This is a genomic window from Arcticibacter sp. (genome assembly GCF_045629565.1).
Lineage (GTDB): Bacteria > Bacteroidota > Bacteroidia > Sphingobacteriales > Sphingobacteriaceae > Arcticibacter.
In genome coordinates, this window is the sequence record NZ_JAZQRL010000069.1 from 1 (window position 1) to 57,671 (window position 57,671).

The following is a 57,671-nucleotide window of genomic DNA, read 5'->3' on the forward strand; positions in this document are numbered from 1 at the left end:
CGGGAAACCAGCAATGGCTAACCACTCCTTGAAGGTTCGATTCCTTCCCTTACAGCTCCTTTCAATAATTTAGGTTTATAATTGGTTAGTTTGAGCTCTCGCCCATCGAGAGCTTATTTTTTGCTTATATATTTCGCAGGAATACAAGTCCTTAATTAGCGTATTGACAATGGATATTATTTTTTTTTAAAATATTTGCAATATATATTCCAGAGTTATTATCTTTGTTTCAACAACTTCTTAAAAGAAGCTATACTGTAGGGTGGTGAAACTGGCAGACACACCTCCTTGTCTCGGTGGCGGAGATCATGGGAAATCCGGAAACGGCCTAACCACTCCTTGAAGGTTCGATTCCTTCCCCTACAGCCCTTTCATATAATTTAGGTTTATAATTGGTTAGTTTGAGCTCTCGCCCATCGAGAGCTTTATTTTTTTTCGGCCTTTTTATTTTATCTCCGTATGCTATCAGAGTGATTACTGAAATTGTATTGCGTTTATATGCTACCCATATGATCGCCTGATAATCGCCACATGAGTCCGACCTGGTGAGTGTAAAGTCGGACTTTTTACGGCAGTTTGTCTGAACGTATACACGTCCATATAAAGCAATTTCAAACTGAGTACTTATCCGTGCTCTAGGCAAAATTCACGTCAATCAAAAAGTTGTGGACAGAAAAAACGTCAAACCGTTCCGGCCATACTATGGTGTATTTCCAAAAAGCAGCTTTGACAAAAGTTGTCAACAAGCCAGTGAAGAAGCATAGTGGGAGGCAGGTCATGCTGATAAGCAGGAGCGTGTCGTTTTTCAAGAATTGGCGAACAGATACAAACGGGGGATTTCGAGAGATCAGACTGAATGGGTAGACTTCAACGCTGATTGCTTAGTTTAAATTATACTTGTTTGATTTAACGCTCGTTACCTTGGCTGCAAATACAATTGCGATGATTAGCAGGCCGGTTATAATGCAGACGATAAGCTGTAGATTGGAAATAAGGTCAGACTTTGCTACATCATTTTTCAGGCTTTTTACCAGGCTGGCACCCACGTGCGATTGAATTCGCGTCAATTTCGAAAGATGATCCATCATTTTATGATGACTTTCCAAAGCGCGCGTATAGAAAGCAGATTTTGCAGCTTCTTTTGAGCCTTGTAACGAAAGATTGACAATTTCTTTTTCCATTAAAAGATACTCTTTCAGGTTTCGCCTGAGTCCGTTAAAATGAAGAAGCTCTTCGTCTACCAAATAGGTTTTTTCATATTTACTTATCAGAGAGTCTATCCTTTCATTCTGCCTTGTAAGCTGTTTGCTGATCAGGAGGGGGGAGGGATCGGATGACTCGAGGTATGATTCGAGTTGATCCCTTTTCTGATACGAAGCTTCTGCTAAGAAAAAGAGGTCAGTAGCCGGAATTAGCCTGTCTTCATAGATGGAAAGCACCGCCTTATTAATATTGTTGATGTTGCGGGTTTCAAGTAAGGTAAATATGGTGATGCAAAAAATTATGGATCCTAAAACACAAGCGATCTTAAATTTCTGCGGAATAGCGTATATCCATTTCATGAGGTGGAACTAAGTTGGGACGGTTCAATGGTAATATACATAAAAATAGCCTCTTACGTTTTTAAAAAGTAAAGACCGGCATTTTGCCGGTCTGTTACTACTTAATACTCCAACCCCTTGGTTCTTTACTGCAGAGGGGACTGCAGTGTATTTAATTCCTCCCAAACGGGATAGATAACAATGGTACTTTAGACCTTGATGCCATGATCCGCGTTTTGCTTCTGTGGACAATAGAATCCCACAAGCCATATTTCTGTGGAACCATTACGAGCAGGTCTGCGTTGTATTCTTCAATGCCTTTTTCAATACCCTCGATGATGCTTCCACCGTCTATCTCGCGGTAAGAATGGCTTACGCCCTGGAACTGCTCTTCAAGCGCCGCGTTGCCGCTTAATTCAGTGCGAAGCGTTGCGTTTGCTTTCTTTATTAATTTATCAACATGTAGCACCTGAACTTCAGCCTTCATGTCAGAAGCAATCTCACGAAGTCTTGACAGTGTTGTATTGGCTGTTGGGCACTTCTCGTCACAAGCAAACAGAATTTTGCTCATTCCTTTAAACTTGGCTTCCTGCGGAATAACGAGTACAGGGTATGTAGCATGCGCGATTATGGAGGTGGTTGTATTTCCAAACAGCTTTTGATCAATGCTGTCTCCCCTCATTCCCATCACAACAACCTCGGCCTTATACTCAGCAACCAGTTTGTCAAGCTCTTCCTGTAAGTCGGCCAGCTTACTGATAGTAATGACTTCGATGTCATAATTCACCGATGTTTTCAGTGCGATATACTCAAGTGAAGCCTTATTAGATGCAATCATTTTCTCAATTCCGGACGCGGGAAGGAGCGTGTTTGCTGCATGTGGCGGAATAACAAATGAGTTGTATAAAACTAACTTCGCATTTGCAAGTCTGGCCAGTGCAGCTGCATATTCCAATGCGTTGTTTGCGTCTTTAGAGAGATCTGTTGCTACGATGATAGTTTTCATAATCCTGGGGTTTTGTATATTCAAAGATAAGCCGGTTAGGTGGGATAAAATATGATTGCGGTTACTTAAAACCGTAATCTAGATTGCCATTGCCTGCCGTGCTCTTAGTTTCTCATATTGATGTATTGTAAAGGCTGGCCAAAGTCTTCAGCTCTGCAGAGTGATATCACGGCCTGCAGATCGTCAATCTTCTTTCCCTGCACCCTCACCTGCTCATCCATAATGGAAGCTTGCACCTTAACGCCGCTATCCTTGATTTTTTTTACAATTTTCTTTGCGGTCTCTTTGTCGATTCCTTCTTTGATTTTGATCTCTTTCCTGATCATGTTGCCCGAAGCATAGTGTTCCTTCCCGGTTTCCAGTGAATTGGGATCAAGACCTTGTTTCAGCATTCTGGAAATAATTGAATCGATAATAGCTTTCAACCGCATGTCGTTTTCTGTAACAACAGTAATTTCGTTAGTTTTCTTATCCAGCTCGACGGTACTCTTTGAGTCATTAAAGTCATATCTGTTCAGAATCTCCTTTTTAGCGTTGTTGATGGCGTTGTCCAGCGTCTGAGCGTCAATTTTACTTACAATATCAAATGAAGGCATAATATTAGTTTTATCTTGAGGTAAACTTACAGATTTATATGCATAAACGAGATTCTGTAAACATGTTCCGGCGAACAGGGTTTATGAAGTAAAGGCTGCTGAAAGAATGTTTCGGGTTCTTTAAGGAAGTTGACTGAACATCGATTTCTTAATGTAAATTTAACATTAAAATCTACAGCTTTGCAGGGTAACGGCCGTTGCTGTTATATAAACTATCTAAATGGCTAAGGGAAATATTCAGCTTACGAACCGTGAAATAAGTTGGCTATACTTCAACGAGCGTGTATTGCAGGAAGCCGCCGATGTTTCGGTGCCCTTGATTGAGAGGATCAGGTTCCTGGCGATATTTTCATCAAACCTTGACGAATTTTACCGAGTGCGTGTGCCTACCTTAACCAGGTTAGCCAATGTCAATGCCAAGGCGAAAGAGCTTCTTGGGTATAACCCAAAGAAGATTTTGAAAGAGATTAAGGAGATTGTCGTTAACCAGGAATATCGGTTTGACGATCTTTACGAAAACGTCATCATCAAGGAGCTGGAGGCTGAAAGAATCTTTATCATCAACGAAAAGCAGCTGAACGTAAAGAGAGGCGAATTTCTCCGCAATTACTTCCGGGAAAAGCTTCTGTCGACACTGGTGCCTGTGATGCTTGATGATAACAAGCCATTTCCTGAGCTAACGGATCGTGGAATTTACTTTTTCGTAAGGCTTAGCAAAAAAGATAAAAGGCAAAAGGTGCAGTACAGCCTTATCGAAATTCCTCTGAAAAGTCTGGAGCGTTTCATTGTATTGCCCGAGACCAACAACCTCAAGTTTGTCATCCTCCTTGATGATATCATCCGGTATTGTCTTGACGATATCTATTTTATCTTCGACTATCCGGAAGTAGAGGCTTATTCCATCCAGCTGACGCGCGATGCGGAGCTCACTCTGGATACTAATGTTAGTGAGAAGTTTATCGATACGCTGGCCAAGAGTCTGCAGAAGCGAAAAAAGGGGAAACCTATGCGCTTGCTGTATGATAATAATATCCCATTGTCGATGCTTAGTTATCTGGTGGCTAAACTGGACCTTACACCCGATGGTCTGATTCCCGGTAGCCGGTATCATAACTTCAAAGACTTTATTAATTTTCCTAATGTAGGCAGACCTGAGCTTGAATATCCTAAAGAGGTTCCGCTGAGGGTTAAGGATCTGGATCTGGGCAAAAGTATTTTTAGCCAGATGGCGAAGCGCGATTACCTCATTAATCTGCCATATCAATCATTCGACTACATCATTCATTTTATGCGCGAGGCGGCTATAGATCCAAAGGTGACGGAAATCAGCATCACGCTTTACCGCCTTGCCGCTAACTCCCGGGTGATAAACGCACTGATTAACGCAGCTAAGAACGGAAAAAAGGTAAACTGCCTGGTTGAACTAAAAGCCCGGTTCGACGAACAGAACAACATTTACTGGATGAATAAACTGGAGGAGGAGGGTGTTAACGTGAGCCATGGACTGCACGACTATAAAGTTCATTCGAAAATCTGTCTGGTAACCCGGATGGAGAAAGGCAAACCGGTATATTATGCCAGCCTGGCTACAGGTAACTTCAATGAAAAGACGTCTAAGATCTATTGTGATCATAGTTTATTTACCACTCATCAGGGTATAGCTAATGAACTAAGGCGCTTATTCAGGGGCCTTGATAAGAAGATGTTTCTGGACGATTACAAGTATCTGATCGTGTCGCCGTTGGAAACCCGTAAAAAGGTTTATGGCTTTATAGCCAATGAAATTAAACATGCACAGGACGGCAAGCCGGCATACATGGTGTTGAAGATGAACAGTTTGGCTGATGAAGAGATGATCGGGAAGCTCTACGAAGCGAGTAATGCAGGGGTGAAAATCCAGCTTATTATTCGGGGGATGTGTTGCCTCATTCCGGGGGTTCCGGGGATGAGTAAGAATATTGAAGTGATCAGCATCATCGACAAATATCTGGAGCATGCCCGCCTCTGGATCTTCGGGAACGGCGGAGATGAGCTGATGTTCTTGTCGTCGGCAGACTTTATGACGAGGAATCTGGACCAGCGTGTAGAGGTCGGATTTCCGATCCTTGATGCTGAAATTAAAAAAGAACTCCGGGATATGATCGACATACAGTTGATGGACAATACCAAGGCCCGCGAAATCAATGCCGCCAATACGAACCGCTACCGCCGTACGGAAGATATGGTTAAACACCGGGCACAAAAAGATATATACACCTATTTAAAAAATAAAGCACAGAAGTGAGATACGCAGCAATAGACGTCGGATCAAATGCCGTCCGCTTGTTAATAGCAGATATTAATCAGGAAGGCAAGGAAATTACATACAAGAAAAATACATTCATCCGCGTGCCTCTACGTTTGGGGGATGACGCGTTTATTGACAAAAGAATCGGTGAACGGAAAGCCGATGAGCTGGTGAAAACGATGACAGCGTTCAAGCTGCTCATGGATGTTTACAAGGTATCGGATTATATGGCCTGCGCAACCTCGGCTATGCGGGAAGCGGAGAACGGTGGGGAGATAACCAGGCGAATCATGAAAGAAGGTAATCTTGACCTGCAGATTGTTGAAGGCCAGACCGAAGCAAATATCATCTACTCAACACATATCGCAGAAAGCCTGGAGCTGGATAAGAATTATCTCTATATCGACGTTGGTGGGGGCAGCACGGAACTGTCAATTTTTACCAAGGGAAAGGTCGAGGTGTCGAGGTCCTTTTCCATCGGAACGGTTCGTATGCTTGACAATGCGGATACGCAAGAGGAATGGGATGAAATGAATAAATGGATCAAGGCAAACACACGTATCTACAAAAACCTGATTGGAATCGGAACCGGCGGGAACATCAATAAGCTGTTCCGGCTGTCTAATCAAAAAGATGGCAGCCCACTGAGTTTTTCGGTGCTTAACGATATGTACCTGAACCTGCGGTCTTACTCGCTGAAGGAAAGGATCACGCTGATGAAGCTTAATCCTGATCGTGCCGACGTTATTGTACCTGCATCTGAAATCTATCTCAGCGTGATGAAGTGGGCGTCAGTAAAGCAGATATATGTGCCCAGGGTTGGAATGGCTGACGGAATAATTCAGGTACTTATAGATAAGAATTTAAAATCATAAGTTTGCATGTCTTAACGCGGTATCAGGCTTATGAGCGTATTGCTGTTTACATCTATCCTCTTCATCGGTGCTATAGCGGCCGGTCTTGTCGGTGCGTTAACTGGCCTTGGTGGGGGAGTGGTACTTATTCCGCTGTTAACGCTGGTCTTTAACGTGGATATCAGATACGCGATTGGCTGCGCGCTCATTTCGTCTATAGCCACTTCATCTGGCTCGGCAGTGGCTTACATCAAAGAGGGGATCACCAACATCCGTATCGGTATGTTTCTGGAGATTGCGACTACAACGGGAGCGATAATCGGCGCGCTGATTGCTGTGTATATGCCGACCAATATAGTGGCGGTGATCTTTGGTGTGGTGCTGCTTTTTTCTGCGTTCATGGCTTTGCGAAAAAAAAACGAGGCGGCTGATACTTCTGAAAAAAGTAAAATTGCGCGTGTTCTTAAGCTGAACGGTTCTTATACCGGTCCCTCGGGACCTGTTGAGTATAAAGTTCATCGCGTCATTGGTGGTTATTCGCTGATGACTGTGGCCGGCGTGATTTCGGGACTTCTGGGTATAGGGTCGGGGGCTCTCAAGGTTTTGGCAATGGACACCATTATGCGGATTCCGTTCAAGGTAAGCACAACAACAAGTAATTTCATGATAGGCGTTACAGCAGCCGCCAGTGCGGTGGTTTACCTGCAGAGGGGCTATATAGACCCTGATTTGGCTATGCCGGTTGTGATCGGTGTGCTGATCGGAGCATTTGCAGGTTCGAAGATCCTTTTAACTGCAGATGTTAAAAAATTACGCTTGCTATTCAGCATAGTGATCGGCTTTCTCGCTCTGGAAATGATTTATAATGGACTAAGGGGGACTCTATGAGCAGATTGATAAAAACAGACAGAGATGTGGCCACAATAGTTGGCAAGCTTCTGAGGTTTGGGGTGCTTTCAGCTTGTCTGGTGGCTGTTATCGGGGGGCTTATGTTTCTGCTTCTTCACCGCTCAGAACCTTCTGATTTTACCCAGTTCAGAGGTGCGCCACAATACCTGAGAAGCCTTGAGGGTATCTATGGAGGTCTTCTTGCCTTTGATGCGAGAGCGGTTATCCAGGCTGGGGTAATTATCCTCATAGCGACACCGATACTGCGGGTAGTGCTTTCGATATTTGCCTTCGCACTCGAAGGGGATTATTTGTATGTGGTCATAACAGTTATTGTCTTACTTATTATTTGTGTTGGTATGTTTGGAGGTCTGGCGGGATGATGAAACAAGGGCCAATTGGGGTTTTTGACTCGGGATACGGGGGGCTGACGGTCTTCAAGGAAATCGTAAGACGTCTGCCACAATATAACTATATCTATCTGGGGGATAATGCCCGCGTTCCTTATGGAACCCGTTCGTTTGAAACGGTTTACCGGTATACCTGGGAGTGTGTACAGCATTTGTTTGCTTTAAACTGTAATCTCGTAGTACTGGCTTGCAATACGGCATCTGCAAAGGCTTTGCGTACTATTCAGCAAAACGACTTGCCACTTTATGATCCCTCCAGGCGTGTGTTGGGAGTGATCCGCCCGACGGCGGAGGTGATCGGCCAGTATACCCGTACCGGGAAGGTAGGAATACTGGCGACACAGGGAACGGTGAGTTCGGAATCATATGTTATCGAAATTCATAAGTTCTTCCCTGAAATACAGGTATACCAGGAAGCTTGTCCCTTATGGGTGCCATTGATCGAGAATAATGAGTTCCGGACGCCTGGCGCGGAGTACTTTATCCGGAAGAACCTGGAAAGCCTGTTTGCAAAGGGTCCGGATATCGACACGGTTGTCCTTGCATGTACGCATTATCCGCTGCTGACGGACATCATCAATAAATATCTCCCGGTGGGAGTGAATCTGATCTCTCAGGGGGAGCTGGTGGCCGACAGTCTGGCTGACTACCTGGAGAGGCACAGCGATTTACGCGCCTGCTGCTCGCTGGGAGATAGCAGACAGTTCTATACAACGGGTGGAGTGCCCGACTTTGATGAAAAGGCCTCGTTGTTTTTAGGCAGTGAAGTGCAGTCGGCGCAGTTGCTCCTCTGACCGTCCTTTAGATGGTCAAGTGCAGGAACATGCTTTATTTAAAAATATTCCTCATCGTGAATTAACAAGACCTTCAAGCAGAGTGTCTCTCATCATGAAACGCATCCCTAATATCAATATTTATTTATTGATATTCAATAAATAAATATTGATATTAGGTAAAAAGGTATTATATTTATTTGTAAATAACTCGATGCGATGAAAAAAAACCCACTTCTTTATGTTGCAACATTCACTTGCAAAATATTTTGCTTTGTACAGTTGGCAATGCTTTTGTTTATTACTGTAGTTTTGATACACTGGCACATAGATCGGGAATTTTATTCTGATACGGTATTAACGTCTGGCTTTCTGAACAGAAGTACAATTGGCTATTCTGTTACGACACGTTGGACAACGGACACACTCAAAGCTCCGCTAACCTTAAGTAATGTAAGACCTCCGTCTTTATACTTTTCATATATACAGCTATCCATGATTTTTCTTTTCACATTTTTAACTTTCAAGGAGTTTTTAAAGATTATACGGTCGGTAAGGTTGATTCAAACTTTTAAAAAGGCGAATATTAAATCATTTAGAAGCATCGGTAAATACTTTCTCCTGATTTTTATTTTAACTAGTTTTTCAGTCGTGTATTTTAAACAAGGAATGTTTTACGGTTTTTCTTTGAGTTTTACCCCTTTAATTTTGATGTTTGTCGCATACATTCTTGCAGAGATATTCAAAGAAGGTAATGACTTATCTGAAGAGAATCAATTAACAATTTAAGTATGCCTATCATTATAAATTTGGATGTAATGCTGGCGAAACGGAAAATGTCTGTTACGGAACTGTCGGAGCGAGTGGGACTTACTATGGCAAATGTCTCAATACTTAAGAATGGCAAGGCTAAAGCGATCAGGTTTTCCACACTTGAGGCGATATGTAAAGAGTTAGACTGCCAACCAGGAGATATATTAGAATATAAATAGCTAAATCAAACACTTGAACATAATTTCACCTTTATCCTCAGCCCGGCTCAATTGCGGCTTACGAGGGTAAGCTACATTCTGGTCTTCTGATTATCAGGTGTTCAACATGCGCGCTTTATAAAGTTTGCCGCAATTTGGCCCCTCAAACGCATTGCTGGAGGAAATAAGGTATTGCCGATCTCCTGGGACTAACAGAAAATCGCTGGGTGTAGGTTCGTTAGCAAGTCTCAAAACGCTTTATATTATTCCATATTTCGCATTAAAGGTTATTTTTGCGCATATATAATTTATACTCCCTCTAAAATGAGCATTTCTAAAACATATAATCCCAAGGAAACAGAAGATAAGTGGTACAGTTACTGGTTGGATAAAGGTTTCTTTCATTCAGAACCGGATGATCGTGAACCGTATACCATAGTAATTCCTCCGCCGAATGTCACCGGGGTGCTTCATATGGGGCATATGTTGAACAATACCATTCAGGATGTCCTGGTCCGCAGGGCGAGGATGCGGGGCAAGAACGCTTGCTGGGTTCCTGGTACAGACCATGCGTCTATTGCAACAGAAGCCAAGGTTGTTGCCATGTTGAAGGAGAGAGGCATAGAGAAAAAAGATATCTCCCGCGAGGAGTTTTTGAAGTATGCGTGGGAATGGAAAGAAAAGTACGGCGGGATCATTTTGAAGCAGCTGGAGAAACTTGGGGCTTCCTGTGATTGGGACAGGACTAAGTTTACTATGGATGAGGACCTGTCTGAAGCTGTAACCGATACGTTTATACATCTATACAATAAAGGGCTGATCTATCGTGGAGTTCGTATGGTTAACTGGGATCCAAAAGGGAAGACAGCGGTATCAGACGAAGAGGTAATCCGTAAGGAAGTTAACCAGAAGTTATATTACATCCGCTACCAGGTTGCTGGTACTGCGGACGAGCATCCGCAGTATATCATCATTGCCACTACTCGTCCTGAGACGATTATGGCGGATAGCGCGATTTGCGTGAATCCCAATGACGACCGTTATACGCATCTTAAGGGTAAAAATGTGATCATTCCTTTGATAAACAGAGAGATTCCTGTAATTGAGGATGCGTACGTGGAGATGGAATTCGGTACGGGCTGCCTGAAAGTTACGCCTGCGCATGATTTGAATGACTATGAGCTGGGACTGAAGCACAAACTCCCCGTTATAGATATTCTGAATGATGATGGTACGCTGAATGAGAAAGCAGTTATCCTGGTTGGCGAAGAACGTTTTGCAGCCCGTAAGAAAATCGCTCGCCTGCTTGAAGAGGCAGAATTGCTTGATAAAGTGGAAGACTATAAATCGCAGGTTGGCTTCTCCGAAAGAACCGATGCGGCTATAGAGCCCAAGCTGTCGCTGCAGTGGTTCTGCAAGATGGAAGAGATGGCAAAGCCTGCGCTGGAATATGTGCTGGAGGGTGATGTGAAGCTTATTCCGGATAAGTTCATCAATACCTACCGTCATTGGATGGAAAACGTTAAAGACTGGTGTATCAGCAGGCAGTTATGGTGGGGGCAGCGTATCCCGGCCTGGTATAACGACAAGGGTGAGTGGGTAGTAGCGAAGTCGGCTCAAGAGGCTGCCGGGTTATTTACGCAAGCCGGACAATCTGCCGGGGGTATTGTTCAGGATGAAGATGTGGTCGATACCTGGTTTTCGTCATGGTTATGGCCAATATCAGTGTTTGATCCATCGGTTTGCGGACATCCTGAAAAGGAAGGGAACAGAGATCTTCAGTATTATTACCCTACCAACGATCTGGTTACTGCCCCGGAAATCCTTTTCTTCTGGGTGGCCCGGATGATTATGGCAGGACATGAGTTCCGCGGAGAAGCACCTTTTAAGAATGTATACCTGACGGGTATTGTTCGTGATAAGCTTGGCCGAAAGATGTCCAAGTCTTTAGGAAATTCGCCTGATCCTATTGAATTGATTAACCAGTACGGTGCAGATGGTGTGCGCGTGGGCATGCTCCTGTGTTCTCCTGCCGGTAATGACCTGATGTTCGATGAGTCCTACTGTGAGCAGGGGCGTAATTTTACCAACAAGATCTGGAATGCCTTTAAATTGCTTAAAGGCTGGTCTGAATCTACAACGCCGGGAGAGAATCCGGATAATAAAGCAGCGATCAGCTGGTTTGAGAACCGTTTTGATGAGGCCCTGGTCGAGATTGAAGCGCATTACGCGCAATATCGTTTATCTGAAGCTCTGATGGCGACCTATAAGCTGGTTTGGGATGACTTCTGTTCCTGGTACCTGGAAATGGTAAAGCCTCCTTATCAGCAGCCGGCAGACGAGTTTACAGTGTCTGCAACAAAAGCCTTCTTTGAGAAAATCTTAACATTACTACATCCCTTCATGCCTTTCCTCACAGAGGAGTTATGGCATGATGAAATATTCGGTGAACGTACGGAGCTGGATTGCTGTGTTGTTGCGTCGTATCCACAGCCTGCGCCAACGGATGAAAAGCTGCTGAAGGAAATTGAGGTGATCAAGAAGGTCGTTTCTGAAGTTCGTAATACGCGTAACAGTAAGCAGATATCGCCGAAAGAAGCATTGCCTTTAGCTGTAAAGACAAACTCTGATGTGGATTATCAGGCATACTTGCATATCCTGAACAAACTCGCCAACTTGAGCGAGGTAACATTCGTCGAGGAAAAGGTTTCAGGCGCGTCTTCGTTTATGACGGGCCGTGATGAATTCTTCATCAGTCTCGAAGGTAATGTTGATCCGCAGGCGGAGTACGACAGGATGATGAAGGATATCGAATACTTTGAGGGTTTCCTGGCTTCTGTAAATAAAAAACTTTCCAATGAGCGGTTTGTTCAAAACGCTAAACCGGAGATTGTTGCTAATGAGAAAGCGAAGCAGGCTGACGCCGAAGCGAAGATCGCTACGTTGAAAGAGAGCCTGAAGGCCTTAAACCTTGGATAACCATGAAACATCTATTCTATTCATTTTTGCTGGTTGCTGTTATGAGCTGCCAGCAGTCGGGAACAACAAAGCAGGCTGCAAGTAAGGCAGAAGACAATCAGGTTGATTCTACCCTGCTGATTTCATGCGAAGGTGTTGGTGAAATTAAAATGAGCATCAGTTATGATGAGCTTGAAAAGCAGGTTGGGGCTAAGGCGCTGACTCCTCATGAAAATACGGTTTATGGTAATTTTACAACTGTTTGGGAAAATACCCCCAAGGCTGTAAATATCTACTGGAAGGAAAATACCCCTCCATATAAGACGATCAATTACCTGGAAGTAGTAGACCCCGCGTCTGTATATCGTACCACGGATTCTCTGCGTGTGGGAATAGGTATGCGCGACATGGTGCGCATGAACAACAACATGCCCCTTACTTTTCGTAATTTTTATGCTGAGGAGAGAAGCGGTCTGATTACGAGTTTTAATAACGGGGCTATTGCCGAGAGAAACCCTTGTCTTACCGGGGTGCTGGAGTGGTCGAGCCAGGAGAATGTCTATAAAGACCAGTACGAGGCATTCAAAAAGCAGGAAATTGTAGAGTCTCACGAGAAGATCCTACAAAGAATTGAGGTAAATCTTAGCGCTATCAGGGTGCTGAACAAACAATAATGCCGGTTTTGCTTTTGTATTAGAAAAGTTCCTTATGAAAAGAGTCGCTTGCTTTGCCCTGATATTGTCAATCATGTCTTGTACCAGCTCACCAAAAGTTAAAGAGGAGGCGGGCGACTGGCTGCAGGGAGGTGATCCAACGGAAATAACCTGCTGGGGCATCGGTGATATAGAGCTGGAAGATTCTTACGATATACTGGTGGATAAAGCCGGTCTTGATCAAATAAAGCAAGATTCTCTCTTTAAAGAAGGAATGTTTGAAAGAGTAATTACAAGGATATGGCCTGATTCTGAGAAAGAGATTATCGTCCACTGGAAAGAGAAAGAGCCTCCACTTGCGACTATTGAAATGCTCGAACTCCGGGATTCTTCTTCCGTTTATCACTTTACCAACGGGATTAAAATTGGTAGTACGCTACAGGATTTAGTCAAAGAGAATGGGGGGATAGAGTTCTCGTTCTATGGTTTCGGGTGGGATAACGGAGGTACTATCGTTGACTTCAATTCAGGGAAGCTATCCAATAACCTCCCATGTTTTCAGGGGGTGCTTGCTGTACCTCAGGAAGCCTCTGAGGATTCGGAAGCCGGGCAGGTAATGGGTGATAAGCAGATCAAATCGTCTCATTCGTTCTTCTCCAGGTTTAATCCGCGCTTGGTGAACATTAAAATTAAGAGCGTAGGTTAGCCTTATAGGCTGTTGTAGGAAGGAAGCGACTCCAGGAAATTGTACCCTTTTGCTACGAAATCAATCTGACAATAGTAGTGCTCCAGTCCGTTTGTTACAGCCAGCAGGGGGATCTTGTGGACGATATTATATCTGGCAATCTGGTCGAAGACCTTCTGGCTGATCTTAACCGTGGGTGCCTTACACTCCACAAGCAGGACTTTTTCTCCTTTTGAATTGAAGGCTACAATATCCGTCCTTTTTTGCAGGGAGTTAAGTTTTAAACCGCCTTCCAGCTTGATCAGTGATTTCGGGTAGCCCTTCTCCTGGATCATATATTGCACGATATGCTGTCTTACCCATTCTTCAGGCGTAAGTACCAGAAACTTCTTCCTTATCTCGTCAAAAATAAAGGTGGTGTCATCGCCTTTTCTGAGCTTAAAAGGGTAGGCCGGTAAGTTGAGGGGATAGGGTTGAAAATGCACGTTCAAAGTTGATAAAAAAAAATCATTTTCCAGCTTTCGGCAATCTGACGTATCTTCGCTAACGCTATGACGGCTTCCGCTTTATTAAATGACCTCAAGGCCCGAAAGTTCAGGCCGGTTTATCTTTTCCATGGCGAGGAGCCTTACTATATTGACCTCTTTAGTGACTATATAGAGAAGAACCTGCTCTCTGAGGCTGAAAAGGGATTTAACCAGACGGTTCTCTACGGTCGGGAAACGGATGTACTGACTGTCCTTAATTCTGCCAAGCGCTACCCGATGATGAGCGATTACCAGCTCGTACTGATCAAGGAAGCACAGGATATGAAGTGGAGCAAAGAAGGCGACGACAAGAAAAATCAGGATCCCTTGTTGGCTTATCTGGAAAAGCCTCTGGAAAGTACCATTCTCGTTTTTTGCTATAAGCATGGGAAGTTTGATAAGCGGAAGAAAACCTACAAGGCAATAGAAAAGTCGGGCTGTATCTTTGAGTCTGCCACTATTTACGACAATAAGGTACCTGGCTGGGTAGAGGATTATGCCCGGGAGAAAGCCTACAGGATGAATCCCCGGGCGTCGGCCCTTATTGCCGAGTATCTGGGCACTGATCTTTCAAAGATTTCCAATGAGCTCGACAAGCTGATGCTGAACATTCCGAAAGGGAATGAGATCACAGTGGACGATGTTCAGAATAATATTGGTATCAGTAAGGAATACAATGTGTTTGAGCTGCAGGATGCTCTGGCAAAACGCAATATTTTGAAGGCCAATCAGATCATCACTTATTTTGCATCAAACCCGAAGGCTAATCCTATACAGATGGTTCTGGGAGCGTTGAATACCTGGTTCACTAAAATATTGAAGTTCCATTATATTCAGGATCGCAGTTCGTCTAACCTGGCGCGTGAGCTCGGAGTCAATCCTTATTTTGTCAAAGACTATGAGCTGGCAGCAAAGAACTACAACATGGGCAGGCTGTTTGACATCATAAGTATACTGCGGGAGTACGACCTGAAAACCAAAGGGGTAGACTCCACCGGGAATACCGACAGTGGAGAGCTATTGAAAGAGATGGTGTTTAAGATCATTCACTAGTCGCCGTTAATTAAACAGCAAACGTTCACCTTGCTTTGCCTCGTTAAAGTTTCCGTGTTCATAAGCGAGGTGTCCCGAAACGATTGTATGTGATATCGCGGAGCCGAACGTATAGCCTTCGAAAGGACTCCAGTTACACTTAGAAAGGATGTTTTCTTTAGAAACCGTTGTGGCCTTGTTCAGGTCAACAAGTACCAGGTCTGCCCAGTAACCTTCTCTTATAAATCCGCGTTTTTCAATGTTAAAGCATATCGCAGGATGATGTGCCATTTTTTCTACGACTTTCTCGATGCTGATCTTTCCTTGTTTACTCATTTCCAGCATGGCTGTGAGGGCATGCTGCACTAGCGGGCCACCGGAAGGAGCCTGCAGGTAGGGCCGTGTTTTCTCTTCAATCGTATGAGGGGCATGGTCAGTAGCGATAACGTCAATTCTGCCGTCAAGAACGGCTTTCCATATAGCATCCCTGTCGTGTTCTGTCTTAACAGCTGGGTTCCATTTGATCCAGTTGCCCTTTTCTTTATAATCTTTATCAGAAAACCAAAGATGGTGTATGCAGGCTTCGGCGGTAATACGTTTCTCTGCGAGAGGCAGGGTATTGCTGAACAGATCTGTTTCAAGTGCTGTAGAGATGTGGAGAATGTGCAATCTGGAACCGTGTTTCTTGGCGAGTTCTACTGCAACTGACGATGACTTGTAGCAAGCCTCCGCTGTACGGATCAACGGATGCATGTCTGCGGTGATATGATCGCCGTATTTTGCCTGGAAAGCTTCCATATTTCTTCTGATGGTTTCTTCATCCTCACAATGGGTGGCTATCAGCATGGGTGTGGAGCTGAAGATGGTTTCCAGCGTTTTCTCATTATCGACGAGCATGTTGCCGGTTGAAGAGCCCATGAAGATCTTGATGCCACATACGTTGCGGGGGTCTGTTTTCAGCACCTCTTCCATGTTGTCATTGGTTGCGCCCATGAAAAAAGAATAGTTAGCCAGGGATCGGGCAGATGCAATAGCATACTTATCTGCAAGAAGTTCCTGGGTAACAGTATTGGGTACAGTGTTCGGCATCTCCATAAAAGAGGTAATGCCTCCTGCTACGGCAGCCCGGCTTTCGGTAAAAATCTCGGCTTTATGGGTCAATCCGGGTTCTCTGAAATGCACCTGATCATCGATACATCCGGGCAACAGATGTAATCCTTCTGCATTTATTTCTTTGTCGGCTTTCTTATCGATGCTTTGCGCGATATGTTCAATTAAGCCGTCGCGGATAAAAACGTCGGCTTCAAAAGATTTTCCTTCATTTACGATAGTTGCAGATTTGATCAGAATGGATGACATAGAAAACTTGGTATATAGGAGCGAAGTTAAGCATTTATCAATCAATGGGCAGAGCTGATAACTAAATAGTATCTTTGCCGAATGCCTTCTTTCGAAGATTTTAAATTAAACCGGCAAATTCTTAATGCAATTGCCGATGCGGGGTACACAGACCCGACGCCTATACAGCAGAAAGCGATTACACCTATCCTGTCGGGTCAGGATGTGATGGGAATAGCACAGACAGGGACAGGTAAAACTGCCGCTTATGTGTTGCCTATGCTCATGAAATTAAAGTATGCTCAGGGAACGGACATCAGGGCGCTGATCCTGGCTCCTACGCGGGAGCTGGCCATGCAAATTGAGGCGAACATCAAGCAGTTTGCAAAGTATACCGATCTAAGGACCGTCGTTATCTACGGAGGCTTGGGCCCTAAGACTCAGATCGCAAATATCGCTGCTGGCCTCGATATCCTGGTTGCAACGCCTGGCCGGTTCCTCGACCTTTATCTGGAAGGACATATATCCACTAAATCACTGCAATTTCTGGTTATAGATGAAGCCGATAAGATGATGGATATGGGCTTTATTGGCTCTATTCACCGGATTCTTGAGGTGGTACCACGCAAGCGGCAGAATTTGCTGTTCTCTGCTACCATGAGCGAGCTTGTCCGCAAGATATCGGGCGATTTCCTGAAATTCCCTACGGTGGTGGAGGTAGACGAGCAAGCAACGCCCGCCGAGACGGTGAAGCAGCTGCTCTACTATGTTCCCAACCTTAAGACAAAAATTAACCTTTTACAGCACTTGTTAAAAAACGTGGAAGAATTTCATAAAATTATGATCTTCTGCAAGACAAAGACTGTTGCCGACAATATCTATAGTTTCCTGAAAAGGCGGCATGGAGAGGAGCAGGTGAAGGTAATTCATGCTAATAAAGGGCAAAATACCCGTATTAACTCTATCAGCGCGTTTAAAGAGGGTAGTGTGAGGATTCTTGTGGCCACCGATGTTGCCTCGCGAGGCATAGATGTTACGAATGTCAGCCATGTGATCAACTTTGATGTGCCCATCATTATTGAAGATTATGTCCACCGCATCGGACGTACGGGACGCGCTTTGCAAAGTGGTGACGCTATTACGTTTTGCAATGAGGCCGAGCGCTATTATATCAATAAAATTGAAAAGCTGATCCGTCAGCAGATACCTGTAGCCCAGATTCCGGATGAGGTTTTCGTAGAGGAAACACCATACAACGAAAGACAGGACATTGCCCGTGAAATTGACATGCAGATGCGAAAGGAAGATCCTGAATTCAAAGGTGCTTTCCACGAGAAGAAACACGTCATCGCGGCGAAGAATAATCCGGGACGAGGCCGCGTCGCCGGATTCGGGAAAAGTGCAGGCAGGAGTTCTGGAAGCAAGGCCTCGCGTGCCAAATCATCAAGAGGAGGTAAAAAATAATGACTTCAAGGATTACTCCGCTGAACTTAACCTCGGCGGTGCTAGTGGTTATTCTCGGTTATACTATCTTTGGCGAGGAAACGAATAGCTTCAGCGCCAGTGTCTGGTTATTGGCGGGAATCCTGCTGCTTAGCATCGCTTCGGATATTCTTTTCAGGGGGATTTTGAAGAACCTGAAGCGGATATGGTTGATAGAGCTGATTTTTATAAGCTTGATAGTGGCTCTGATGTTGATAATGAAGCGGCTATAGTGCTCCCTTATTCCAAAGAAAGTGAATGGTAAAGAATAAAAACAAATTGTACTCTAATGAAAAAAGCAGAAATTAAAATAACCGTTGAACTTGACGATAATAATGTGCCCGAAGTCTTGACATGGGAATCCACAGATGCGGAGACGCAGGAAAAACTGGCTGCTAAAGCGATGATCTTATCCTTATGGGATCACAATTACAAAAATGCCCTGCGTATTGATTTGTGGACAAAAGATATGCCTGTTGATGAGATGAAACGTTTTTTTTATGAAACCCTGCAGACCATGGCAGACAGTTTCCTGAGAGCAACAGGAGAAACTAATATCGTTGAAGATCTTAGAGACTACTGCGCTCACTTTGCAGAGAAAATGGAGATCAAACAATAAGTAAAATATCATGAGCTCAAAGAATTACCTGGGTCTGTTTGGCTCCCTGCTTGTTATCGCGGGAGCGATGAGCCCAATGCTTCATGTCCCTATTATGGGTAACTGGAATTACTGGGACTTGCATACCGGAATGGCCTCTGTCGTATATGTCGTAGCTGGTCTGGGTGTGCTTGCTTCTGTGTCAGGACGCGACGGACTACTGAAATTTGCCGGATGGGCAGAGGTGGTTCTTATCCTGCTGACATTGCTCGCTATATATCTAAAGGTGAACGACTCTTTTAGTTTTATTCCCTTTAAGAAGCTTGCCAAGGCCGCTACCGGCCTGGTAAAGTACAGATGGTTGGGTTGGGCATTGCTCGCTGCCGGATCTGTTATCATGCTCATTGCTTCCCGCAGGGGCAGCAAAAAGGTGAAAGTTGTAGGCTAGAGTAGTTACTGATAAGATGGGGTTATTCGGTCAGGTAAAATATCTAATTCATAAAGAGATTATATTGGAATGGCGTTCAAAATATGCATTGAACGGCATTCTTTTATATGTGGTGTCTACCATCTTTGTGTGTTACTTATCTTTTAAGCAGATAAATCCTGTAACCTGGAACGCACTGTTTTGGATCATCATGCTGTTTGCTTCTGTTAATGCCATCTCTAAAAGCTTCTCACAAGAGAATAAAGGGAGGCAGTTGTATTATTATACCCTTGCAAGTGCCAAAGCGGTTATTCTTTCCAAGATCATTTACAACGTCTTCCTGATGCTGCTGCTTTCGACGATAGCGATCGGCTTTTATACGCTGGTGTTCAGCAATCCGATAGGCGACCCGCTGTTTTATTTTCTTGCCGTGATCATAGGAAGTGTCAGTTTTGCTTGTGTTTTTACCATGATTTCCGGAATTTCTTCCAAGGCCGGAAATAACGGAGCACTGATGGCAGTATTGAGTTTTCCGGTGATTATACCGTTGCTGATGGTGCTCATTAAGTTTTCGAAGAACGCGATGGACGGCCTGGACCGCACAGTTAGCTACAACGAGATCGGAGTACTTGTCGCCATAAATCTAATCGTTATTTCCGCGTCGATTATTCTATTTCCCTTTTTGTGGAGAGAATAGGCCACAGGGGCGTTAAGGTCAGTGGCAGTAATAAAAACTAAGAAGTGTTTTTTGGGTTATCAATAAAACACGTTCTATGAAGAAAATATTCTCTATTAATCACACACTGACATTTCTTGTCGCACTATTGTTCATTCTTTCAGCATCCTCTTGCAGTAAGAGGAAGTCAGGTGATCAACCCCTGATGGATAGTACTTATATAGTACAGTACATGAATGCAGAACCCCGGTTTAAGGATGATATTTACTGGGCTAAACTTTTTTACAAAGAAAGGGCTTATGAGCTAGCCTGGTTCAAAGGACATGAACTAGTCCCGCAGGCGCAGGCCTTTATCGACGAGTTGGGTAAAGCCGGTGAAGACGGCCTTGATCCGAAAGATTACCAGTTGGTGGATTTCGAAAAGCTATTCAAAGACTTTAAGGGTATCAAGCGCGATCTGGAGAAACGCGACTCTCTGGAGCTGGAGATTGATATGGCTTTGACGTCGTCTTATTTGAATTGGTCTTCTGATTATTATAGAGGGCTCCTGGCTCCTTCCGAATCACGAAAGGCCGACTGGGACATTAATCTGAACAAGATGAACCTCAGCAGCGCGCTCACCAAGTTCCTCAACGAAAATGCGGAAGATGATATCGAATTCAGGCCCAATCATCCCGAATATGCCAATCTAAGAAAGGCGTTGGCAAGCTTCAGAGAAGTGCAGAAAGCAGGGGGATGGCCTAAAATACCTGCCAATGCTACAATAACGGATGGGCAGTCATCACCTGTGGTGCCACTTCTTAAAGCCAGGCTGGCAACCTTTCTTGGTAAAGATAGCACGGTGATGAAAGACGACAAGCCGATATTCTCAAGTGATGTAAAATCAGCACTTAAGAAGTTTCAGGAGACGAGCGGTCTGACCGCTACGGGGCGTCTCAATGCAGAAACCATCCGTTTTATGAACGTTCCGGTGGAGGATAGAATCCGTCAGATCATCATTAATATGGAGCGTTGGAGGTGGATACCCGAAAGCTTTGGTACTGATTATCTGATCGTCAATATTCCAGAGTTTAAGCTCAGGGTGTATGAGCAGGGTAAGGAGGTGATGAATATGAAAGTTATTGTTGGCAAGGAACTCCATTCCACTCCAATCTTCAATGACAAGATGGAACATATCGTTCTGGCTCCTTATTGGAATATTCCTCCCGGGATTCTCAAAGATGAAATTGCACCTTCTGTAAGGGCTAATCCAGGCTACCTGGCGTCAAAGGACATGGAGGTTATCACCAATGACGGGACAGTCGTAGATCCGGGTTCAGTTGACTGGTCAACTGCGGGTACGTCGGGCTTTAAGTATATCGTCAGAAGAAGACCAGGCCCGAATAATGACTTGGGTAACGTGAAATTCATCTTTCCTAATTCAAGAAATATCTATCTCCATGATACGCCGGCGGATCAGCTGTTCAATGCCTCTAAGCGCGACTTTAGCCATGGATGTGTAAGAGTGGAGAAACCTATTGATCTGGCAGTTTATCTGCTGCGTAATGTAGGGGGATGGGACAAGTCGAAAATCATGGAACAGATCAAGACTGGTAATGAGAAGTATGTTCCGTTAAAGGCGAAACTCCCCGTATACCTGGTTTATTTCACCGCATCTGCGGACGCAGAAGGGCATGTTCGCTTCTTTGATGATGTTTATGGTCATGACAAGAAGCTGAAGTCTATGTATTTCAGTAAACTTTAATTGCAAATCTCGGCAACCCGCTGAGCCGATAATATATACTGCCCCCATTAAGTTAGATGACGCTTAATGGGGGCATTTTTTTGATACTGCAAGAGATTGGTGCTACTTCTTACCGGAATGATCTTCCGGGATGATGTCGTTTTCCACTTCCAGCTGCTTTCTCAACCGGTCTGACTTCATCCTCAGCCTGGTATCTTTCATCGGACTTTCACCAGGTATCTCGTCACCCAGGAGTACACCCCATGGTTTGAACATCTCAGAGCGGTCAAAGACGATCTTCATAACGGCAATGATAGGAAGGGAGAGGAACATGCCAGATACACCTGCGATTGCTCCGCCCACAAGCACACCGACTATAGTGCCAAGAGCGTTAATTCGCACTTTGGAGCCGACGATCCGGGGCATAAGGATGTTATTGTCGAGGAACTGAACGAAGGCGATTACACCTAAAACAATTAGTACAGGGGTAAGTTCGGGCGATGATGCAAGGGTTAGTACTACACCCACCAGGTTGCCAATAAGTGCGCCGACATAAGGAATGAGGTTTAAAAAGGCAAAGAGGACACCGATCAGCAAGGCATGCTTGATTCCCAATACCAGTAATATCCCACCGAGAAGAATAGTCATATAAGTAATCTGGATAAGCAATCCTATAAGGTAGCTCTTAATAATGGCTTCGCTTTCTCCGAGAACGTCTTCAACCTTGGTATGATCCTCCTTTTTAAACCACATAAAGATGAATCGTAAAAGGAGATTCTTATAGGTGAGCATCAGGAACACATATATCGGCAACAGCGCAATAAATACAAGCGTCGAAGTAACGGAGGTTGCCGCTCCTGTGAGAATTGTGCCCGCATAAGTCAGTAGCTTGTTACTTTGTTCGTTAATGAAATTTAACTGTTCGGTAGTAGAAAAATGACTTATTGAGTTGACCCATCCGCTCAGGGAGTTCAGGTGCATAGATACGTTTTTTTGTATCTGCGGGAAGTCTGATACGAGCCTTGCGACCTGGGAGGAGAAAAACCAGCCGATCAGCGCCACAAGGGTCGCCATTAGAAGTATCGGCAAAAAGATCGCCAGCGAATTCGGGAATCTTAACTTCCTGAAGTACCGGTAGGCCGGAAGCAATACGATGCTTATAAAAAAAGCCATTACCAAAGGCATGACTATGCTGTTACCTAGAATAATAAGAGCAACAAGGAGAAACAGGCCAAGAAGTTCAATAGACCTTTTGACTGTAATAGGCATTTCTTTCATTTTTATACTATATTAAGCACAACACAAGATAGCTAAATAGGTTGTATCTCTCCTGGTTTTTTTATTTCGGTGGAGAGTTGGATTTTATTGCTATAATTAACAACATAAAATCGTATGAAAATTTACCAGGAAAACATAGATAAGGCTTCTGCGGAGATCAGCCGGCTGAATAAGAAGATCAATTTTTATTCTGTACTTCGGGTATGCACGCTTATACTAGGAGGATTCCTTATCTATAACGCGGTTAAGGCAGAAGCTGTTTGGTTCCTTTACTTGTCGCTGCTTCTGGTCATCGTCATCTTTGCATGGTTAGTGAGCAAACAGAGCAATTTCAACGCATTAAAGGATTTCAATCGGGCACTCCTGCAAGTAAATGAAAATGAACTCGAAAGTGTCAGGAACAGGACGAATATCTATGACGATGGTACCGAATGGACAGACGACCACCATAACTACACTTCCGATCTTGATATTTTTGGTAAACAGAGTCTTTATCACCTGATCAACCGTTGCGCTACGACATTTGGCCGAACCCAAATGGCTGCCTGGCTAAAGAATGCATCTCCAAACGCTGCCATCCTCCAACGCCAAAGCGCCTCTCTTGAGATAGCCGGGAAGAGGGCCTGGAAAGTTCAGTTCCAGGCTGCCCTCCTGTTCGCTAAATCCTCATCAGGCCAAACTGAGGTTTCAGGGCTGTTCAGGTATCTTAAAACGGGTAAGGAATCCATACAGCCCTGGGTGAAGTCCTTTCTAAAGCTAGGACCCTGGGTATTCTATGGATCGGCCGTAGCAGCTTATTTTTATCCCCCTTTTTTGCTGCTTATGTTTGCAGCCGGGCTTGCTAACATCATTCTGGTCATCGCATTTAATGAGCGGGTAAACAGAGCGGAAAGAATGATGGGAAGAGTCGGGGAGACACTTTCACACTATTCACGGGCCTTCCGTATGGTCGAGGCCGAAGATTGGAATTCTCCTCTCTGTAAGGAGCTTGCCGGCAAGTTTACGCTGCCCGAAACAAGTACGACGCTTTCAGCCCAGATACAGCATCTTTCCGAAATCATGAGTAAGCTTGATTATCGACTGAACATGTTTGTGGGTACGATCCTTAATATTAGTTTCGCCTGGGATGTGAGGCAATATGCGGCTATTTTGGAATGGAAAGAGGTCAATAAGGATTACATTGAGGATGCCTTTCAAAGCGTGGGTTTTTTTGAGTGCCTGCAGAGCATTGCTGGCCTGCACATTAATTATCCGTCATGGAGCATGCCGGTTATCCGTGCAGGATCCCGTTACACTTTGCGGGCGACAGAGATAGGTCACCCGTTGATCCATGAAGATGTGAGGGTAAATAATGATTTTGATTTATCGGATGACCTTAAAATTGATATCATTACAGGCTCCAATATGGCCGGGAAAAGCACTTTTTTAAGAACTCTTGGTATAAACACTGTTCTTGCTCTCTGTGGTGCCCCCGTTTGTGCCAAAAGCATGGAACTGAGTAACATGAAGATATTTTCGTATATGAGGATCAAAGATTCCCTGAACGAAAATATCTCAACGTTTAAAGCAGAGTTAAACCGCCTGCAATTCCTGTTAGACGTTCTCCAGGAGGATGGAAAAGTTTATTTTCTGATTGATGAGATGCTCAGGGGAACGAACTCGGTGGATAAATACCTGGGTTCTAAGGCTATTATTGAAAGGCTTATCGCTCAGCGATCCGTAGGGATAGTAGCAACGCATGATCTGCAGATCGCTGAGCTTGAAAAGGAGTATCCGGACTATATCCGGAATTTTTATTTCGATATACGCGTTCAGGGAGAGGAGATGACCTTTGATTACAAGCTGAAAAACGGGGCGTGTAAGACCTTCAATGCCTCCCTGCTATTGAAGAAATTGGGCATCGAAGTGAACAAAGAAAAAGAACCCTACAATCGGTAGCCCCGCAAGAATTCAGCGATACTGTTCCGCTTTTTGCCCTCCAGTTGAATAGTTTCCAAAAAGATATATCCGTCCGGACAGGCGAACTTCAAAAATGACTTGCCATCACTTAAGTACTCGCCAACTTCCACTTCAGGCTTCACATGCTCATATCTGGCCGAATAAACTTTCAGTGTTTTACCGTCCAAATGGGTAAATGCAGCAGGGTAAGGGCTTAGTCCTCTGATATGATTATACACATCGCTCACGGGCTTGCTCCAGTCGATAAGGCAGGTTTCCTTAAAAATCTTTGGGGCATGCCTTGTGTCCAGAGGATTACCCTCTTCGTTTAAAATCTCGTCCTGAGGGCTCTCCTGATAGTTATTGTTTTCAATTGCGGTGACTGTTTTTACCACGAGCTCTGCGCCTGCTAGCATTAGCTTATCATGCACGTCACCCGCCGTTTCATTTTCTCCAATAGTCACTTTTTCAGCAAACAAAATATTCCCGGTATCAATCTCATGCTGAAGGAAGAACGTGGTAACTCCTGTTTCCTTTTCACCGTTGATAATGGCCCAATTTATCGGTGCCGCGCCTCTATATTGTGGAAGGAGGGAGCCGTGGAGGTTAATTGTTCCTTTCGGCGGCATATTCCACACCACTTCAGGAAGCATCCGAAATGCTACCACTACCTGAAGGTCCGCGTTAAATGCGCTCAGTTCCTGTAGAAAAGCTTCGTCCTTCAGCTTTACCGGCTGAAGGACCGGTAAATGATGTTCTACAGCATATTGCTTTACGGCGGACTGCTGTAGTTTCTGTCCACGGCCTGCAGGCTTGTCGGGAGCCGTTACTACCGCTACCACGTTTTTCCCGTTTCTGATCAGTGCGTCCAGCGATGCTACAGCAAAGTCTGGCGTCCCCATAAATATTATTCTCATAGCTAGGGATACAACAAGTATTTCTTTCTCATTTCTTTATATGCCGCGAGCTGGGGTTCCCAGCTGGCGCGTATTTCCTGTTCGCTCATGCCCGAAGCAATCTGCTTCTGCAGTTTGTCATTGCCAGCAAGTCTGTTGAAGTTGTTGATCTGCTTGCTCTGTTTGAAGTCAAAAAACTTATCCTTTTGCGGATACGCATTATACATGTCAATCAGCCAGCTTAAGTTCAGCTGCCCTGTCTTTTTGAATACCGAAGTATCATATTTGCGCAAATCAAGTCCATAGCATAGTTGGTTCTGATGCAATGGCGTCTCGCTCATGCCTTTTATGCTTACGGGGGTGAAGGTAAAATCGTACTTTCCTTTTAAAGCAGGACTTCCAAGCACCTGGAAAGGCATGTGGGTTCCACGTCCCTGACTAATAATCGTTCCCTCAAACAAGCACAACGATGGATAAAGCAGGATAGACTGCTGTGTATTCAAGTTAGGCGAGGGCTTAACCGGAAGGGTATAATCCATATCATGGGTGTATCCTTTAAGTTTGACAATTTTCAGATCGCATCTAACCTTTTCTTTCAGCCATTTTTCACCGTTCACCATGGTGGCATATTCACCTATCGTCATGCCGTGCAAAATAGGGATAGGATGCATTCCTATGAACGATTTGAACTTCTCTTCCAGTACTGGCCCATCAACATAAAAGCCATTAGGATTGGGTCTGTCCAGAACGATAAGCTTAATCTTGCTCTCTGCACATGCTTCCATGATGTAATGTAAGGTGGAGATGTAGGTATAAAAGCGCACACCAACATCCTGAATATCGAACACCATAATGTCTATTCCCTTCAGGTCCTCAACGGTAGGTTTATAATGGCTTCCGTACAAGGAAATTACTGGAAGTCCCGTCTTCGCATCGATGTTACTGTTGACTTTGGCCCCAGCACTGGCCTCGCCCCTGAAGCCGTGTTCAGGCCCGAAGACCTTCACAATGTTGATTCCCAAAGATCTCAGACTATCTACACTATGCGTGTTGCCGATTATGGAGGTAGGGTTCACAACCATCCCCACCTTCATATCTTTCAGGTCAGTCAGATATTCTGATGTCTGGTCTGCACCAGTTTGCAGCTCGTTTCCCGGGCTTGAATCTATCAGCCCGCTGTTTATCCCGGAGGCGGCTTTATCAGCATGTTGAGCGCTGCCTGAGTGTCCGGGGTTACCGCAGGATACGACAGACTGGCTTAGTAGAATTCCTGTAAGTAGGAGGGGTATGATGGGTTTTATCATGTGTGTAAAGATATATCTCCGCATTTGTCAAGGCAGAAAAATGTGCATCTTTGCTAAATTACAAAAAAACTTTATAGCGTGACTTTCGCCTCTTTCATTGCAAATAGAATAACTTTCAGATCAAAGCGTACTTTTTCCAGGCTCAGTGTACGGATCGCTATTGTGGGGATCATGCTCGGTCTTGCCGTGATGATCCTGTCTGTTGCCGTTGTTAAAGGCTTCAAGTCTGAGATACGCGAGAAAGTACGCGGTTTCTCAGGCGACATCATCGTCATGAAATATGATTTAAACGCATCTAACGAGGCGTCGCCCTTCAGTATTCATCCCGATACTCTTACACGGCTCTCAAAGCTTCCAAACATCTCACATATTTATCCTTACGCCGTAAAACAAGGGATAATTAATGCCAATGACGAGATGGAGGGTGTGATGCTCAAAGGAGTAGACAAGAGCTTTAACTGGAGCTATTTCAAAAACGTACTTGTCTCCGGAGATGTCATTGACTTTACCGACAGTGTTAAAGCCAAAAGACAAATTGTAATATCTAAAGTGATAGCAGATCGGATGCGTCTAAAAGTAGGTGATGACTTTCTGATGTATTTTGTGCAGGAGCCCCTTAGAAGAAGGAAGTTTGATATCGTGGGGATATACGATCTCGGAATCGAGGAGGTAGATAAAGCCTATGTCATTGGAGATCTGTCTGTGGTACAACGCCTGAACAACTGGGCGCCGAACACGGTTGGAGGCTATGAAATAAGGGTCAATCATTTCGACGCCGTCAATCATTCCGCCCTAAACGTCAACGATAATATCAGTATGGGTCTGCGCGCCTATTCTATCACGGAGTACTACCAAACCATCTTTCAGTGGCTTTCCCTCCTGGATGTCAATACAGAAGTCATCCTGATTCTGATGCTTGCGGTAGCGATCATCAACATGATCTCCGCGCTGCTCATCATCATATTGGAAAGAACAAACATGATCGGTATACTGAAGGCCCTTGGCGCGACGAATTGGAGCATCCAGAAGATTTTCCTTCAAAATGCCGCATATCTGATCGGTTTTGGTCTGTTACTCGGAAACGTGTTGGGAATAGGTCTTGGCCTGTTTCAAGCACATACGCACTTCTTTAAGCTTGATCAGGCATCTTATTATATGTCTTTTGTGCCCGTAGAACTGGAAGCTACCGATATACTTTTACTGAATGCCGGAACACTCGTCATCTGTCTGCTGGTACTGATTATTCCTTCAACATTGGTAAGCAGGATCTCCCCGGTGAAAGCCATCACGTTCAAATAACTTATCTGGAATTAAAGTTCCATTTCAGATTAAGCCCCGCAGAGCTGAAACGGATATCCTGTGAACCAAGTCCTCCAAGTGGGTATTTTAAGAAGGGCTCCAGGGATAATTTGCTTTGTTTCCCAACCGAATATCCGTAACCAACAGATAAGTTCAGCATCCTGGCAAAGTCGAAGCTGCTGGTGCTGGTAATCGTCTTTTCGTTCGGGAATGACTCCACAGAACTGTCATGAATAGAATTGTATCCATAATCATAAGTATATGTTTCGTCAAAGAAGAAGTTCGAACTCAGTCCGGCTACCACATACAACTCGTCTTTCTTCTCGAAGAACGTATATTTCAGGTTAACCGGAACATCAAGGCCCATTAAAGAAGCATCATAACCATGAATGGAGTAATTGATAGCAGAAGTTTTCGCATCAGGACCAGCAACCATGAGATTCTGGCTCGTAGACATGGTTGAGCTTAAGAAAGATGCTGCTGCTTGTTCAGGAATGCGCGAATCGTAGCGAAGCGAATTCTGAGCTATAGAAACGCCTGTTGTCAGCTTCAGCTTCGACGTCAGATCCAGTTCAGAACTGATGCCGACACCGGTATTTACCCGTGACTTGCTACCCGCTGCATACGATACGTGACTACCCGCATACAGGCTAAACGATAGCTTGGAGTCCTTGCTTTTTTCCTGACCCCTAGGGCCATCGTCCGCCAGGAGTTCACGCTTAGCCTGCTGCAGCTGATCGTAGTTTTCAAGAACAGCCGCTGGCTGTGACCTCCTGGCTTCGCTCGTTATAGTGGACGCCGGTTCCTGCTTTTGTTCTTTGGTATCTGTAGAAGCGATCATGGCGGACTGCTCCAAAACCGTTGCAGGTAAGGTGTCTTTTGCAGCAGAAACAGCCACTGATAAAGTGACAGCTTGTTCCTCAGCCGGTAGGTTTAGCTCAATGTGTCTTTCGTTCGCCCTTGTAGCATAAAGCGTTCTTTCACTTCCGCTTTCAGTCTCCACAGTTGTGATATCAGTCAATGCGGGGGCTTCGTTCCCCGGTTCAGGAAGGCCTTTGTGCTGAGGTGAAGGTGCCACCTGAGGTTTTTCATGAGAAGCAAGCTCGGTTTTATCATCTTTCGGATAAAAAAGCCACACACCAGCAATTAACAATAAAATTGCCGCCGCTGATCCAAGCCAGTAAGTGACCGCAGAGCGGCGCTTAGCAGGCTGATACTTCAGACGCAGTTGTTCCCATCCCTGATCAGCCGAGTCATCCTCATACTCATCGAAGACCTGAACAATACGTTCAGCAAACTTTTTGTCGAAATTATCTTGCATAGCTGCCCTCCTGATGATTCCAGTGCTTTCTTAATTTGTCTTTTGCCCGGCTTAAGTAAACGCGGGAGGAGCTGACCGGTATAGATAACATATTGCCTATCTCGTCATGACTATAACCGTCGATTTCATAGAGGTTGAATACCGTCTTTTGGATCTCCGGAAGGTAGTTGAGTAGTTTAAGTATATCTTTTGCATTTATATTCTCCACGGCTTCCGGTGCTTTTCCAATATAAATAGCTTCATCAATGTCTTCCTGATTCATATGCTTCAGGTTTCGTCTTCTGTGATCAATAGACGTATTCACAACAATTCTTCGAAGCCAGGCCTTAAAAGGCTGGTTTTCATCATAAAAATTTATCGCCTTGAAAACCTTAATAAAAGAATCGTTCACCACTTCCAATACGTCATCCTTGTTTTGTAAATACCTCATCCCAACGCCCATCGCATACCCATAGAAATGCTTGTAAAGTTTTTCCTGAAACTTTATCGCTCCCGACTTGCAACCTGAAATCAACTCGGTTTCAGAAAAACTCTGGGGTTTATGCATGGACTTGGAATCGTTTCTAATCAATGCTCAGTTACTTTTTTGACTTAAAACGATCTGCTATCATAATGTTATAAATACGCAGATCCGGATAGTTTCGCTACAATGAAATATAAGTTTTAAATCGTTTTCGCTTCATTCCAGAATATATCCATTTCTGCCAGCGTCATATCTTGCAGAGCCTTGCCATTTTCGGCAGCTTTAGACTCCAGATACTGAAAACGCTTAATAAATTTCTTGTTGGTCTTTTCAAGGGCGTTTTCTGGATTGATCTTAATAAAGCGGGCGTAATTGATCAGCGAGAAAAGTAGGTCTCCAAACTCAGCTTCGGCCTTTTCAATATCTACAGGAACTCCTGAAACCGTATTGAACTCCTCTTTAAACTCCTGCATTTCTTCCTCCACCTTCTCCCATACCTGCGATTTATCTTCCCAGTCAAAGCCTACGCCCCTGGCTTTCTCCTGTATTCTGGAAGCCTTCACCAATGCCGGCAGGGAAGGGGGTACACCGCCCAAAACCGATTTATTGCCTTCCTTCAGTTTAATCTTTTCCCAGTTCTGTTTAACATCTTCCTCATTCTGAACCACGGTGTCACCGTAAATATGCGGATGCCTGATGATGAGCTTCTCGCAAATGCCGTTCAGCACATCCACTATATCAAACTGGCCTTTTTCCGAAGCAATTCTCGTATAAAAAACCAGGTGTAGCATAATGTCGCCTATTTCCTTCTTGATCTCTTCCGTGTCTGCCTCGAGGATAGCGTCAGAAAGCTCGTATGTTTCCTCTATCGTCAGATGTCTCAAGCTTTCCATGGTCTGTTTTTTATCCCATGGACACTGCTCTCTAAGTGTATTCATCACGGTTAAGAGTCTTTCGAATGCAGAAGCAGGTGTACTACCGGCCGAGGGAATAATATTTTGAGACATACAGATATATTTTGAACAAAAATAGAGAAATTCCAAGAGCATAGGAAGGCGTAAAACAGGCCTTAAAACAGTAACGGCTGCCAGCATCTTGTGCTGGCAGCCGTTACTGCTTATATTTACCTGTTGCTAAACGCCCAATTTCTTTCTTACATCAGAAGAAATAGCCTTTTTGTTCAGAAGAAGGGTAGTCGTCTTCAGTTTAACAAAGTTTTTAGTTACATACAAAAACCCTTTGTAATCATTTGATAATCCCCATGAATTTTTAACAATGTAATACTCTTTGCCATTCTGGTCTTTGGCGAGCCCAACGATATGCATGCCATGATCATCGGTCGTGCTGTAATTGTCGTATTCCAGCTGTCTTAAATCTTCCGTTATGTTCAACTCTGCCTTGGGTCCATTGAACATTTCATTGATCTCGTCCTGGCTCATATCCTCATATTTCTTCTCCGGAATATAGGCAACCCCGTTCTTCCAGCTAAAGCCTTTCTCGCTCACGTCTGTCGCCCATGCCACTGTGTAGCCATTCTTTAACGCATTGTCGATAGTGCTTGTCAGTTCGTCCATCTTTACATTATACACCTGATCAAATGACCAGTTGTCGGGTACCAACAAGGTAAACTTTTTGTACAACGGATATTCTTTGAAGGATGAAAGCTCCACATAATCATCAGCATTTAAGCCTACCACTTCCTTAGCAAAGCTCTGTGGCGTATAGCTTTTACCTTCAAAGGTGAACGACTGAGGAACTTTTCCCAAATAAGCGTCAATAGCACCTGTGTAAGCCTCGAGCCAGTTTGGTGTTAATGTTCCGTTCGGGTTTTTAACCACTGCCTGAAGGATACTCTGCGAAACAGCGGCCATCTCAGCAAATTTATTCTTTGATGTGCCATAATGAAGGCCAGTATAAACACTCTGAGGCAAGGCACCATATTTACGGTACATATTAATCACGTCATGAAAAGCACCGCCATCGCCAAGGCTTACCGCACCCTGCATGCGAACGTAATTTCTGCCTTTCTCGATGTAAGCACAGCGTGCAGGATAGATCTGAGAAAGCTCCACAGGTTTGCGGCCCTGTTTGATCATCTCTGATTCCAGGAACGAATTGGTGGAATACGCCCAGCACGTTCCTGACGAGCCTTGATTCTTGATAGAGGTGGTCTCCAGGTTGATGACTTCAGTGAATTTAAAGCCTGCTTTGCTATTATTGCTCTGATTAGCGTCTAATGATTTAACAAGATTGTCTTGTGCAAAGGAAAAACTTGCTGCCGAAACGAATACAGCAGCTAAAATGGATGGTCTGAACTTCATTTTCTAGTTAATGATTACAATGCCCCTGCAAATGGGCGATGATCGTCTTTTGAAGGGGTGTTTCTTTTTGAATGGTCAAAAATACGAGCAATTTGCCTAATTTAAAAACTCCGAAACCATTAATCACACTTCGGGTGTGTAAAAATGAAGGTGTCAGATGTTCCTTCCGGACCCATTGTGTCGCCTTTCAGCTGCTGCCACCAGAATTTCGCATGCTGCATCGGATGATTCCCCTCTTCATTCATGGTCTGTGCATCGAACAGGCGACCGTTCACCATCACCAGTCGGATCTTATCTGTATTTCGAATGTCATCAAGTGGATTCGCGTCCAATACGATCAGGTCGGCAAGCTTACCGGGTTCCAGAGACCCGATTTCTCTCGATAGCCCCAGGTAGGATGCACCGTTGATTGTCCCCGCGCGAAGAATGTCATGTGAACTCATTCCACCCTGAGCCAGCATCCATAATTCCCAATGAGCCCCAAGCCCCTGAATCTGTCCGTGAGATCCCATGTTTATCTTGGTGCCTCCGTCTGCAATATATTTCACGGCTTTAGACACTTCAATATGCCCGTAGTCGCCGAATTCTGATGTTGTCCTCCGTCTCGAACGACTGTCGATGATTCCTCGAGGAGTAAAGCTCAGCAGCTTTTCGTTCTCCCAGACGTTCGTGCGGTCGTACCAAAAATTTTCTCCGGATTGTGAGCCATAGCTGACGATAAGGGTGGGAGTATATGCCGTTTTGCTGGCGTTCCATAAAGATTTTACGTCTTTATAAACTGGAATAACCGGGATGTTATGCTCAATACCACTGTGCCCGTCCAAAATCATTGACATATTGGTGAAGAAGGTAGAGCCCCCTTCCGGAAAAACTTGCATTTTCAGCTCCCTGGCCGCTTGTATAATCTGCTGCCGTTGCTCTCTTCTCGGCTGGTTATACGATTTTACAGAAAAGGCACCCGACATCTTCAATCTCCTGAGGTGAGAGCGGGCGTCGTCAGCGCCATTGACCACAGCCTTGAAATCGCCATCCGCACCATATAAAATGGTGCCGGTGGAATAAATGCGCGGTCCTTTTATCGTTCCTGCTCTTACCATTTCAGCCTGGCTCAAAACCATCTCTGTATTACTGGAGGGATCATGAGCTGTCGTTACACCGTAAGCGAGGTTAGCATAGTAGCTCCAGTCCTGTTGCGGGGAGATCCCGTCCGGGCTAGTCGGCAAATGGGCATGCACATCTACCAGTCCGGGCATGACGGTCTGGTTTTCCGCATTGATAACCTTCGCATCCTCCGGTACCTTCACCTGATCAGCCGGGCCGATAGCCGTAATCCGGTTACCTTCTATTACAATCGTTCCGTTTTGAATCACTTCCTTGCCTTTCATCGTGATGATCCGCGCATGAGTCAGCGCGATTTTTCCTTCAGGAACGTCACTTTTAATCTTCAGCCCGATTTCAACGCCCGAGGTATCTATAGGAGGTAGGTTATTGGGCGCACCCTCAGCAAAGCTGAAAGTATTCTTTACCTGTCTGCTGAAATATTGCGAACCGAGCGTCCAGTTTAAGTTCTTACTGTCGTGGCTCCAATGGAGGTAAATTCCCGCGTCCCGTGTCACTTTGGTCACCGGTAGCGACTTGTTGGTTGCCGATAGCTCAATACCGCTAGCCGTATTCAGCAGAGGGGTGATATACGCGTTGAACAGCTCGGTGAAAGCGAGCCATTTGCCATCCGGACTAGGTGCAAACTGACTGGCATATTTGGAATGATAATGCACACGCTCGCTGCCACCGCCAAGGTCAACACTCATGAAAGCTTTTTTACCTTCATGTGTACTCTGGAAGAATACCCGTGAGTCGTTTCCGTTGAAATAGGGATCCACTCCCTTGCCCACCACTTTCTGAGGCGTTCCGCCACCGGCAGAAATGACATATATGCCGGGATTCTTTCCATGCGTGTATCCCAGCATCTGGTTGCCGCCACCCTTCGCATAAACGATCTTATCACCCTTGTTGGAGTAGCGTGGCGTATAATAAAAGCCTTTTTCTGTGGTGAGCGGCTGTGAATCGAGCGTCCGAAGATCCAGCTTCTTGATAGACGCCTTGTCCTCGTCAGTCCAGGCCACATACACCAACGACTTGCCGTCAGGACTGAAGTTCGGGTCGTACTCAAACTCTGTCCCATTAGATATACGCTTCGGTTGCCCATTCGGTAGTTCCTTTAAATAGACGAACCCACCTGAATTAAAGGCAATCATCTTTCCATCCGGAGACGTGGCAAGCTGCCTGATCATTTTCGCGTCAAACTCCTCGTTAAAGACCTGATGTTCAAAATGAAGTGCCTCAGCAACAAGCTGTGTGGAGTTAACTTCAAAAGGAATAATACTCACAGTCTGCGACAGGATATCCAGATTTCTGATTTTTCCTTTCGCGTAAAAGATGATGTTCTTGCTGTCTGGAGTAAAGGCAAAGTTCGGATAAACGCCGAAGATCGCCCATGTCTCCTGCTGATCGCGGGACAGGTCATCATAAACAGGCCACTCTTCGCCGCTGCTCAGATCATGCAGATAAAGCACAGACTTTAGTCGTACCCTCCTTACAAAGGCGAGCAGCTTTCCGTCGGGCGATACCCTCGGACGTACCGCTCCTCCCGGGCCTCCTGTCACTTTTTCAGTCTCACCCGTTTCCCGGTTCAGCCGCTTAATAGCGTATATCTCGCCGTTCGGATCTTTATTGTACTGAAAGTACGGACCCGGACTCACATCCTCACTGTAATAGACGTACTTTCCGTCGTGCGATACCTCCGGTTCGCCGGCATCCTGCTGATCATTCTTGCGTTTGGTCAGCTGAACGCCTTCCCCTCCCGAAATATGGTACATCCACATTTCGCCGGCTCCAAGAGACCGGGTGTTGGTGAAGTGCTTCCGCCCAATGAGAAACTGATTATCGGGCGTCCATACCGCATTGTTCAGCAGACGGAAAGTCTCCTTAGATACCGCACGCTTGTTCGAGCCATTGCTGTTCATTACCCAGATATTGTCGCCGCCCTCGCGATCGCTCGTGTAGGAGATCTGCTTGCCGTTCGGACTGAAACGGGGTTGTACATCAAAAGCATTGCCCCCCGATAGCAAGGTAGCCCTGCCACCCGAAATGGGCATTTTGTAAATATCACCCAGCAGGTCAAACACAATTTCTTTGCCGTCCGGACTGACGTCCAGGTTCATCCATGTTCCTTCATCAGTAGTAAATGAAACCGTTTTAGAAGGGCCTCCCGGCTTTTCCACATTCCAGTTAGACTTTACCTGTGCAGATGCGTATTGAAAAAGAAGTGTAAGAAGTATCAGTATGGGTCTTTTCATGATATATATCGGTACGGTATACAAATATACTTTCTTATACCATAAGGCAAGTATTGTCATTAAAGTTTGACCCTGGCCGCACCGATGCTCATATCTCAACGCACAAAAAATATGTATGTTTGAAGTCATGACAATATACGAGGCACTTAAGGTATACTGGAACTTCGACTCCTTCAGGCCGCTCCAGGAAGACATCATCCAATCGGTATTAAGCGGAAAGGATACGCTAGCTCTTATGCCCACTGGTGGAGGGAAATCCGTCTGTTTTCAGGTGCCCGCGCTCGTACAACCCGGAATCTGCATTGTCGTATCACCTCTGATAGCGCTGATGAAGGATCAGGTTGAAGCACTCAAAGAGAAGGGGATCGAAGCCGTTTCACTGGTTTCGGGCATGTCCAGGCGTGAAGTAGACATCCTGCTCGACAATTGTGTATACGGACAGATCAAATTCCTCTATATATCTCCCGAACGTTTGCTTTCATCTCTCGTTCGGGAACGGATTAGCTACATGAAAGTCAATCTGATCGCCATCGACGAGGCACACTGCATCTCCCAGTGGGGTTACGATTTCAGGCCGCCTTACCTGCAGCTGGCCGAACTTCGCCAGCTCCAGCCGAAGGTGCCCATCCTGGCGCTTACCGCCACAGCCACGGTACGCGTCATCGCTGATATTCAGGAAAAGCTCGCCTTTAAGGAACCTAACGTCTTCACCAAGAGCTTCAGCCGCCCAAACTTGAGCTATGTGGTCTCACAAGAAGAGAATAAGGTAAGAAAGCTTCTTTCTGTAGCACGAAACGTTCAGGGAACCGGCATCGTCTACGTCAGGAACCGGCGCGAAACCCAGGAGATTTCCCGGCTCCTCAACAGTGCCGGAATAAAGTCTGATTTTTACCACGCTGGTCTCGATACTTCCCAAAGGAGCCAGAAGCAGCTTGCCTGGATGAAAGGGCAGCTACGGGTAATTGTCGCCACAAATGCCTTCGGAATGGGGATAGACAAGCCAGACGTCCGTTTTGTCGTTCACATGGACGTTCCCGAAAGCCTGGAAGCATATTACCAGGAAGCGGGCCGCGGGGGGCGCGATGAGAAGAAAGCCTATGCCGTCCTTCTGTATAACCCAGGCGATCGCGAATTATTGGAAAGGCGACTGGAACTTCAGTTTCCACCCGTGCAGGAGATTCGTCATGTATACCAGTGCCTGGGCAACTACTACCAGATTGCCCATGGTGCGGGAGAGGGGCTGGTCTTTGACTTTGATATCGGCGACTTTTGCTCCCGCTTTAAGCTCGATGCCGTGAAAACCATCAGCGCCCTGAAGTTCCTCGAGCATGACGGATATCTGATGCTCACCGAAAGTGTCTATTTACCCTCCAGGGTTCAGATAGAAGTCTCTTCGGAAGAGCTTTACCGTTTCCAGATTGAGAATGCATTCTATGACTCCTTTATCAAGGTCATGCTGCGTTCCTACGGTGGGATGTTTGATAATTACAGCCCCGTTCAGGAGTTCGACATCGCCAGGAAGACCGGAAAAAGCCTCGATGAAGTGGTGTCTATGCTCCACAAGCTGCAGGACTATAAATTATTAAGTTATTTGCCCCAAACAGATAAGCCTCAATTGCAGTATTTGAGAGCAAGGATGGAAGCCGGAAGTATGTTCCTTGATACCCAATATATGAAGGAGCGTAAGGAAGTCATGACAGGGCAGATTAATGCCATACTACATTACGCTGAAACGAATGTCTGCAGAAGCGTGACGCTGCTGCGCTATTTTAACGAACTGAATGCTGATAAATGTGGTACCTGCGATGTATGCCTGGAGGAAAAAAGAAAAGCCGGAATGGCCGTACTCAGCGAGCAGATCACCTATGAATTGGTCGATATCCTTTCAGGTCAGCATCTCAACCTCGAAGAGCTGATCAGCGCGATGCATACCGGCACCGAAAAAGAACGCGTCGCTGTTTTGCGCAACCTTCTGGATGCCGGCAAGGTTAAAACGGATGGAGAGAAGTACTATCTCTAAGTTCGCCTGGGCCCCGTTAGGTACTTGATCAATTCTATTGCAAATGCCGATGCAGCAGTAATGATCAGTATTATCTCAAACGCTTTCAGGTCCAGAGGCCTCGTTTTAAAAATGATGTCAAGTGCCGGTACGTAGATAATCAACAGCTGCAGGATAACGGTAAGTATTATTGCAGCCCACATTCCCCCATTAGAGAAAATAGATTTCGAAAACATGCTGCGGCCTGATGATCGAACGGAAAGCGCATTAACCAGCTGTACAAAACAAAGTACCGTAAATACCATCGTTTGCTGAGTAGCGGTATCAAAGCCATGACTAATGGCGTAGTACTGCGTAAACAGTGCCGCTGCTGCCAGTACTACCCCTGTTGCGAGGATCTTTTTTACCAATCCTCCCGCAAACAGGTTTTCCTGCGGCGGACGGGGCGGACGGTTCATGATGTCTTTCTCCGCAGGTTCTGCCGCCAGCGCCAGCCCGGGGAGTCCATCTGTTACCAGGTTGATCCATAAGATATGAATGGGGAGGAGGGGAATCGGGAAGCCGAAAAAGGGAGCCAGAAAAATGGTGAGTATCTCCCCAAGATTACAGGAAAGAATATAGAGCACGAATTTTCTGATATTATCGTAAATCCTCCGACCTTCTTTAACCGCTTTAACAATCGTAGCGAAATTATCGTCGAGGAGGATCATGTCCGATGCCTCCTTGGTTACATCGGTACCCGTGATACCCATCGCCACGCCTATATTGGCTTGTTTTAGCGACGGAGCATCATTCACACCATCACCGGTCATGGCCACAAACTCACCGTTTGCCTGCAGTGCTTTTACTATGTTCAGCTTCTGCTCGGGAGATACCCTGGCAAACACAGCGATATCTTCAATGTCCCGTTTTAGCTCCTCTCCCGACAGTTGCGACAGCTCGACTCCTGTTCGGCTTTTGGCGTTACCCGCGCTAACAATATTCAGGCGTTCGGCGATGGCCAGAGCGGTAAGAGGTTGGTCCCCCGTGATCATAACCGATTTGATGCCTGCCGTCTGACATTCCCGTACCGCATCAATCACCTCCTCGCGCGGCGGATCGATCATGGCTGTCATGCCCAGAAAATCCAGCTCCGTTTCCAGATCCTCCTTGAGCTCCGGTTGCTCATCAAATATCCGGTAAGCAAAAAACAAGACTCGCAAGCCCTCTGCCGCCCATTTTCGGTTAACTTCGAGCCATTCATTTTTCTGAGCGGCATACTTGTCGCTAAGCACCTCGGCAACTTTAGCCGGAGCGCCTTTCACAAACATGATCCATTTCCGATCGTGCCCGTGCAGTGTACTCATACGCATACGCACAGAATCAAAAGGGAGTTTTCCCAGAAGCGGAAACCTGTTTTCTACATCTTTCCTTGTGTTGCCATGCCTCCTCGCATAACTAACCAGTGCCGTTTCAGTCGAGTCGCCAAGCAGCTCATCTGTGGCAGAATAGCGCACGTCATTGTTCAGCATCATTGCCTGGAGCAGGAGGTCTTCACGCTGTTCCACCGCCTGGAACTTTTCGACCGTCATCACGTTCTGGGTCAGCGTTCCCGTTTTATCGCTGCAAATATAGGTTACCGAGCCCAGCGTCTCCACCGCCGGAAGCATACGTATAAGCGCATTTTGCTTCACCATTCTGCGGGCACCCGCCGCAAGGCCGATGGTGATTACCGCAGGCAGCGCCTCGGGGAGTGCGGCCACGGCAAGCGATAATGCCGTCAGGAACATGGCAAAAGGCGGCTCACCGCGCCACAAGCCAACTCCAAATACAATCAGACAGATGACGATTACAATCACCGCAAGCTGCTTACTAAAAACCGCAAGTCTCTTTTGCAGAGGAGTCTGCTGATCTTTTACCTCCAGCAAGCCTGCTATCCTCCCGATCTGTGTATCCATGCCGGTGCCGGTTACAACAGCCTTCGCCGATCCGTTACTAACGGTGGTGCCCTTAAATACCATATTATGCTGGTCGCCGGGAAGAAGGTCATCAGCAGATAAGCTTTCCGTGATCTTTTCGACCGAATGACTCTCACCGGTAAGAGCAGCTTCTTCCGTTTTGAAAGAGCTTGTCTCCAGAAGTCGCCCGTCTGCCGGGACGATATCGCCAGCTTCCAGCAAAATAATGTCGCCGGGAACAAGTTCCGAAGCTTCCAGCTCAGTCGGGTGGTTGTCGCGTATAACCAGGGCCGACTGGGCCGACATCTTTTGCAGCATACGAACCGACTCTTCCGCATTGTACTCCTGTACATATCCGATCCAGGCATTTCCAATGATAATTGCCAGGATGACATAAGCGTCGGTATGTTCACCAACCAGAAATGATACGATAGCCGCAATGACCAGAATGATGATCATCACATCCTTAAACTGCGATAGGAGTATGCTGAGTTTACTTTTTCGCTTGGTTTCGTTTAATACGTTTCTGCCAAACTTTTCCTGGAGGTCAGGAATGGAGGTGTTGCTCAGACCGGAGGTTCCGGTATGGAGTTCTTTCAAAACCTCTTCTTTTTCAATCTGATACCAAGTTTTCATGAACGGTGCTTAATGGCTAACTACCAAGAAGTTAATCATTAAAGTGCGGTTTTGTTTTGGAGGATGTCTGAAAGCCTCGTTATCGTATAAAATACGGTCTTATACCGTTCTGGAACCCGTATAAGACCGTATCAGTTTATCAGGCCGGATTCTTCAGTGACTGAATAAATGCCGGAATCTTTTCCCGGTAGTTTTCTGATTCAAGCTGTCTGACGAAGGCCGTTCCCACGATCGCACCGCTCGCATATTCGCTCGCTTTGCTGAAGCTCGCATGGTCTGAAATGCCGAAGCCAACAATGGCCGGATTCTTCAGGTTCATATTTTTGATCCTGCTGAAGTACTCATCTGTCTTTGCAGAAAGATCCAGATTCTTACCCGTAGTCGAAGCGGAAGACAACAAGTAGATAAAGCCGTTGGTCAGCTCATCAATATGGCGAATCCGCTCATCAGAAGTTTGCGGGGTGATCAGGAACACATTACTCAGGTTATGTTTTTTGAAGCAATCCTGGTAAAGCTCTTCGTATTCGTACATCGGCAGGTCGGGGATGATCATTCCGTCGACACCCACCTCGGCGCAAGCCTCACAGAAACGCTCCACCCCGTATTGCAACACCGGATTGAAGTATCCCATCAGAAAGACGGGAATGCTGACGCGCTTACGCAGATCCTTAAGCTGCTCCAGTAATACCTTAATGGTCATTCCATTGTTGATCGCCGCTAAGGAACTCTTTTGGATCACCGGGCCGTCTGCCAAAGGATCTGAATAGGGGATACCTATCTCCAGGAAGTCCGCTCCCGCCTTTTCGAGAGCCTCGGCAATATCAAGCGTATCATTTAAAGCAGGATAACCTGCCGTGAAATAGATAGATAATACTGATTTGTTCTTTTGTTCAAAAAGCTTGTTTATTCTATTCATTATAGTCCGAAATAGGTCATATATGTACTCAGATCCTTGTCGCCTCTGCCCGATAGGCAAACCACAACCGTTTCATCGCCTTTAAATTCCATTTTAGAGAGGTAGGCCAGCGCATGCGAGCTTTCAATAGCCGGAATAATACCCTCGAGCTTAGCCAGTTCCAAGCCAGCCTGCATAGCCTCATCATCCGTTATGCTCACATAAAGTGCACGCTTGGAAGTATGAAGGTGAGCATGCTGAGGCCCGATGCCCGGATAATCCAGACCGGCAGAAATAGAGTAAGGCTCAACCACTTGTCCGTCTTCCGTCTGCATCACTATCGAACGGCTGCCATGAAGTACGCCTTCTTTTCCAAGCAAAGTTGTTGCAGCCGACTCACCGGTGTTAACTCCCTTTCCCGCAGCTTCTATAGCGATCAGCTTCGCGTGCTCATCGTCCAGAAAGTGATAGAACATACCCATTGCATTACTACCCCCGCCTACGCAGGCAAGAACGTAATCCGGACTCGAGGTTCCTGTCTTCTCCAGCAGCTGCCATTTCGTTTCTTCAGAAATGATCGACTGAAAACGAGCAACCATATCCGGGTAAGGATGCGGCCCTACCACAGACCCGATGATGTAATGCGTATCCGTAGGGTTGTTGATCCAGTCGCGCAAAGCCTCATTCGTAGCATCTTTCAGCGTCTGGCTTCCCGAAGTTGCCGGGATCACCGTAGCACCCATCATCTTCATGCGTGCCACGTTAGGTGCCTGACGCTCAATGTCGACCGCACCCATATAGACGATGCACTCCAAGCCTTTAAGCGCACATACCGTTGCCGTTGCCACACCATGCTGTCCTGCACCTGTTTCAGCGATGATCCGCTTTTTACCCAGGCGTTCAGCAAGAAGGATCTGACCCACCGTATTGTTGATTTTGTGCGCACCCGTATGGTTCAGGTCCTCACGCTTCAGGTAAATTTTCGCACCGTATTTCGCCGACAAGCGCTCCGCCAGATAAAGAGGAGAAGGGCGTCCTACGTAGTCTTTCAACAGTTGGAGATATTCCTCCTGAAATTTCGGATCCTGAATATATTCCAGATATTTTTCTCTTAGTTCCTTGACATTCGGATACAGCATTTCGGGGATGTAAGCTCCGCCGAACACGCCGTAATAGCCTTTTTCATTTACTTGATAGCTCATAATATCTTTTTAAATATCGCTTCTAATTTTGTGTAGTCCTTTATTCCGGGGGATATTTCAAATTTGCTGTTCACATCTATGGCATATAAACGACTGTCGTCGATCTGCCGTATTTCGTCCAGCTGTCCTGTATCTATCCCACCGCTTAAGAAGAACGGTTTTGTCGTTTTGTTTTGCTGCAGGAGCGTCCAGTCGAACAACTTGCCCGATCCGCCATGGGCGGGAGTCTTGGTATCGAAGAGGAAGTAGTCTACGCTGTCGGTGTATTCGTTTAGTATATTGAAGTCAAAGTGCTCGTCTACCCCAAAGGCTTTGATCACCTCAACGTTTAGCGCGAGCATCTCCCTGCAAAAGGCAGGAGATTCAGATCCATGCAGCTGTACAGCATCCAGCCCCATTTTTTCAATCCAGTATTTTATTTGTTCAGCTTCCTCATTTACAAACACCCCCGTTTTTTTAATGCCAGCCGGAAGGTCGTTCAAGAGCTCCGGATCAACCTCAGCAGCGTACCTTGCCGAAGGCGCATAGAAGATGAACCCCAGGTAGTCCGGTGACAATGATGCCACCTCCCGGATGTTCTGAGCATCCTTCATTCCGCAGACTTTGATCTTAAACGAACGGACAGGTATATGGTCGCTTGCGGTCATTAGTTAAGGTTGATTAACGTGTTGAAGCTTTTAAGTGCTTTCTTTGAAAGAAGGGCTTCCTCCGCTTCGTAAAAGCTGTCAGCAAAAGACTTCTCCGGACAAATGGTTTTAATTGCCAGTGCGGCATTCGCCAACACCACATTGCTTTGTTCCGCCGTTCCCCGACCGTTTATCACTTCTGTAAATATTTTTGCTGAGTCTTCAACTGTGCTTCCACCACCGATGGTAGCAGCATCTATCTTATCGAAGCCTATCTTTTCAAGAGTATATATTTGTTCACCACTGTTGCTGAACGTCTTAAAACTGCCGGTTAACGAGATCTCGTCATATCCGTCAAGGGCATGAATGATCGTATATTGTTTATCAGATTTCTGGTACAGGTAAGCATAAAGGCGTGCTATCTCGAGACTAAACACACCTACCACCTGGTAAGCCGGATTCGCCGGATTAACCATTGGTCCCAGCATATTGAAAAACGTTTTTACGCCCAGTTCCTTCCGGATGGGAGCCACATTCTTCATTGCCGAATGGAAGAGGGGAGCATGGAGGAAACATATCCCTGCCTGTTCAACGCTTTTTTGCAGGAAAGACGGATCGTTGCTGAACTTGCAGCCCAGGTACTCCATTACGTTGGAAGATCCGCAACCGGACGACACACCGTAGTTTCCGTGTTTGGCGACATGATAACCAGCTCCCGCTACAACAAAAGAGGCCAGTGTCGAGATGTTGAAAGTGTCTTTACCATCGCCACCGGTGCCGCAGAGGTCAACCAATTTGTATTGCTGAAGTTTAGGATCCAGGCAGAGGTCGAGCATGGCATCCCTGAAGCCTTGAAGCTCTTCGACAGTCATGCTTCTCATACAGTAGGCTGTCATGAAGGCAGCCATCTGTGAGGAATTATATTTCCCTGTCGTGATATTGGTAAGAATTTCTTTAGCCTCCCGGGAATTAAACGTTTTGTGCTCGAATAAGCGGTTGAGTATCTGTTTCATTGATTGTCTTTTCTGTCCCCCGGCAGGACAAAAAAAAGGTTGCCTGCCGGGCAACCCTGTTTATTTTCTTTTTATAAAAATATACATATACAGTTTGCCCTTACGATTGACCGAATTGCCACCACCAAAGCTTATGTATAGTATTTGTCTTCATACCTGTATTACAAATATGGTAAAATGTTTCAGATATAAGAAGGCAGTGGAGGAAATTATTTCGGGTCTTGTTAGGGGGCGCTTTCCTACAGCGTTTATATGCAGGCGATAACAAGCCCACTTTATGCCGTGATGAGTCCGACTTTTGCAGCTTCAGGTCGGACTCATCACGGCATAACATCAGCCTGAATAGGGATTGATATAAAGGAAGTCTTATTCCTGTATCTACTATAGTAATACAGATTTTGCCTAAATCCGGAAGATTGACACAAGGCCGAAAACATCGTCGTGCGTTTTCTGTCGCTCTATCTTGTCTCAAAATGAAAACACCGTTATGGTGAAAGGAGACAAGAAAGGCGTGGTTCGTGGAACGGCAGGTTCCGTCGTATATCGTGGGTATCTTGATGAGCATCGTTCAAGGGAAAGCCCGCAAATTCAAGCAGAGCAGTGAGAACATCCGTCAGGTGGAGTATGGATTTCGTGCAGGATGCCCTCATTCCACTAATCAACAGTTGTTTCTTAGTTTTTGACAATGAGTAATTGATTAAGTATTAGCTTTAATTGTTATCATTGTACTAGGAAGGATCATCGCGCAAGAGGCGCCAAGTTTCTTCGTGTATCAAGGCTCTGACGTATACTACATAATAGATCCAAACGGTACACTCAATATACAGTTAATTATCTTTATGAGTATGTTGTGACAGATCCCAACATACTTGCTGCTAAATATGGAGTTATAACAGTTATCGCTGAAGGGCGAGCTTATTGCCAGTATGATACCAATCAGAAGACATGGTTCAAAGGTCCCAAAGCTGGTGGTGTCAATTCTTACCCCATTAATTTCCTATATAATTTGAAGATCGCTGTAATTTAAAACATCAAAACTTATGATACGTCTGGTAAAACTTGTAATCCTGTTTTTTTTTATTCCCATCCATTTTTTGCTAGCGCAAGTGGTGTTTGTAGATAGCGATACAAAACTGCCTATCCCTTCGGTTAGCGTATTTAATGTTAATGGTAACTTAATTGGTTTTTCCAATAAAAATGGAATGATGGAGCTTATACCAGAAATGAAAGCGGGTGGACTAAATCCATTAGACCTATCCGTTCAGCATATATCGTACGAATCTAAAGCTTTTACGGCTTCAAAGAATGGAGCTGAACAAGTTATCTTATTGCAGCCTCGTGCAAATCAATTAAAAGAGGTAGTAATATCTATTAATCCAACTGCCGAATTTTTATATATTAAGGGATACTATCGTTCACTCGAAACTTTTAATCTGAAACATAAATATTATTCGGATGGTATTATTGAGTTCTACGTGCCGCTTAAAAAGGGGAAAGTAAAATATAGATTAGTTGATTTTCGTGTTTATCAAGATCCAGCTGTCACTGAAGATTACAGACAAAAAATGTGGACCTTCTTCCAGGCTCCGCGGATTGCAGAAATATTTCCGGGTAAACTCATGGATAGGATGGCAGAATATACTTTGCGGAAGGTGTCAGACAAAAAATATTTTTTATTAAAAAAGGAAAGTGAAGTAGGACATATAGCATCTACTGAAAGTGGACCTGTCAGTTTTTATGTAGATCATATATTGCCTGACACGGTTAGGCTAGAAAAAGTCCTTGGTATAGAAGCGAAATTAAGGCATGATGTTTATATCGAAAACTATTCTCACGCCCCCATTGAGGACCTTTCACCGAAGGATCTGTTAAATGTTTATCAGCTGGTGACTGGCACTATCAAGCGGAAAGCCGAATATGGTCACATCCCATATGAAGTCATGAACGAATTTTACGTGATGCAAACGGAGTTCTTATCTGCGAAGGAATATCAGGTTGTAGAACCGTCATTGCTTAAAAACTTTAATAAGGCAAGTGATAAAAGTGTGTTTTCTAGACCTTTTTGGAATGATTTAGCTACGTATAATATATCTCCCATCAATAGTGGTTTAGAGACTCAACTTGACCAAAATCTTAAATTAATGAAATAGGTTAAGGTACACTGAAAAAGCTAGGACTAATCTATAAACGGTCTCGTTAATCAGTCTCATTTATTTACGCATTATCGGGTCTATCACACAATGAATGATTGCTTAGGCTTATCTCTAGTGAGATATTCCAAGCGATAAACTAGTGTAACATAATAGTTTCTGTATTGTCACTTTAAAAAATGTTATTAGCTTTGAATGTAAACGATTACAAAAATACGTCTTTAGTATTTTCCTTGCTGCTAACTAACTAACACTTAAGTAAATGAATCAATTATTAGGTTATGCCTCTTTTATGCTACTGTTTCTGCAGACCTCCGTTGGTCTGAATGCTCAAACAACAGAGCAAAAGAATCAGGCTAACAAAACGACCAGGAATAAGTCCCGTGTTGTTTCTAACAGTTTAGGAATGAGGATGGTGGCCGTTCAGCCTGGCTCATTTAAAATGGGTGCCATTAATACAAAATTCGATCTAGGCAAAAAAACGGATTATTCCAAAGATGCTCCGTATTATGATGAGCTTCCTGTTCATCAGGTTTCTATTAATTATCCTTTCTTTATCTCCGAAACGGAAGTGACAATCGAGCAGTTCCGCCAGTTTAGAAAGGAGTATAAAGACAGAGGGTTATTTAAACCTTATGTTTCGGGGATCAGCTGGAATGAAGCAACTGCTTTTTGTGAATGGTTAAGTAAAAAGGAAGGTAAACCTTACCGCCTGCCAACGGAGGCGGAATGGGAGTTTGCTTGTCGCAGTGGCAGTCAGACCATTTTCTGGTCAGGTGATCAGCTTCCGGCAAACGATACCAATCCCTGGGGAATTAAGAACATGCATTCAGGGGTAGCCGAGTGGTGTTATGACTGGCATGGTGATTATCCGGAATCTCCTCAAATTAACCCTGTTGGTTATGATAAAGGATTTTCAAGGGTTATAAGGGGTGGTGCTGCTCATACGAGTGAATTGGAGGGGACTTCTGTGGAGTTTCATCCTGAGAAAGACGCTGTTTACTACCGCGCATCAAACAGAGCTTCGATGCAACCGGATTGTCCCGCTGCAGGAAGCACAGGACTAAGTCCGCATTTTGTCGGGTTCCGGGTAGTTCAGGCTGCTTTGCCAAAGAGCAAGCCTTTGGTTTATACCGCCAGTTTCCCCCTTCAGGGCGTTAAACAAGGTAATGCGTTTGCTGGCAAGGGGCCAGATATGTCCAAGCCGTATTTTAAAGCCCGCCAGGTAGTTGCCAGTCCTCCGGACCTGACGATGCCGGTGGATATCAGGGTAAGCGGACTTCATCATGCCATACAGGGTAAAGTTCACAGCAGCGGGTTTGTGGCTTGTCCGAACGGCGACGTTTTATTAATTGGATTTTCATCATCACGCTTGAAAAGTGAGGCTGCGACCAATACGACCATGGTGGTTACCCGTTTGAGAAATGGCGCGGAACAATGGGATATGACCGAGTTGTTTTATGATAGAGCAACATTAAATGATCAGGCGGCTTTATTGTGGAACGACAATGGAACGTTGTGGTTCTTCGGCGGTGGCCGGGGTTTAGGTGATCTTCCTTTTGTATTTGCTACATCAAAAGATAACGGTGCTACCTGGAGCGAGTTGAAAACACCTCTTATTAAAGGAGAGGTAGGAACGTTCACTGCCCAGCCTATTAACAGTGCTTTCCGAGGGCCTGATGGCACCATTTATTTCGGTAGTGATGGGGTGGAAGCCGAATCATTCTTGTGGGCTAGTTCAGATAACGGAAAAACCTGGTATGACACACGGGGAAGGACCAGTGGAAGGCACTCCACCTTCGTTCTTTTGAAAGATAACCGAATTTTATCCATGGGCGGAAAGAACTCGGATATCGATGGTTATATGCCGAAAAACTATTCTTCGGATAATGGAAAGACCTGGACTGAAAGTGTCAAGACCCCTTTTGCTGCCCTGGGAAGTAATCAGCGCCCCTCGATCATGAGATTAAAGAGCGGTAGACTGTTCTTTGCGGGCGATTATCAGGATATCAGAATGATGAAGACTCCTCCGCCGGCAGCTATTGAGGAGCGCGGATCTTATGTGGCTTTATCTGATGATGACGGACAAACCTGGAAAATCAAGAATCTGGCAATGGCACCTGAGCATAACGATTGGCGGGGTATAGTGAAAGGTGGAATGAAGCCGCAGCACGGATTTGGCACTGTCGGCTATTCTGCAGTGACACAATCGGAGAATGGTGTTATTCATTTGATGACGTCTAAAGGAAAACCGTCTATGCATTTTGCATTGAACGAAGCGTGGATTCTTTCTGATTATACGGGAGAGGTAAACCACCTTCCAGGCGAAAGGAGCACGGAGCTTCAAACAATCACGGAGAAGTATCCGAACGGAAAAGTAAGGATCGCCTCCAGTGGCTGGCTGGGCAAAAATGGCTTTGTGCTGCATGGCAAGGAGGCCTGGTTTTACGAAGACGGTACCAGGCAGTATGAAGCGACTTTTAATAATGGCGTTATCAAAGGGACCGAGAGTTATTGGAACCGCGATGGAAAAGTGAAGTGGACACGTGAGCATACGCCTTTCGGAACGGATGTCTGGACAAACTACTGGCCTAACGGAAAGAAAAGAACCGAGTCTGTATGGTGGGGCTTATCTGCGCATGGCCCGGCAACGGAATGGGATGTTGAGGGCAAGCTCGTGCGGGAGCTGATGTTCGATAAAGGCAAAAGAACATCCGTGGAAACCAAATCAGAGATAGACGAATAAGTGAAATATAAAAGTTATAGAATGAATTTTAGAATATCAGTTGCCATTGTTGTTTTCTGTTTGTGTTTTGTTCAGCGTTCATTTGCTCAAAAGAGTTATGTGCTGAACACGGAAAAGCTAAACAAATATGTTCAGAGCTTCAACGCCGAGGATAAGGAAGGCGTTAAGAACTTTGTTCCCAATGCGGAGTCTTTTGAATGGTTGTCCCGTAATATTCCTTTGTTTGATTGTCCGGATTCGGCCATTCAAAAGGTGTATTATTTCCGTTGGTGGGCTTACCGGAAGCACCTGAAGAAAACGGAAGACGGTTACGTGTTTACCGAGTTTATTACGCCCGCTAACCATGCCGGAAAGCATAATACGATAAGCAGCGGACTAGGTCATCATATAAACGAAGGGCGCTGGTTGCTTAATCCCGCCTATATGGAGGATTATATTTCGTTCTGGTTTTACGTAGATCCGGTACATACTAAATCGCGGTTTCATGCCTTCAGTAGTTGGATAGATGATGCTGTATATAATCGTTATCTCGTTAATCAGGATAAATCATTTATTCAGAAATTGCTTCCTGATCTTCATAAGGACTATATACGCTGGGAACAGGCAAAGCAACTGCCCAATCAAATGTTCTGGCAATATGACGTGAGGGATGCAATGGAGGAGTCAATCAGCGGTGGACGGAAGGTAAAGAATGTAAGACCTACCATCAATAGCTATATGTATGGGAATGCAAAGGCACTGGTTGCTATGTCGTCTATAGCCAAGAACGATACCCTGAAAAAGATCTACAGTAAGAAAGCGGCGGAATTGGAAAAACTCGTGCATGAACAGCTGTGGGACGACGATGCGAAGTTTTTTAAGGTTCAGTATGAAAAAGGAGGCTTTTGTGACGCACGTGAAGCGATCGGGTTTATTCCATGGTATTTCAATTTGCCAAGGGATGACGCGAAATACGCTGAGCAGTGGGATCAGCTGATTGATACAGCCGGATTTGACGCTCCATGGGGACTTACGACTGCTGAAAGACGCCATCCGCTTTTCCGTACTCATGGGACTGGTAGCAGCTGTGAGTGGGACGGAGCGATATGGCCCTATGCTACAACTCAAACATTGAAAGGTCTATCCAATTTGCTGAACAACTATAAACATCGTGGTAAGATGACCAAACAGGTATTTTACGATCAGTTTCATAAATATGCGATGTCTCATAAGTTTCCATCCCTGGGCGGAAAGATCTATCTGGGCGAGTATCAGGATGAGAAGACAGGGGAGTGGTTAAAAGGCGATGATCCGCGCAGTGAATTCTACAATCACTCGGGATTTGCTGATCTGGTGATCAATGACCTGGTTGGCTTGAAACCGAGGGCTGATAATGTAGTGGAAATTAGTCCGTTAATTCCTGCTGGTCAGTGGGACTGGTTCTGTTTGGATAAGGTAGCTTACCACGGTAAGATCCTGACTATATTGTGGGACAAGACCGGATCTAAATACGGCAAAGGCAAGGGATTGAGGATTTTCGCTGATGGGAAGGAAATCGCCCGAAACCGTGACCTTAAGAAAACTACTGCGAAGCTGATTTAAATACGCCAGTGATGAAAAACCTCCTATTATCTGTCTGTCTTTGTGCATTCATGCAGATTTGTTACGCGCAGCCGGCCACTACAAAGTGGGGAATGTTTGAACTGACTCTGAACGGCAGCGAGGCGGGAAATCCGTTTGTTGGCGTGGATTTTAAAGCGCGCTTCGAAAAAGGAAGCAAACAGTACGAGGTGGAAGGTTTTTACGATGGTGCGGGTGTTTTCAAGGTTCGGTTCATGCCGGATGAGGAGGGCGAATGGACCTATGTAACCAGGAGTAATAAAGGTGAATTGAACGGGAAACAGGGCTCTTTTATATGTAAAGCGGCTAAAGAGCATGTTCGGGGACCAGTTCGTGTTCGTAATACGTATCATTTCGCGTACGCTGACAGCACTGCATTTTATCCTGTTGGTACGACTATTTATGAGTGGGCGTTTCAGCCAAAAGCGAAGCAGGCGGAAACGCTTGAAACGCTTAGGAAATCGCCATTTAATAAGGCCAGAATGTTGATGGTTCCTCCATACAAGAGTCATTACCTGGAAGGGCCGGCTAAAATGGAGATATTTCCATTTTTAGGCAACTCCAAAGAGAACTGGGATTTTTCGCGGTTTAACCCCGAGTATTTTAGAAGATTAGAAGAAAACGTCAGGCAGCTGGCAGACCTGGGCATTGAAGCTGATCTGATCTTGCTCAGACCTTATGACAACGGGAAATGGGGGTTTGACAAGATGGATAATGAAACGAACGAGCGCTTTCTGCGCTATGTGATCGCCCGGTTTGCCGCTTATCCGAATGTCTGGTGGAGCCTGGCAAATGAAAACAGCTTCATGAAGCATCTTACCGATGAGGATTGGGATCGATATTTCCAGGTGGTGCAAAAATATGACCCCTACGGACATTTGCGCTCGATTCATAATGCGGACCGGCTCTATGACTATGGAAAGCCCTGGGTGACTCATGTCAGCTTACAGTATTACAATGCGGTGCGTGTGCTGGGGGTATCGCCGCTTCTAAGGGACGTGTATAAAAAGCCTATCGTGCATGACGAGATTAACTACGAAGGGAATGTAGAGAAACGCTGGGGACAGTTAAGCGGTGAGGAGCTAACCTTCAGGTTCTGGTCGGCTTATATCGGCGGTGCTTATGCTACTCATGGTGAAGCTACCAAGGAAGGTTGGATTTCATTCGGCGGAAAGCTGACAGGAAAAAGCCCTTCACGAATTGCTTTTCTTAAAAAGATCGTCGAGTCAGGCCCTAAAGAAGGCCTGACGCCCATTGATCAATATTATATCCTGAATGCGGCGGGTAAGATAGGGGAGTACTATCTGTTTTATTTTGGGAAAGAGAAGCCGGCGAATTGGAGCTTTGTTCTTCCTGATAACGGGTTAAAGAATGGAATGCGCTTTAAAGTGGATATTATTGACACCTGGAATATGACTATAACTCCGGTAAATAAGCTCTTCACCGTTAAGATGCTCGACAACTATAAGTTTATAGATGAGAAAGGGTCCAAGATAAAGCTTCCGGGGAAGCCTTATATGGCGCTCAGAATCCAGCTGGTTAATGGGGGGTCGTCGGAGAAAGCAGAAAACAGGCATGACGATGAGTTGTAAGATTCCCTCTGTCGCTATATCATCTGATCAAGGCGTTTTTCTCTTTGGTAAATAGCTCGTAGACCTTTCGGTCTACCCAGGCGGGTATTAATTTGTTCATTAAGACAGCAAGTTTGCCCTGGCTCGTCATGATCAGTGTACGTTTACGTTTAACTACACCATCGACAATAGTTCTGGCGACTTCTTCAGAGCTCATCATCTTTCCTTCGTCCATGCTGGTTTCGCCATGCTGCTCACCGTCTTTCGACAAGGCTGTGTTACGGATGTTGGATGCGGTAAAGCCTGGAGCCGCTATCATGACATGCAGTCCGGTCTTTAGGTTTTCTACTCTAAGGGCCTCAAGGAAGCCGTTCATGGCGAATTTGGAGGCAGAATATCCGGTACGGCCCGGGAGCCCGCGGTATCCTGCGATAGAGGAGATACCTACAACGGAGCCTTTCGCTTTGAGGAGTTCAGGCATTGCATATTTCGTGCAGTATACGGTTCCCCAGAAATTTACATCCATCAGGTTTCGGATAACAATAAGGTCCAGATCTTTGAAAAGTGCCCGCATGCTTATTCCGGCATTGTTGATGAGGATGTCGATGCGGCCAAAGCTGAGCAGGGCCTGATCAATGAGGTGTTTGCAATCGGCTTCGACGGATACGTCGGATTGTACCGCAATAGCATTAACGCTGTATTGCTGTTCTATTTGCTCTGCGATTTTGCAAAGATCGACATATTTGCGGGCGCCCAGTACGAGGTTAGCACCCTGCCGCGCGAATTCCTCCGCACATGACTTGCCGATGCCTGAAGAGGCGCCTGTGATAATGACCGTTTTATTTTTCAGATTCAACGTATTCTATTTAATTGATGACTATTTAAACTCCATAAGGCACACGTGTAGCGATAGAGCGGGCAAGCGTGATTTCATCTGCATATTCAATCTCACCGCCGAAAGCAATTCCACGGGCAATGGTACTTACTTTAATGGGGAAATTTTTTAACTTTTTGTAAATATAGAAGATGGTAGTATCGCCTTCCATAGTTGCACTGAGTGCCAGAATGACTTCCTGAACGTTACCATCACGTACACGCTCTACCAGTGAGCCAATATTCAGCTGAGAAGGGCCTATGCCATCCATCGGCGATATGAGCCCGCCCAGTACATGATAAACGCCGTTGTATTGATTCGTGTTTTCAATGGCCATGACGTCACGGGTATCCTCGACGAGACAGATCAGTGACTTGTCGCGCTTCGGCGCATTGCATACGGAACAGGTATCCGCATCTGAAATGTTTCCGCAAATCCTGCAATACTGTATCTCTTTTTTCAGCCTGATTATGGATTCACTAAAACGATTCACGTCGTCCGCTTGTTGGTTGAGTAAGTGAAGAACGAGCCTGAGCGCAGTCTTTTGACCGATACCGGGAAGCTTGGAAAATTCGTTAACTGCATTTTCGAGCAGGCGTGATGAGAAATTCATGCTGCAAAGTTACGGATGGAGATGAAATATGAAGAATGCGTGTATATTTAGATTTTTAACCTGTACCCCAGAAGATGATTGACGACGATAAAATAAGGAATGCTTTTGAAACGAAGAATTGGCAGGAAATAAAGGTTACTGACTCCTGGCAGATATTTAAAATAATGGCTGAGTTCGTAGATGGCTTTGAGAAGCTGGCAAAGATAGGTCCCTGCGTGTCCATCTTTGGGTCGGCGAGAACACCGCAGGACAGCAAATACTATAAATTAGCCGAGGATACTGCCCGGTTGCTTACAGAAAGCGGCTATGGTGTGATTTCGGGCGGAGGGCCTGGTATCATGGAAGCGGCCAATAAAGGTGCCTATGAGGCGGGTGGCAAGTCAGTAGGTTTGAATATTGAACTTCCGTTTGAGCAGTTTCATAATAAGTATATAGACCGGGATAAGCTGCTTGAGTTCGACTATTTCTTTGTGCGTAAGGTGATGTTTATGAAGTACTCTCAGGGATACATCGTTTTGCCCGGCGGGTTCGGGACAATGGATGAATTGTTTGAGGCTATTACGTTGATCCAGACGGGAAAGATAGCGCGATTTCCCATCGTTCTCGTAGGGAAGGATTATTGGGGGCCACTTATGGATTGGGTCAAGAATCATATGCTAGAGGAAAAAAATATCAATGCGGATGATTTAAATCTCTACAGACTGGTAGATACGGCCGAAGAAGCCGCTGAGCACATCGTTAGATTCTATGAAAAATATGTTCTCAAACCGAACTTTTAACGAAATTTTGGCCGACGTAATGGATTGCTATTGTGCATATTGTCTCTAATTATCGCATTTTTTTGTGTTTTAAAAAAAAAATTCTTTTCAGTGAAATTCTTCCTATATTGTAACACAATTTAAACATATCTGAAGAACATCAAATTATCAAAAATACCCCCAGCTCTAAATAACTATTTACCTATACCGGTTAACTCAAATACTTAATTACGATGAAAATTTTTGTTGCTAGTCTGCCCTTTAAATTGGAAGAAAATGATATCAGGGAGACTTTTGAAGAATACGGCGAAGTATCTTCAGTAAAACTTGTTCTGGACAAAGAGACAGGAAGAAAGAAAGGCTTTGGATTTGTTGAAATGCCTGATGATGAGCAGGCGAAAAAAGCTATTGAAGATTTAAATGGATTGGAGATCTTTGGACGAGCGATCGCAGTGACACAGGCTGAGGAAAAACCTAATGGTGGACGCAGACCTGGCGGCTTTAGCAATGATCGTGGTGGTTCGTTCAGCAAAGGTGGCTACCAGAAGGGCGGACGCGATTCTGGATCCTACTAAAAATACGCTTTAACAGTTTATGCCAAACGCATAAACTGTTAAATGATTGTTTGCCATGCGCTAAGTATGTTAGTATTTAGTATTTTTGTGCATGTACGCAATTGTGGATATTGAGACGACGGGAGGACATGCTTCAGCAAATGGCATTACTGATATCGCCATTGTCGTGTATGATGGCCAAACGATAGTCAGAAGATTCCACTCTTTGGTGAATCCAGGGGTACCGATACCCTACTTTATTCAGTCGCTGACGGGAATAAGCAATGAGATGGTTCAGCAGGCCCCTCCTTTCCACGCGATTGCGGCGGAAGTTTATGAAATCCTTCGTGCGAACATTTTCGTTGCGCATAATGTAAACTTCGATTACTCCTTCATCAAATATCATCTGTCTCTTGCCGGGTATGACCTCCAGTGCAAGAAGCTCTGTACCATCCGGCTTGGAAGGAAGATCTTTCCGGGGATGCCTTCGTATAGTCTCGGTAAGCTTTGTCACAGCCTTCAGATTCCTGCAACAGACCGGCATAGGGCGGCTGGTGATGCGGAAGCGACCACCGGGTTATTTCGTATGCTGCTGTCGAATGATCAGGAAGGACATGTCGGCAGCTTTCTGAACAGGCGAACGAGTGAACAGCAATTGCCTCCAAACTTGCGTAAAGCCGACATAGATTCTTTGCCTAAGACGCCAGGGGTTTATTATTTCAAAGACAGTAAGGGTAGCGTGATTTATGTAGGGAAGGCTGTGAATGTGAAGAAGCGTGTGTTGTCGCATTTCACGGGGAATAAGTTTGGCAGACAAAGGCAGGAATTTCTTAAGAATGTTTTTTCTGTGAGCTACCGCACATGCGGGACGGAGCTGATGGCACTGATCCTGGAAGCTGCGGAGATAAAACGTCTTTGGCCGGCTAATAACCGGGCGATGAAGCGTTATGAGCCTGCTTTTGGTCTTTATGCCTATGAGGATCAGCTTGGCTATGTGAGGCTGGTTATTGATAAAAAACGCAAAAACGCTGCGTCTCTTTACAGCTTTAATAGAATATCGGAGGGCTATAGCTTATTGCAGAAGCTTATTCATCAGTTTGAGCTTTGTCCGCATCTTTGTTTTGTATCGCGTAAGGGAATATGCGCAGAGCCGGTCGATGGTACAGCTTGTCGCGGAGCCTGTCGGGGTACTGAACCTTCGGCTGATTATAATACACGGGCAAAAGAAGCGATTAGCGAGATGAAGGCTACCCTGCCTTCTTTCCTTTTGATCGATAGCGGCCGTACTCATGAGGAAAAGGGTGTAATTAGAATGAATGAAGGACGGTTTGACGGAATGGGTTATGTTTCGAGAGATCTGGATCTTGCTGATGCGGCTGCGGTCGCACCTTTTTTGGAACTGTACCCTTCTAATGACTATATTCGGAATATCATCATGGACTACGCTGCGAAACATCCGGAGCGGGTAAGCAGAGTTTAACATAAACGCATGAGCTATCTACGGAAAAATTCCTTTACGAAATCGCTAAAGGGAAAGGTGATCATCGCCTTTCTGCTGGGCTTTATCGCGCTGGTTCTCGCTTGGATGGTTAGCAAGGTAGCGTTCAGAGAGATGTTGACTACAGTACAGTCTGTCTCTGCACCGGATGAAAAGCTCCTAGTTGTAAATCAGCTGTTTCGCGACATTACAAAACTTGATCAGTTTCAGCGTAGCCAGAGCTTCCAGAATCCGGGATCTTATAAGTCGTTTATCAAGGAGTCGGATTCTCTTCGCTCCAAGATGGACACACTAAAGCGTTTATATAGCGGAGATAAGTTGCAGATTGAGCAGATCAATAAAATGAAGGGCCTGCTCAAGAAGCGTGACAGCCTTTTCATGACCTACCTGCGTGTGAGAGAAGGCCTGGTGAACGGAAGGGCTTTTTCTTCGCAGATCAATTCGCTGACTGGGTTGATCAGTCGCAGTTCCTCGGAAATGGACAGCACCATCGTCAAGACGGAGCAAACGCATTCTACAACGACGATCCCGGCTCAGAGGGAGGAAAGGGACCGCGGATTTTTTAACCGTTTGTTCGGCAAGAAAAAAGCGGCGGATACGACAGCGGCGGTGGTCCAGGAAGAGATTAATATTACCATCGACACTCTTGCCAGGGTGAATACAGACAGCGTTGTTCAGGAAATGGAGAACGCGGTAAAAACGCTGGCTCTTAGGCAGCGGGAGCGAAGCGATCGCTTTATTACTCAGGAAATTGAGTTGGCGAATGCGGGAAATATCCTGATTAATCAGATTCTGGATGTCTTACAGCAGGTTGAGAAGGATGTGATCAATCAGGTTGAGGTGAGTAATTTAAGAGCTCAGGAGGTGGTAAACCATAGCGCGAACCGCATAGAGATGATCATGCTGATCTTCCTTTTTATTACGGCTGTGTTTGCTTATATGATCTTAACAGATATAGGAAAGAGTAACCGCTATCGAGAGGAGCTGGAACTGGCCAGGGACGAGGCGGAATACCACGGTCAGGCTAAGCAGCGGTTCCTGTCGAGCATGAGCCACGAGATCAGGACGCCGCTACAGTCCATTATTGGGTATGCCGAGCAGCTTCAGGATCAGGAAAAGGTGGACAAAAAGAACCTGAAAGCGATATATAATTCGTCCATCCATTTGCTCCACATTGTTAATGAGGTGCTTGATTATAGCAGGATTGTATCGGGCAAATTCAGATTTCACAGGAGCGTATTCAATATCCGCGAGGTAATGGATGAAGTGGTGACGATTATGACACCTCAGGCAGAGCGTAAGGGTTTGAATATACGGATGAACAACCATGTCATCGGATCTCATTTGCTGATAGGAGACCCTTTCCGTCTCAAGCAGATCTTATTAAACGTGGTAGGTA

Annotated in this window: 48 protein-coding genes and 1 tRNA gene (1 of these 49 running past the window's edge); 29 read left to right on the forward strand and 20 right to left on the reverse strand. The window is 45.3% G+C overall.

The genetic code is table 11. The features are described 5' to 3' along the window. The first annotated feature begins 256 nt into the window (after positions 1-256). Positions 257-366, forward strand: a tRNA-Asp gene (locus tag ACKI5J_RS08950). A 515-nt stretch (positions 367-881) separates the two neighbouring features. Here ACKI5J_RS08950 and ACKI5J_RS08955 read toward each other — a convergent pair. From ACKI5J_RS08955 to ACKI5J_RS08965, 3 genes are all read right to left on the reverse strand, one after another. Continuing rightward, the gene (locus ACKI5J_RS08955; protein WP_407428660.1) at positions 882-1,562 is read right to left on the reverse strand and encodes an MCP four helix bundle domain-containing protein; all 681 of its coding nucleotides are present in this window, start codon (positions 1,560-1,562) and stop codon (positions 882-884) included. Positions 1,563-1,713: 151 nt separating this feature from the next. After that, complete coding sequence (locus tag ACKI5J_RS08960) at positions 1,714-2,547, reverse strand: universal stress protein (protein ID WP_407428662.1); 834 nt, start codon at positions 2,545-2,547, stop codon at positions 1,714-1,716. Positions 2,548-2,651: 104 nt separating this feature from the next. Next, positions 2,652-3,143 carry a YajQ family cyclic di-GMP-binding protein gene (locus ACKI5J_RS08965; RefSeq protein WP_407428664.1) on the reverse strand — a complete coding sequence of 164 codons (492 nt, stop codon included), beginning with the start codon at positions 3,141-3,143 and terminating at the stop codon, positions 2,652-2,654. Positions 3,144-3,363: 220 nt separating this feature from the next. Between ACKI5J_RS08965 and ppk1 the strand changes: the two genes are divergently transcribed. The 10 genes from ppk1 (at position 3,364) to ACKI5J_RS09015 (ending at position 13,643) form a co-directional block, all read left to right on the forward strand. Beyond that, a complete protein-coding gene (ppk1, locus tag ACKI5J_RS08970; RefSeq protein WP_407428666.1) occupies positions 3,364-5,427 on the forward strand; it encodes a polyphosphate kinase 1 in 2,064 nt (687 codons plus the stop codon). After that, positions 5,424-6,305: an exopolyphosphatase gene (locus ACKI5J_RS08975; RefSeq protein ID WP_407428668.1), complete on the forward strand. Its 882-nt coding sequence runs from the start codon at positions 5,424-5,426 to the stop codon at positions 6,303-6,305. Before ppk1 ends, ACKI5J_RS08975 begins: the two co-directional genes overlap by 4 nt. Before the next feature lie 30 nt (positions 6,306-6,335). Beyond that, the gene (locus tag ACKI5J_RS08980; RefSeq protein ID WP_407428670.1) at positions 6,336-7,172 is read left to right on the forward strand and encodes a sulfite exporter TauE/SafE family protein; all 837 of its coding nucleotides are present in this window, start codon (positions 6,336-6,338) and stop codon (positions 7,170-7,172) included. Continuing rightward, complete coding sequence (locus ACKI5J_RS08985) at positions 7,169-7,555, forward strand: DUF1634 domain-containing protein (RefSeq protein ID WP_407428672.1); 387 nt, start codon at positions 7,169-7,171, stop codon at positions 7,553-7,555. The genes ACKI5J_RS08980 and ACKI5J_RS08985 overlap by 4 nt, the downstream gene beginning before the upstream one ends. Then, on the forward strand, positions 7,555-8,376 hold the full coding sequence (gene murI, locus ACKI5J_RS08990) for a glutamate racemase (protein WP_407428794.1): 822 nt from the start codon (positions 7,555-7,557) through the stop codon (positions 8,374-8,376). Before ACKI5J_RS08985 ends, murI begins: the two co-directional genes overlap by 1 nt. Before the next feature lie 267 nt (positions 8,377-8,643). After that, on the forward strand, positions 8,644-9,144 hold the full coding sequence (locus tag ACKI5J_RS08995; RefSeq protein ID WP_407428796.1) for a DUF2975 domain-containing protein: 501 nt from the start codon (positions 8,644-8,646) through the stop codon (positions 9,142-9,144). A 2-nt stretch (positions 9,145-9,146) separates the two neighbouring features. Beyond that, positions 9,147-9,347 (forward strand): helix-turn-helix domain-containing protein, encoded by a 201-nt coding sequence (locus tag ACKI5J_RS09000; protein WP_407428674.1) that lies wholly within the window; start codon positions 9,147-9,149, stop codon positions 9,345-9,347. Between the two features lie 303 nt (positions 9,348-9,650). Then, on the forward strand, positions 9,651-12,305 hold the full coding sequence (locus ACKI5J_RS09005) for a valine--tRNA ligase (RefSeq protein ID WP_407428676.1): 2,655 nt from the start codon (positions 9,651-9,653) through the stop codon (positions 12,303-12,305). A gap of 2 nt (positions 12,306-12,307) precedes the next feature. Continuing rightward, the gene (locus ACKI5J_RS09010; protein ID WP_407428678.1) at positions 12,308-12,958 is read left to right on the forward strand and encodes a hypothetical protein; all 651 of its coding nucleotides are present in this window, start codon (positions 12,308-12,310) and stop codon (positions 12,956-12,958) included. Positions 12,959-12,992: 34 nt separating this feature from the next. Further along, positions 12,993-13,643, forward strand: coding sequence for a hypothetical protein (locus ACKI5J_RS09015; protein WP_407428680.1), 651 nt, complete (start codon positions 12,993-12,995; stop codon positions 13,641-13,643). 2 nt (positions 13,644-13,645) lie between these two features. On the opposite strand, the gene ACKI5J_RS09020 is transcribed toward ACKI5J_RS09015, so the two are convergent. Continuing rightward, complete coding sequence (locus ACKI5J_RS09020; protein WP_407428682.1) at positions 13,646-14,107, reverse strand: type I restriction enzyme HsdR N-terminal domain-containing protein; 462 nt, start codon at positions 14,105-14,107, stop codon at positions 13,646-13,648. A 66-nt stretch (positions 14,108-14,173) separates the two neighbouring features. On the opposite strand from ACKI5J_RS09020, the gene holA reads away from it, so the two are divergent. After that, positions 14,174-15,202: a DNA polymerase III subunit delta gene (gene holA, locus ACKI5J_RS09025; protein WP_407428684.1), complete on the forward strand. Its 1,029-nt coding sequence runs from the start codon at positions 14,174-14,176 to the stop codon at positions 15,200-15,202. A gap of 6 nt (positions 15,203-15,208) precedes the next feature. On the opposite strand, the gene ACKI5J_RS09030 is transcribed toward holA, so the two are convergent. Beyond that, positions 15,209-16,540, reverse strand: a complete 1,332-nt coding sequence (locus ACKI5J_RS09030) for a dihydroorotase (protein WP_407428686.1) — start codon at positions 16,538-16,540, stop codon at positions 15,209-15,211. Between the two features lie 81 nt (positions 16,541-16,621). Between ACKI5J_RS09030 and ACKI5J_RS09035 the strand changes: the two genes are divergently transcribed. The 6 genes from ACKI5J_RS09035 (at position 16,622) to ACKI5J_RS09060 (ending at position 21,446) form a co-directional block, all read left to right on the forward strand. Further along, complete coding sequence (locus ACKI5J_RS09035; protein WP_407428688.1) at positions 16,622-17,983, forward strand: DEAD/DEAH box helicase; 1,362 nt, start codon at positions 16,622-16,624, stop codon at positions 17,981-17,983. Continuing rightward, a complete protein-coding gene (locus ACKI5J_RS09040) occupies positions 17,983-18,234 on the forward strand; it encodes a hypothetical protein (RefSeq protein ID WP_407428690.1) in 252 nt (83 codons plus the stop codon). The genes ACKI5J_RS09035 and ACKI5J_RS09040 overlap by 1 nt, the downstream gene beginning before the upstream one ends. A 56-nt stretch (positions 18,235-18,290) precedes the next feature. Then, on the forward strand, positions 18,291-18,620 hold the full coding sequence (gene gldC, locus ACKI5J_RS09045; RefSeq protein ID WP_106294215.1) for a gliding motility protein GldC: 330 nt from the start codon (positions 18,291-18,293) through the stop codon (positions 18,618-18,620). A gap of 10 nt (positions 18,621-18,630) precedes the next feature. Next, positions 18,631-19,047 carry a hypothetical protein gene (locus ACKI5J_RS09050; RefSeq protein ID WP_407428692.1) on the forward strand — a complete coding sequence of 139 codons (417 nt, stop codon included), beginning with the start codon at positions 18,631-18,633 and terminating at the stop codon, positions 19,045-19,047. 16 nt (positions 19,048-19,063) lie between these two features. After that, positions 19,064-19,723: a heme exporter protein CcmB gene (locus tag ACKI5J_RS09055; RefSeq protein ID WP_407428694.1), complete on the forward strand. Its 660-nt coding sequence runs from the start codon at positions 19,064-19,066 to the stop codon at positions 19,721-19,723. A gap of 76 nt (positions 19,724-19,799) precedes the next feature. Continuing rightward, entirely contained in the window at positions 19,800-21,446 is a 1,647-nt protein-coding gene (locus ACKI5J_RS09060) for a murein L,D-transpeptidase (RefSeq protein WP_407428696.1), read from the forward strand. A 102-nt stretch (positions 21,447-21,548) separates the two neighbouring features. Here ACKI5J_RS09060 and ACKI5J_RS09065 read toward each other — a convergent pair whose 3' ends face one another. Beyond that, entirely contained in the window at positions 21,549-22,694 is a 1,146-nt protein-coding gene (locus ACKI5J_RS09065) for an AI-2E family transporter (protein ID WP_407428698.1), read from the reverse strand. A 123-nt stretch (positions 22,695-22,817) separates the two neighbouring features. Here ACKI5J_RS09065 and ACKI5J_RS09070 point away from each other — a divergent pair, with 123 nt between their 5' ends. Continuing rightward, positions 22,818-24,641 carry a MutS-related protein gene (locus ACKI5J_RS09070; protein ID WP_407428700.1) on the forward strand — a complete coding sequence of 608 codons (1,824 nt, stop codon included), beginning with the start codon at positions 22,818-22,820 and terminating at the stop codon, positions 24,639-24,641. Here the strand turns inward: ACKI5J_RS09070 and fmt are convergent. Both fmt and ACKI5J_RS09080 read right to left on the reverse strand, forming a co-directional pair. After that, positions 24,629-25,558: a methionyl-tRNA formyltransferase gene (fmt, locus tag ACKI5J_RS09075; protein WP_407428702.1), complete on the reverse strand. Its 930-nt coding sequence runs from the start codon at positions 25,556-25,558 to the stop codon at positions 24,629-24,631. The two genes, ACKI5J_RS09070 and fmt, sit on opposite strands and share 13 nt — an antisense overlap. A 2-nt stretch (positions 25,559-25,560) precedes the next feature. Continuing rightward, entirely contained in the window at positions 25,561-26,841 is a 1,281-nt protein-coding gene (locus ACKI5J_RS09080) for an exo-beta-N-acetylmuramidase NamZ domain-containing protein (RefSeq protein ID WP_407428704.1), read from the reverse strand. A 78-nt stretch (positions 26,842-26,919) separates the two neighbouring features. On the opposite strand from ACKI5J_RS09080, the gene ACKI5J_RS09085 reads away from it, so the two are divergent. After that, positions 26,920-28,140, forward strand: a complete 1,221-nt coding sequence (locus ACKI5J_RS09085; RefSeq protein ID WP_407428706.1) for an ABC transporter permease — start codon at positions 26,920-26,922, stop codon at positions 28,138-28,140. Between the two features lies 1 nt (position 28,141). Here the strand turns inward: ACKI5J_RS09085 and ACKI5J_RS09090 are convergent, their stop codons facing one another. From ACKI5J_RS09090 to ACKI5J_RS09110, 5 genes are all read right to left on the reverse strand, one after another. Next, on the reverse strand, positions 28,142-29,461 hold the full coding sequence (locus ACKI5J_RS09090) for a hypothetical protein (RefSeq protein ID WP_407428708.1): 1,320 nt from the start codon (positions 29,459-29,461) through the stop codon (positions 28,142-28,144). Beyond that, positions 29,451-30,008: an RNA polymerase sigma factor gene (locus ACKI5J_RS09095; RefSeq protein ID WP_407428710.1), complete on the reverse strand. Its 558-nt coding sequence runs from the start codon at positions 30,006-30,008 to the stop codon at positions 29,451-29,453. The genes ACKI5J_RS09090 and ACKI5J_RS09095 overlap by 11 nt, the downstream gene beginning before the upstream one ends. A gap of 116 nt (positions 30,009-30,124) precedes the next feature. Then, positions 30,125-30,931 (reverse strand): nucleoside triphosphate pyrophosphohydrolase, encoded by an 807-nt coding sequence (gene mazG / locus ACKI5J_RS09100; RefSeq protein ID WP_407428712.1) that lies wholly within the window; start codon positions 30,929-30,931, stop codon positions 30,125-30,127. 126 nt (positions 30,932-31,057) lie between these two features. After that, complete coding sequence (locus tag ACKI5J_RS09105) at positions 31,058-32,245, reverse strand: aminopeptidase C (protein ID WP_407428714.1); 1,188 nt, start codon at positions 32,243-32,245, stop codon at positions 31,058-31,060. Positions 32,246-32,364: 119 nt separating this feature from the next. Continuing rightward, positions 32,365-35,601: an amidohydrolase family protein gene (locus ACKI5J_RS09110; RefSeq protein ID WP_407428716.1), complete on the reverse strand. Its 3,237-nt coding sequence runs from the start codon at positions 35,599-35,601 to the stop codon at positions 32,365-32,367. A gap of 127 nt (positions 35,602-35,728) precedes the next feature. Between ACKI5J_RS09110 and ACKI5J_RS09115 the strand changes: the two genes are divergently transcribed. After that, complete coding sequence (locus tag ACKI5J_RS09115; protein ID WP_407428718.1) at positions 35,729-37,621, forward strand: ATP-dependent DNA helicase RecQ; 1,893 nt, start codon at positions 35,729-35,731, stop codon at positions 37,619-37,621. Here the strand turns inward: ACKI5J_RS09115 and ACKI5J_RS09120 are convergent. The 5 genes from ACKI5J_RS09120 to trpD all read right to left on the reverse strand — a co-directional run bounded on the left by ACKI5J_RS09120 (position 37,618) and on the right by trpD (position 43,909). Then, on the reverse strand, positions 37,618-40,173 hold the full coding sequence (locus ACKI5J_RS09120) for a cation-translocating P-type ATPase (protein ID WP_407428720.1): 2,556 nt from the start codon (positions 40,171-40,173) through the stop codon (positions 37,618-37,620). The genes ACKI5J_RS09115 and ACKI5J_RS09120 overlap by 4 nt on opposite strands. 139 nt (positions 40,174-40,312) lie before the next feature. Next, a complete protein-coding gene (gene trpA, locus ACKI5J_RS09125; protein ID WP_407428722.1) occupies positions 40,313-41,089 on the reverse strand; it encodes a tryptophan synthase subunit alpha in 777 nt (258 codons plus the stop codon). After that, positions 41,089-42,270, reverse strand: coding sequence for a tryptophan synthase subunit beta (gene trpB, locus ACKI5J_RS09130; RefSeq protein WP_181276782.1), 1,182 nt, complete (start codon positions 42,268-42,270; stop codon positions 41,089-41,091). The genes trpA and trpB overlap by 1 nt, the downstream gene beginning before the upstream one ends. Continuing rightward, positions 42,267-42,917: a phosphoribosylanthranilate isomerase gene (locus ACKI5J_RS09135; protein WP_407428724.1), complete on the reverse strand. Its 651-nt coding sequence runs from the start codon at positions 42,915-42,917 to the stop codon at positions 42,267-42,269. The genes trpB and ACKI5J_RS09135 overlap by 4 nt, the downstream gene beginning before the upstream one ends. After that, a complete protein-coding gene (gene trpD / locus ACKI5J_RS09140) occupies positions 42,917-43,909 on the reverse strand; it encodes an anthranilate phosphoribosyltransferase (protein WP_407428726.1) in 993 nt (330 codons plus the stop codon). Before trpD ends, ACKI5J_RS09135 begins: the two co-directional genes overlap by 1 nt. A gap of 1,040 nt (positions 43,910-44,949) precedes the next feature. On the opposite strand from trpD, the gene ACKI5J_RS09145 reads away from it, so the two are divergent. From ACKI5J_RS09145 to ACKI5J_RS09160, 4 genes are all read left to right on the forward strand, one after another. Further along, entirely contained in the window at positions 44,950-46,059 is a 1,110-nt protein-coding gene (locus ACKI5J_RS09145; protein ID WP_407428728.1) for a hypothetical protein, read from the forward strand. Positions 46,060-46,321: 262 nt separating this feature from the next. Next, on the forward strand, positions 46,322-48,805 hold the full coding sequence (locus ACKI5J_RS09150) for an SUMF1/EgtB/PvdO family nonheme iron enzyme (protein ID WP_407428730.1): 2,484 nt from the start codon (positions 46,322-46,324) through the stop codon (positions 48,803-48,805). A 21-nt stretch (positions 48,806-48,826) separates the two neighbouring features. Beyond that, positions 48,827-50,386 carry an MGH1-like glycoside hydrolase domain-containing protein gene (locus ACKI5J_RS09155; RefSeq protein WP_407428732.1) on the forward strand — a complete coding sequence of 520 codons (1,560 nt, stop codon included), beginning with the start codon at positions 48,827-48,829 and terminating at the stop codon, positions 50,384-50,386. Positions 50,387-50,397: 11 nt separating this feature from the next. Continuing rightward, positions 50,398-51,996: a DUF5060 domain-containing protein gene (locus ACKI5J_RS09160; RefSeq protein WP_407428734.1), complete on the forward strand. Its 1,599-nt coding sequence runs from the start codon at positions 50,398-50,400 to the stop codon at positions 51,994-51,996. Positions 51,997-52,015: 19 nt separating this feature from the next. On the opposite strand, the gene ACKI5J_RS09165 is transcribed toward ACKI5J_RS09160, so the two are convergent. Together ACKI5J_RS09165 and recR are read right to left on the reverse strand one after the other, a co-directional pair. Continuing rightward, complete coding sequence (locus ACKI5J_RS09165; RefSeq protein ID WP_407428736.1) at positions 52,016-52,831, reverse strand: SDR family oxidoreductase; 816 nt, start codon at positions 52,829-52,831, stop codon at positions 52,016-52,018. 25 nt (positions 52,832-52,856) lie between these two features. Beyond that, on the reverse strand, positions 52,857-53,462 hold the full coding sequence (recR, locus tag ACKI5J_RS09170; protein ID WP_407428738.1) for a recombination mediator RecR: 606 nt from the start codon (positions 53,460-53,462) through the stop codon (positions 52,857-52,859). A 74-nt stretch (positions 53,463-53,536) separates the two neighbouring features. Between recR and ACKI5J_RS09175 the strand changes: the two genes are divergently transcribed. The 4 genes from ACKI5J_RS09175 to ACKI5J_RS09190 all read left to right on the forward strand — a co-directional run. Further along, entirely contained in the window at positions 53,537-54,241 is a 705-nt protein-coding gene (locus ACKI5J_RS09175) for a TIGR00730 family Rossman fold protein (RefSeq protein WP_407428740.1), read from the forward strand. Between the two features lie 212 nt (positions 54,242-54,453). Next, positions 54,454-54,795, forward strand: coding sequence for an RNA recognition motif domain-containing protein (locus tag ACKI5J_RS09180; protein WP_407428742.1), 342 nt, complete (start codon positions 54,454-54,456; stop codon positions 54,793-54,795). A 91-nt stretch (positions 54,796-54,886) separates the two neighbouring features. Then, the gene (locus ACKI5J_RS09185; protein WP_407428744.1) at positions 54,887-56,254 is read left to right on the forward strand and encodes an exonuclease domain-containing protein; all 1,368 of its coding nucleotides are present in this window, start codon (positions 54,887-54,889) and stop codon (positions 56,252-56,254) included. Between the two features lie 9 nt (positions 56,255-56,263). Then, positions 56,264-57,671 carry the 5' portion of an ATP-binding protein gene (locus ACKI5J_RS09190; protein WP_407428746.1) on the forward strand. The gene runs 1,079 nt beyond the window's last position, so only the first 1,408 of its 2,487 coding nucleotides appear in the window; it begins with the start codon at positions 56,264-56,266; the stop codon falls past the right edge of the window.

What these genes read in the sequence shown, in the direction of transcription:
- ACKI5J_RS08955 (WP_407428660.1), bottom strand. Translation starts at nt 1,562, where the DNA reads ATGAAATGGATATACGCTATTCCGCAGAAATTTAAGATCGCTTGTGTT.
- ACKI5J_RS08960 (WP_407428662.1), bottom strand. Translation starts at nt 2,547, where the DNA reads ATGAAAACTATCATCGTAGCAACAGATCTCTCTAAAGACGCAAACAAC.
- ACKI5J_RS08965 (WP_407428664.1), bottom strand. Translation starts at nt 3,143, where the DNA reads ATGCCTTCATTTGATATTGTAAGTAAAATTGACGCTCAGACGCTGGAC.
- ppk1 (WP_407428666.1), top strand. Translation starts at nt 3,364, where the DNA reads ATGGCTAAGGGAAATATTCAGCTTACGAACCGTGAAATAAGTTGGCTA.
- ACKI5J_RS08980 (WP_407428670.1), top strand. Translation starts at nt 6,336, where the DNA reads ATGAGCGTATTGCTGTTTACATCTATCCTCTTCATCGGTGCTATAGCG.
- ACKI5J_RS08985 (WP_407428672.1), top strand. Translation starts at nt 7,169, where the DNA reads ATGAGCAGATTGATAAAAACAGACAGAGATGTGGCCACAATAGTTGGC.
- murI (WP_407428794.1), top strand. Translation starts at nt 7,555, where the DNA reads ATGAAACAAGGGCCAATTGGGGTTTTTGACTCGGGATACGGGGGGCTG.
- ACKI5J_RS08995 (WP_407428796.1), top strand. Translation starts at nt 8,644, where the DNA reads ATGCTTTTGTTTATTACTGTAGTTTTGATACACTGGCACATAGATCGG.
- ACKI5J_RS09000 (WP_407428674.1), top strand. Translation starts at nt 9,147, where the DNA reads ATGCCTATCATTATAAATTTGGATGTAATGCTGGCGAAACGGAAAATG.
- ACKI5J_RS09005 (WP_407428676.1), top strand. Translation starts at nt 9,651, where the DNA reads ATGAGCATTTCTAAAACATATAATCCCAAGGAAACAGAAGATAAGTGG.
- ACKI5J_RS09010 (WP_407428678.1), top strand. Translation starts at nt 12,308, where the DNA reads ATGAAACATCTATTCTATTCATTTTTGCTGGTTGCTGTTATGAGCTGC.
- ACKI5J_RS09015 (WP_407428680.1), top strand. Translation starts at nt 12,993, where the DNA reads ATGAAAAGAGTCGCTTGCTTTGCCCTGATATTGTCAATCATGTCTTGT.
- holA (WP_407428684.1), top strand. Translation starts at nt 14,174, where the DNA reads ATGACGGCTTCCGCTTTATTAAATGACCTCAAGGCCCGAAAGTTCAGG.
- ACKI5J_RS09030 (WP_407428686.1), bottom strand. Translation starts at nt 16,540, where the DNA reads ATGTCATCCATTCTGATCAAATCTGCAACTATCGTAAATGAAGGAAAA.
- ACKI5J_RS09035 (WP_407428688.1), top strand. Translation starts at nt 16,622, where the DNA reads ATGCCTTCTTTCGAAGATTTTAAATTAAACCGGCAAATTCTTAATGCA.
- ACKI5J_RS09040 (WP_407428690.1), top strand. Translation starts at nt 17,983, where the DNA reads ATGACTTCAAGGATTACTCCGCTGAACTTAACCTCGGCGGTGCTAGTG.
- gldC (WP_106294215.1), top strand. Translation starts at nt 18,291, where the DNA reads ATGAAAAAAGCAGAAATTAAAATAACCGTTGAACTTGACGATAATAAT.
- ACKI5J_RS09050 (WP_407428692.1), top strand. Translation starts at nt 18,631, where the DNA reads ATGAGCTCAAAGAATTACCTGGGTCTGTTTGGCTCCCTGCTTGTTATC.
- ACKI5J_RS09055 (WP_407428694.1), top strand. Translation starts at nt 19,064, where the DNA reads ATGGGGTTATTCGGTCAGGTAAAATATCTAATTCATAAAGAGATTATA.
- ACKI5J_RS09060 (WP_407428696.1), top strand. Translation starts at nt 19,800, where the DNA reads ATGAAGAAAATATTCTCTATTAATCACACACTGACATTTCTTGTCGCA.
- ACKI5J_RS09065 (WP_407428698.1), bottom strand. Translation starts at nt 22,694, where the DNA reads ATGCCTATTACAGTCAAAAGGTCTATTGAACTTCTTGGCCTGTTTCTC.
- ACKI5J_RS09070 (WP_407428700.1), top strand. Translation starts at nt 22,818, where the DNA reads ATGAAAATTTACCAGGAAAACATAGATAAGGCTTCTGCGGAGATCAGC.
- fmt (WP_407428702.1), bottom strand. Translation starts at nt 25,558, where the DNA reads ATGAGAATAATATTTATGGGGACGCCAGACTTTGCTGTAGCATCGCTG.
- ACKI5J_RS09080 (WP_407428704.1), bottom strand. Translation starts at nt 26,841, where the DNA reads ATGATAAAACCCATCATACCCCTCCTACTTACAGGAATTCTACTAAGC.
- ACKI5J_RS09090 (WP_407428708.1), bottom strand. Translation starts at nt 29,461, where the DNA reads ATGCAAGATAATTTCGACAAAAAGTTTGCTGAACGTATTGTTCAGGTC.
- ACKI5J_RS09095 (WP_407428710.1), bottom strand. Translation starts at nt 30,008, where the DNA reads ATGCATAAACCCCAGAGTTTTTCTGAAACCGAGTTGATTTCAGGTTGC.
- mazG (WP_407428712.1), bottom strand. Translation starts at nt 30,931, where the DNA reads ATGTCTCAAAATATTATTCCCTCGGCCGGTAGTACACCTGCTTCTGCA.
- ACKI5J_RS09105 (WP_407428714.1), bottom strand. Translation starts at nt 32,245, where the DNA reads ATGAAGTTCAGACCATCCATTTTAGCTGCTGTATTCGTTTCGGCAGCA.
- ACKI5J_RS09110 (WP_407428716.1), bottom strand. Translation starts at nt 35,601, where the DNA reads ATGAAAAGACCCATACTGATACTTCTTACACTTCTTTTTCAATACGCA.
- ACKI5J_RS09115 (WP_407428718.1), top strand. Translation starts at nt 35,729, where the DNA reads ATGACAATATACGAGGCACTTAAGGTATACTGGAACTTCGACTCCTTC.
- ACKI5J_RS09120 (WP_407428720.1), bottom strand. Translation starts at nt 40,173, where the DNA reads ATGAAAACTTGGTATCAGATTGAAAAAGAAGAGGTTTTGAAAGAACTC.
- trpA (WP_407428722.1), bottom strand. Translation starts at nt 41,089, where the DNA reads ATGAATAGAATAAACAAGCTTTTTGAACAAAAGAACAAATCAGTATTA.
- trpB (WP_181276782.1), bottom strand. Translation starts at nt 42,270, where the DNA reads ATGAGCTATCAAGTAAATGAAAAAGGCTATTACGGCGTGTTCGGCGGA.
- ACKI5J_RS09135 (WP_407428724.1), bottom strand. Translation starts at nt 42,917, where the DNA reads ATGACCGCAAGCGACCATATACCTGTCCGTTCGTTTAAGATCAAAGTC.
- trpD (WP_407428726.1), bottom strand. Translation starts at nt 43,909, where the DNA reads ATGAAACAGATACTCAACCGCTTATTCGAGCACAAAACGTTTAATTCC.
- ACKI5J_RS09145 (WP_407428728.1), top strand. Translation starts at nt 44,950, where the DNA reads ATGATACGTCTGGTAAAACTTGTAATCCTGTTTTTTTTTATTCCCATC.
- ACKI5J_RS09150 (WP_407428730.1), top strand. Translation starts at nt 46,322, where the DNA reads ATGAATCAATTATTAGGTTATGCCTCTTTTATGCTACTGTTTCTGCAG.
- ACKI5J_RS09155 (WP_407428732.1), top strand. Translation starts at nt 48,827, where the DNA reads ATGAATTTTAGAATATCAGTTGCCATTGTTGTTTTCTGTTTGTGTTTT.
- ACKI5J_RS09160 (WP_407428734.1), top strand. Translation starts at nt 50,398, where the DNA reads ATGAAAAACCTCCTATTATCTGTCTGTCTTTGTGCATTCATGCAGATT.
- recR (WP_407428738.1), bottom strand. Translation starts at nt 53,462, where the DNA reads ATGAATTTCTCATCACGCCTGCTCGAAAATGCAGTTAACGAATTTTCC.
- ACKI5J_RS09175 (WP_407428740.1), top strand. Translation starts at nt 53,537, where the DNA reads ATGATTGACGACGATAAAATAAGGAATGCTTTTGAAACGAAGAATTGG.
- ACKI5J_RS09180 (WP_407428742.1), top strand. Translation starts at nt 54,454, where the DNA reads ATGAAAATTTTTGTTGCTAGTCTGCCCTTTAAATTGGAAGAAAATGAT.
- ACKI5J_RS09185 (WP_407428744.1), top strand. Translation starts at nt 54,887, where the DNA reads ATGTACGCAATTGTGGATATTGAGACGACGGGAGGACATGCTTCAGCA.